Below are 54865 nucleotides of genomic sequence, written 5' to 3' on the forward strand. Positions count from 1 at the left end.
CGGTGATCGACCGGCTGGCGATTTCCTGGGCGAGCGACTTGGAAAAGCCGATCAGACCTGCCTTGGAGGCACAGTAATTCGCCTGGCCGGGATTGCCGGTGACGCCCACAACGGAGGTGATGTTGATGATGCGACCGAACCGGCGACGCATCATCGGATGCGTGAGCTCGCGGGTGAGCCTGAAAACAGAACCGAGATTAATCTCGAGCACCTGATCCCAGTCCTCGTCGCTCATGCGCACAAAAAGGCCATCGCGGGTGATGCCCGCATTGTTGACGAGGATATCGACGCCCTCAAGTTCCGATTCCGCCTTCTCCGCCAACTGTTTGACTTCATTGCGGTCAGACAGGTTGGCGGGAAACAGGTTGACGCGATCACCGAGATCGGAAGCGAGCGTCTCCAGCTTTTCAACCCGTGTGCCGTGCAGGCCGACGACGGCACCCTGGGCATGCAGGGTGCGCGCGATGGCCTCGCCGATGCCGCCGGACGCCCCCGTCACCAGTGCCTTGCGGCCGCTCAGATCAAACATGGCCTTGTCCTTTTCAATCACCTAAATTCTTCGTTGTACAAGCGGCCCGGCTCAGCCGAGCGCCGCCATTGCCGCTTCTATGTCTGCCGGCGTGTTGACCGGAACTGCGGCAAGATCGCGGTTGATGCGACGGGCGAGACCGGAGAGCACCTTGCCGGAGCCGATCTCATAGAGTGTTTCCACACCATTGTCGCCGAACCAGCCGACGGTTTCACGCCAGCGCACCCGGCCCGTGACCTGCTCGACCAGCCGTTCGGCGATCTCTTCGGGATCACTCAAAGGCGAAACCGTGACATTGGCCACCACCGGAACAGCCGGGGCGTGCTTCCTGACATCGGCGAGTGCTTCGCGCATCGCCTCGGCCGCCGGCTGCATGAGCGCGGAATGGAAAGGGGCGGAAACCGGCAGCATGATCGCGCGCTTGGCGCCCTTTTCGGAGGCGAGCTTCGCGGCTTCTTCCACGGCGCTTTTGGCACCGGAGATCACGAGTTGACCGCCGCCATTGTCATTGGCGATCTGGCAGACGCCCTCCTTGTCGGCAGCGGAGCAGACCGCTTCCACGTCTGCCGCCTCGAGGCCGATGATCGCAGCCATCGCCCCCTCGCCCACCGGCACCGCCGCCTGCATGGCATTGCCGCGAATGCGCAGCAGCCGAGCGGTATCGGCCAGGGAGAATGTGCCGGCAGCGCAGAGCGCGGAATATTCGCCAAGCGAGTGACCAGCCACGTAGGACACCTTGTCCTTGAGTGAGAGACCGCCCTTTTCCATCACCCGCATCGCCGCGATGGAAACGGCCATAAGCGCAGGTTGTGCATTGGCGGTGAGGGTCAACTCATCCTCCGGGCCTTCCCACATGATCCTGGAAAGCTTCTGCTCCAGCGCGTCATCGACCTCCTGGAACACGTCGCGCGCTTCTGGAAACGCATCGGCCAGATCGCGCCCCATGCCGACAGCCTGACTTCCCTGACCTGGAAAGGTGAAAGCGATGCTCATCGCCAAATCTCCGGTATTCGTCCTTATCGGGCGCATCTGGTGACGCAACACAACCGGCGCGTCAAGCTTTTTGGGCGTTTTCGGCATCCGGCGCCCGATGACATGAAAACTCCATAATTGAAGAGAGATGTATCGCTGCTCCGCCCCATTTCCGGTGGCGTGTATGGGTATTTTCAGACATGTCTTTTGTATCAGAAGAGCCGCGACCGCAGGAAATTGCGCCTCGTCGCAGGCTGACGCTTGCGCAGGCGGTCGGTTTCGTTTCCGTAACTCTCTTTATTTCCACGGAAGTGGCAGCCGCTTCCGCCGCCGGTATCTGGGGCCTCTCCGGACTGCTGCACCTTCAGCCCCTCGGCGAGACCATTCTGACGGCGATCGTCGGCATTCCGGCGCTCTTTGCGATGGTGCGCTGCGGGCAACTCGCCTTCGCAGCGGAGACCGACCCCGAAAACAACTGATCCGGTCACGGGAAACGAAAACGTCCGGCATGTCAGGAAATGTCAGCGAGCGAGCGAGCGCGCTGGCAAGCGGGCTGCATATTGCCTATATGTGCGCGGCCTGCCAAAGCCCCCGACATGACGGACTTTTCCCATGACGACAGCTCTTTCCATCAAAGACCTTTCAAAGACCTATGACACCGGCCTGACGGCCCTGAATTCGGTCGATCTCGACATCAAGCGCGGGGAGATACTCGCCCTGCTCGGCCCGAACGGGGCCGGTAAAACGACAATGATCTCCATCATCTGCGGTCTGGTGAAACCCACCACCGGCACGGTGACGGTAGAGGGCAACGATATTGTCCAGAACTACCGCCAGGCGCGCCAGCTCATCGGTCTGGTGCCGCAGGAGCTGCACACCGAAACCTTCGAGACGGTCTGGGCGACGGTCAGCTACAGCCGAGGCCTTTTCGGCAAGAAGCCGGCGCCGGCGCTGGTCGAACAGATCCTGCGCGACCTCTCGCTCTACGACAAGAAGGACAGCCAGATCATGGCGCTCTCGGGCGGCATGAAACGGCGCGTGATGATCGCCAAGGCTCTCGCACATGAACCGCGCATCCTGTTCCTCGACGAGCCGACGGCAGGCGTCGACGTGGAACTGCGCAAGGATATGTGGCGGCTGGTCAAGCGCCTGCGCGACACCGGCGTCACCATCATCCTGACCACGCATTATATCGAAGAGGCGGAAGAGATCGCCGACCGCGTGGGCGTCATCAACAGGGGCCGGCTCCTTCTGGTCGAGGAGAAGGCCGAGCTGATGCGCAAACTCGGACAGAAGCAGCTTACGCTCGACCTGCAGAAGCCGCTGGAGCATCTGCCGGACCAGCTTTCCGAATATGACCTGGAGCTCGCCGATGGCGGCGAGCGGGTCATTTATCACTATGACACACAGGCGAAACGAACGGGCATTGCGTCCCTGCTTTCGGCGCTGAGCGAAGCCGGGATCACCGTCAAGGATCTCGACACGGAGCAACGCTCGCTCGAAGACATTTTCGTGAGCCTCGTGGTGGAGGAAAACCAGTGAATTTCGAAGCCGTCAAATCCATCTATCTCTTCGAGATGGCCCGCATGAAACGCACGCTTCTGCAAAGCGTGATTTCGCCCGTGCTCTCCACCTCGCTTTATTTCATCGTCTTCGGCGCGGCCATCGGCTCGCGCATCGAGGAGATCGACGGCGTCCAATATGGCGCCTTCATCGTTCCCGGGCTGATGATGCTGACGCTGTTACAGAATTCCATCTCCAACGCATCGTTCGGCATCTATTTTCCAAAGTTCATCGGCACGATTTACGAGGTCCTCTCCGCGCCGATCTCCTTTTTCGAGATCGTGCTTGGCTATGTGGGGGCGGCGGCAACCAAGTCGCTGATCCTGGGCCTGATAATCCTGGCAACGGCGCATCTCTTCGTCCCCATAGAGATAAGACATCCCTTCTGGATGCTGTTCTTCCTGGTGATGACGGCGATTACCTTCAGCCTGTTCGGCTTCATCATCGGCATATGGGCCGACAATTTTGAAAAACTTCAGCTGATACCGCTTCTGGTGATCACGCCGCTCGTCTTCCTTGGCGGCTCGTTCTACTCCATCGAGATGCTGCCGGAATTCTGGCAGAAGGTGACGCTTGCCAACCCGGTGCTTTACCTCATCAGCGGCTTCCGCTGGAGCTTTTACGAGACTGCGGATGTGGGGATCGGCGTGAGCATCGCCATGATCTCGTTCTTCCTTGCGCTTTGCCTTGGCGCCATCTGGTGGATATTCAAGACCGGTTACAAGCTCAAGACGTGAACGCTAAAGCGCGTCGCGATCTTTCAGATTCGCTCTGTGCGCTTTAGGTTCTTGATTTGACGCATGTCTTTGTCCCGAAACCGGTGCCCACTTTCGGGAGACATGCGCTATCGCAGGGTCTTCAGGTAATCCTTGAATTCCCTGCCAGCCTCTGGCGCAAAGCGGTCGCCGGTTTCGGCGACCGTCACCAGCCGATCAATGCGAAAGTTGCGAAAGTCGTCGCGCTCCTCGCACCAGGCCGTCATAAGCCAGACATTGTCGAATGCGGTCAGCCCCAACGGGCGGACCCTGCGCGTGCTCTTCTTCTCCTTCAGGTCGAGATAGACGATTTCAAGACGCCGGCGCCCGCGTACCGCACGGCGAAGAGCAGCCAGGTGGCGCTGTGCATCCGACGCCCTTGAATATGCGATCATGTCCCCTTGCCGCACACGCCCATGCTGACCGTCGGGTGCTATTGCATCAACCTTTGCGGCCACGCGGGCGGCAGCCTGCTTCAGATCGCCATCGCCGCGCGCTGAAATCAACTGCATGCCAAGCGTGATCGCGTCGAGTTCATCGGCGTCGAAGTGCAAGGGAGGCAGAAAATAGCCGCGCTCGATCTGATAACCGACGCCGCCCTCGCCCCGGATGGGAGCCCCCATGGACTGAAGCGTGGCGATGTCGCGGTAGAGAGTGCGGACCGAAACGCCCAGCGTTTCTGCCAGTTGGGCAGCACTGACCGGCTGGCGGTGCATCCGCAATTGTTCAAGCAATCCGAAAAGTCGTGATGCGCGCATGCTCCACCCTGACAGAAACTGTCAATCCTTCGGGATAGCTACGGCACGTCGGCCTGTTCGGCAAGTCCGACCGCAGCCGCTGCCCCTATCAAGAGGAAAACAGTCAATGTTGAGAAAATCCGAAGGCCCTGTGAGGGTGATGGGCTTTGCCCGATACCAAAAGCGCGCGGACGTTGAAGCGGCCCGCCTGATCGACGCCGCCCTGGCCTGGCAGGAGACCTTTCTGCGCCCGATGGACGGCATCCTCCTTCATGCGTTTCTCGGCAATCTGAACGGCGGTTTTGCCGACATCATTCTGGCCCGTGACGACCAGAGCTTCGAGGGGATGCTCAAAGCCTATGACGACGCAGAAAGCGCGAAGACGTTCATGGCATTGCTGGAGCCCGGCACCGTGCGGCTGTCGCGCAACCAGATACTCAAGCAGATCGCATCCCCGCCAGACGCGTTTTCCTGCGTTGAATTCGGAACCTTCAAGATCGCTGACGGCAGCAATGCGAGTGAGCAGGACGTGCTCGCGATTTCGGAACGGATCGAAAGCGAATATCTCGACCAATCCGACAATACGAGGCTCCATTACATCGGGCGAGATGCGGAAAACCGCTTTTGCGAGGTCACTTTCGGACGTTCGCTGGGTGAAACAAAACGCATGTGCGAGGGCTATGTCGGGCACCCGGTCTGCCAGCCGCTGCTCGATCTGTGCGACCCGGCCAGCCTCGACCTTGATTTCTGGTATCTGCTCGCCTGAAACCGTCGCCTTGCATCTTCGTTGAAAACCTGTATAAGCGCGCGATCTGCCGGTCTCAGCTGGGGGCTGAACGGAGGGCCGTGCGCTTTTCCCGATATCGGGAAGCGTGCGTTGTGAAGACAGGTTCTTCCGCCTCCCGTGTCTCCGCTCTCGACCGTCCAACGCGCTTTTCTTCGGCCCCTCGGGGACAAGACTAGTCGCAGAGGCTTAGCCGCTGGGCCGGTGGATGGAAACGAAGAAAGGCAAGACAATGGCACTTTACGAACACGTGTTCCTTGCCCGGCAGGATCTCTCGCAGCAGCAGATCGATGCCCTTGTTGAACAGTACAAGGGTGTGATCGAAGCTGGCGGCGGCTCCGTTGGCCGGGTTGAAAACTGGGGACAGAAGTCCCTCGCCTACCGGATCAAGAAGAACCGCAAGGCCTATTTCACGCTCATGGACATCGACGCTCCGGCTGCGGCCGTGAAGGAAGTCGAGCGCCAGATGGGCCTGTCGGAAGACGTTCTGCGCTTCATGACGGTTCGCGTCGACGCGCATGAGGAAGGCCCTTCCGCGATGATGCAGCGCCGCGACGACCGTGGCCCGCGCCGTGACGACCGTGGCCCGCGTGGCCCGCGCCGTGACGATCGTGGCCCGCGCCGCGACCATGACCGCGACAGCAACAAGGAAGGCTCCGAATAATGGTCGACATCAATCAGATTCCGACGCGGCGTCCTTTCCACCGCCGCCGCAAGACCTGCCCGTTCTCCGGCGCCAACGCACCGAAGATCGACTACAAGGACGTGAAGCTCCTGCAGCGCTACATTTCAGAGCGCGGCAAGATCGTTCCGTCCCGCATCACGGCGGTCAGCCAGAAGAAGCAGCGCGAACTGGCCAAGGCCATCAAGCGCGCCCGTTTCCTGGGCCTTCTGCCCTACGTGGTGAAGTAAGACTTTCGGCGCGGGCGGTTTTCCGCCCGCCCCCTCCCCGCGGCGGGCGCGGACGAGGCTTTTCAAATCCCGAGTTGGGGCGAATGCCCCTAACTGCCACCATGGGCAGGACAGCGACTTTCGTGCCGCACAGCGGCATTTCCGTTTCTGACCTGCCTTTATGAAATTCCGGCGCAGGGCGCCGATGACAAAGGACAGAAACGATGGACGTTATTCTCCTTGAGCGTATCGCCAAGCTCGGCCAGATGGGCGACGTGGTGAAGGTCAAAGACGGCTACGCACGCAACTTCCTCCTGCCCAAGGGCAAGGCTCTGCGCGCCAACGAAGCCAACCGCAAGAAATTCGAGAGCCAGCGCGTCGAACTCGAAGCACGCAATCTGGAACAGAAGAAGGAAGCCGAGGCCGTTGCAGAGAAGCTCGACGGCAAGTCCTTCGTCGTCGTTCGTTCCGCCGCCGAGACCGGTCAGCTCTACGGTTCGGTCGCCACGCGCGACATCGTTGAGATCCTGGCCGATGAAGGCTTCAAGATCGGCCGCAGCCAGGTCGAGCTCAACCAGCCGATCAAGACCATTGGCCTGATCAATGTCGCCATCGCGCTTCACCCGGAAGTCGAGGTCACCGTGACGCTCAATGTTGCGCGTTCGAGCGACGAGGCCGAGCGCCAGGCACGCGGCGAGACGCTGGATTCTGCGGAAGCCATTTACGGCGAGGACATCAACGACAGCGCGCGTCCGGACGAATTCTTCGATCCGGAAGCCGAGTATGAAGATGTCGAAGCAGCCTCCGACGAGGCGGCTGCCGAAGAGACCGACGAGAACGCGTAATTCACGCGCAAGCTGGTTCAGACCGCCTCAGCGCTTCAGGGAATCGATGAGGCGGTCCGGGCCAGCTATCTGTTTTCAAGCAGTTCCGAAGGGAAATCCGGTTTCCACTCTTCCTGGAATTGCTTTCAAAGCCGGGCGCGCGCCCGGCTTTTTTGTTGCCAGCGGTTGCGCCATCAATTGTTTTGATCGTGACTTTTATACTTTGAATATCTTGGACGAAGAGCCCGGATTTCCACGCTTCCGCGAGACCTCAATGGCAAGAAGCGGCAAGAGTATTCATCCGGCTAACGGCCAATGAAGGTCTGGCCCCTTTTCAACCATCGCAGAATTGTTTCATACTTACAGCCTCCCGAGACTTTTTGGGGGTTATGCGATGAACTGGTTGCTCGAAAGATTCGTTTCTCGCCTCGTCCGCAAAGGGAAGCTTTGCATCACCGATGCGGCAGGGAAACTGCGTGTTTTCGGCGATGGGAGCGGCGATCCGGTCCATATTGTCATTCACACGGCGGCCGCCGAACGCGCCATCGCGATCGATCCGACGCTGGCGGTGCCGGAGCGCTATATGGATGGCGAGATCGACATCGTGGAAGGAGACCTTCTCTCTTTCCTTCAGCTCGTGTACTCCAACATGGACGAAACAGGCTCGCAGCTCTTTCTCGTCAAGCTCGGAGAGGCGCTGCGTCATCCCTTCCGCCGTCTGCAGCAATGGAACACGGCTGCGCGCGCCAAACGAAACGTCCACCGGCACTACGACCTCTCGGAAGAGCTTTATCGTCTCTTCCTCGATGAGGACATGCAGTATTCCTGTGCCTATTTCGAAACACCCGAGGTCTCGCTCGAGGAAGCACAGAGGGCCAAGAAACGCCATATCATGGCGAAGCTGGCGCTGGAGCGGGGACAGAAGGTGCTGGACATCGGCTGCGGCTGGGGCGGACTGGGCCTCGACATTGCACGCCAGTTCGACGCCAATGTGCTCGGGGTGACGCTGTCCGAAGAACAACACCGGGTGGCCAGCAGCCGCGCGCGTGATCAGAAACTCTCGAACAGGGCGCGGTTCGAAATTGTCGACTATCGCTCGCTCAAGGGGCCGTTTGACCGAATCGTGTCGGTCGGCATGTTCGAGCATGTGGGCATCAACCACTATCGCACCTTCTTCGACCAGAGCGCCCGTCTTCTCGCAGATGACGGCGTGATGCTGCTGCACACGATCGGGCGCTCCGCGCCGCCGGCGGCAACGAACGCGTTCATTCGCAAATACATCTTCCCCGGCGGCTATATTCCGGCGCTGTCGGAGGTGATGCCGGCGATCGAACGGTCCGGTCTGATCGTTACCGATGTGGAAATCCTCCGTCTGCACTATGCCGAAACCCTGAAGCACTGGCAGGCACGGTTCCAGAAAAACCGCGCCAGGGCGGTGGAGATCTACGACGAGCGTTTCGCCCGCATGTGGGAATTCTACCTGGCCGGCTCTGAGGCATCGTTCCGATGGCAGGAGATGGTGGTCTTCCAGATTCAGCTCACCAAGAAGCGTGAAACCCTGCCCGTGACCCGAACCTATATCGGCGAAACCGAGAAACAGCTCGCCGATGCGGACGGCAAGGGGCCTGGAAAGTTCACGCAGGCGGCCGAATAGACGTATAATCGACCCATAATGCGATTCGGCCGCTGCGGCTTGGCAATCACGGTCAAGCTTATCCTGAAAGTTGCCCACAACTGCGGCACGCGACTGTGAATCGCGGTCACATACCATCTCCGCGCTTTCACCTTTTCCGAAGAGAAGGTACGAAAGTGGCTGGGGGTGCCGGGACGTTCATGTCTTTCGTTTGTCCGGGCGCGAATGACAGAGAAACACCGGAACAAAAATGATGGCAGAGGCGGCAGTCCGCAAACTTGAAACGGCGGAAACCCAGCTTTATCGGGAAGCACCAAACAATATCGAAGCAGAGCAGGCGCTGCTCGGCGCCATTCTGGTGAACAACGACGCACTTTATCGCGTGTCCGATTTCCTGAAGCCGGTTCATTTTTACGAGCCCCTGCACCGCAAGATTTTCGAAGTTGCGGGCGAGCTCATCCGCATGGGCAAAACAGCCAACCCCGTTACGATCAAGACGTTTCTGCCCGCCGAAGAGAAGGTCGGCGAACTGACTGTTGCGCAATATCTGGCGCGCCTTGCGGCTGAAGCGGTCACCATCATCAATGCCGCCGACTATGGCCGTGCGATCTACGATCTTGCTATTCGCCGCGCACTGATCACGGTCGGCGAGGACATGGTCAACATCGCCTATGACGCGCCGGTGGACATGGCCCCGAACAAGCAGATCGAGGACGCGGAGCGGCGTCTTTTCGAACTGGCGGAAACCGGGCGCTATGATGGCGGGTTCGAGAGTTTTGGCGATGCGACCAAAATCGCCGTCGACATGGCGAATGCCGCCTTCATGCGCGACGGGCATCTCTCGGGAATTTCCACGGGCCTGCGCGACCTCGATGGGCGTATGGGCGGGCTCCAGTCCTCCGACCTGATCATCCTTGCCGGCCGCCCGGCCATGGGCAAGACCTCGCTCGTGACCAACATCGCCTTCAACATTGCAGCCGCCTATGAGCCGGCACAGCAGGCAGACGGCTCCTTTGCGGCTGCGAATGGCGGAGTGGTCGGCTTCTTTTCGCTGGAAATGTCGTCGGAGCAGCTCGCCACCCGTATCATTTCCGAGCAGACCGAAATCCCTTCCTCCAAGATCCGCCGCGGTGAGATCACGGAAACCGATTTCGAAAAGCTGGTGGCCTGCGCGCAGACGATGCAGAAGATTCCGCTCTTCATCGACCAGACGGGCGGCATCTCCATCGCCCAGCTTGCCGCCCGTGCCCGCCGCCTGAAACGCCAGCGCGGCCTCGATGTCATCATCATCGACTACGTACAGCTCATGCAGGGCTCGTCCGCAAAGTCCGCGCAGAACCGCGTGCAGGAAATCACCGAGATCACCACCGGCCTCAAGGCGCTCGCGAAAGAACTTTCGGTGCCGATCATCGCGCTGTCCCAGCTCTCGCGCCAGGTGGAGTCACGCGACGACAAGCGCCCGCAGCTTGCCGACCTGCGCGAATCGGGCTCCATCGAGCAGGACGCCGACGTTGTGCTTTTCGTCTATCGTGACGAGTACTATCTGAAGAACAAGGAACCGAAACCCGGTACCGAGGAGTATCTTCAGTGGGAAGCCGAGATGAACGAAGTGCGCGGCAAGGCCGAAGTGATCATTGCCAAGCAGCGTCACGGCCCGACAGGCACCGTGCAGCTTGCCTTCCAGGGCGAATTCACACGCTTCTCGGACCTTGCCGAAGAGGACCGTATGCCCGAGCGTTTTGAGTAACAGCACCTCTGCACAGGGATTAGCGCCATGACCCGTAACAACCCGCATTTGCGCGGCGCCGATCCCCGCGTGGCCGGGGGACGGCTGACGGTCGACCTCGACGCGCTGGCTGCCAATTACAGGTTCCTCGCCGAACAATCGACACCGGCCGAAGCCGCCGCCGTGGTGAAAGCCGACGCTTATGGGCTCGGCACCGGTCCGGTTGTCGAGGCGCTGGTTGCCGAAGGATGCCGCAAATTCTTCGTTGCCCTCCCCGAAGAGGGGCTTGCCGTTCGCAGGGCCGCTCCCGAAGCCGACATCTACGTCTTCAACGGTCTTTTCAGCTCCGAGGCTGCCTCCTTTTATCGTGAAGGGCGCCTTCTGCCGGTTTTGAACTCGCAATCCGACCTCGCCATATGGGAAGCCCATGGCTGGGACGACGAAGACACGCCACGCCCATGCGCGCTGCATGTCGAAACCGGCATGAACCGGCTCGGGCTCACCCCCGAACGCGCCCGCATACTGGCGCAGGAGAATGCGCTGACCGGGGCTTTGTCGCCGCGGCTGATCCTCAGCCATCTGGCCTGTGCCGACACGCCAGATCATCCGATGAACCGGCAACAACTCGAATCATTTCAGGCACTTTGCGAGCTTTTTCCAGATGCTGAATCAAGTCTGGCGAACTCCGCGGGCATCTTTCTGGGTGGCGAGTTCCTGTGCGATGTGACGCGCCCCGGCGTGGCACTTTACGGTAGCAATCCCGTAAGCGGCACCGAAAACCCCATGCGCCCCGTGGCAAGCGTGCATTCGCGTATCGCACAACTGCGCCATGTGCCGGTCGGCGGCACCGTCAGCTATGGGGCGACCCCGCTCGACCGGGACACGCTCGTTGCCGTAACCGCCACGGGCTATGCAGACGGCTACCATCGCTCCGGCTCCGGTGCCGGCGTGCCGCTGCGCGCTGCCGTGCCTGAAGGCGCATTCGGGTTCATCGAGGGGCAGCGCGTGCCGGTGCTCGGCCGCGTCACCATGGACCTTACGCTTTTCGATGTGACCGATCTTGGACCCGACGCCCTGCAGGTGGGCGATTTCATCGAGCTCATGGGCCCCAACCTCCCGGTGGACGAGCTGGCTGCCGCCTGCGGGACGATCTCCTACGAGCTTCTGACCGCGCTGGGGCATCGTTTCGAACGCCATTATGTGCGCGGCGGGGACCGCATCTGATGGCCCGCGCGCGCGTTCAGTTCATCTGCCAGAACTGCGGCACGGTGCACGCGCGCTGGGCCGGCAAGTGCGACGGCTGCGGCGCCTGGAACACACTTGTCGAGGAAGGCACCTCCAGCGGGATCGGTTCCGGCCCCCAGGCGGCCTCGCGCAAGGCCCGCAAGGGGCGTGCGGTGGCGCTGACCACGCTTTCGGGCGACATCGAGGACGCGCCGCGAATCACCACCGGAATTGGCGAGCTCGACCGGGTGACCGGTGGCGGCTTCGTGCGCGGCTCGGCGCTGCTCGTGGGCGGAGATCCGGGCATCGGCAAGTCCACCCTGCTCACCCAGGCTGCGGCCGCCCTTGCCGCGCGCGGCCACCGCATCGTCTATGTATCGGGCGAGGAGGCGGTGGCGCAGATCCGCCTGCGCGCGCAGCGCCTGGATGTGGCGCAGCAGCCGGTGGAACTGGCAGCCGAGACCAACGTCGAGGATATTCTGGCGACCATCGAGGACGGCAAGCGCCCTGATCTCGTCATTCTGGATTCCATCCAGACGCTGTGGACCGACATGGCCGAATCCGCGCCCGGCACGGTGACGCAGGTGCGCGCGTCGGCACAGGCCATGATCCGCTATGCGAAATCGACCGGCGCCGCGGTGGTTCTGGTCGGTCACGTGACCAAGGAAGGCCAGATCGCCGGCCCGCGCGTTGTGGAGCACATGGTGGATGGGGTTCTCTATTTCGAAGGTGAAGGCGGGCACCACTACCGCATCCTGCGCACGGTGAAGAACCGCTTCGGCCCAACCGACGAGATCGGCGTGTTCGAAATGGGCGACAGGGGCCTGCGCGAGGTCTCCAACCCGTCGGAGCTGTTTCTGGGCGAGCGCAGCGCGGCAGCGCCCGGTGCCGCCGTCTTCGCCGGTATGGAAGGCACACGACCGGTTCTTGTGGAAATCCAGGCACTTGTTGCCCCCTCGCCGCTCGGCACACCGCGCCGCGCCGTGGTGGGATGGGATTCTGCCAGACTTTCCATGGTCTTGGCCGTTCTGGAAGCCCATTGCGGGGTGCGTTTTGCGACCCATGACGTGTATCTGAACGTGGCTGGCGGCTACCGGATTTCGGAGCCGGCAGCCGACCTTGCGGTGGCGGCGGCGCTCGTCTCATCACTCACCGGGCTTGCCCTGCCCGCCGATTGCGTCTATTTCGGCGAAATCAGCCTTTCGGGCGCTGTCAGACCCGTTGCGCATGCAGCGAGCCGTCTCAAGGAAGCCGAAAAGCTCGGCTTCGCCCAAGCGGTCATGCCGCCGGGCAATGAAGACGGTTCGGGTGCGATCGCATCGCGGGCGGCGCGCCCCGAAGCGCTGGCCGAACTGGTGGCCCGGATCGCGGGCGCCAAGGCGGCCTGAATAAATCGATTGGCGGCACAGTGGCCCGGAAGATAAAGAACATGACCTTGCGGGGGCATCCTAACTGCCAAAGGAGTAGGGGTGACAATGCCAATCACGTTGCTTGACGGAATTCTTGTCGGCTTCACGCTCGTTTCGGCCATGCTGGCCATGGTGCGCGGTTTCTCGCGCGAGGTGCTGTCGATCGCTTCGTGGGCGGCGGCTGCGGTGGCGGCCTATTATTTTCATCCACTGGTTCTGCCCTATGTGAAGCCCTATATCAGCAATGACATGCTGGCCCTGGCCGTTGCGGCAGCAGCCGTCTTCCTCGTGGCGCTGATCGTGGTGACGATCATCACGATGAAGATCGCGGATTTCATCATCGATTCGCGCATTGGCGCGCTCGACCGCACACTTGGCTTCCTCTACGGTGCCGCACGCGGTATTCTGGTGGTGGCGGTTGCGCTTCTGTTTCTCAACTGGCTGATGGGTGCGAACCCGCCGAGCTGGGTTGCGGAAGCCAAATCCCGGCCATTGCTGGATGGCGTGGGTCAGTGGATCCAGGCCATGCTTCCGGACGATCCGGACAACACGGTTTTCGATCGCCTCACCAATGGCGCATCCGGCGAGGGCGAAACCGCAAACTGACGGTCGCGGGCCGTCTGTGTCACAATGAAAGGGCGGCCAGAAATGGCACTGGAAGACAATTTGCCTCTCGCAGGCGAAGCGGACGACCATTTTCATGATGAATGCGGCGTGTTCGGCATTTTCGGACGCAGTGACGCCGCGGCTATCGTAACGCTTGGCCTGCATGCCTTGCAGCACCGCGGACAGGAAGCAGCCGGCATCGTCTCCTTCGACGGCACCCAGTTCCACGTGGAGCGCCATATCGGCCTGATCGGCGATACGTTTACCAAACAGTCGGTCCTGGACCGCCTGAACGGCAGCCGCGCCATCGGCCATACGCGCTATGCGACGACTGGCGGCTCGGGCCTGCGCAACGTCCAGCCCTTCTTTGCCGAATTGTCGGACGGCGGTCTTGCCATCGCCCACAATGGCAACATTACCAATGCCATGACCGTGCAGCGCAAGCTGCAGAAGGAAGGGGCGATCTTCTCGTCCACCTCCGATACCGAGACGGTTCTGCACCTTGTTGCCACCAGCAAGGAACGCGACACGAACACGCGCTTCATCGAAGCGGTGCGGCAGATCGAGGGTGCCTTCTCGATTGTCGCTCTTACCTCGAAAAAGATGATCGGCTGCCGCGATCCGCTGGGCATACGCCCGCTGGTTCTGGGCGATCTCGACGGCGCTTACATCCTGGCCTCGGAGACCTGCGCGCTCGACATCATCGGCGCCCGCTTCGTCCGTGATTTGAAACCGGGCGAGATGGTGGTCGTGACCGAAAAGGGCATCGAGAGCTTCTTCCCCTTTGAAAACAAGGAGAAGCCGCGCTTCTGCATCTTCGAGTATGTCTATTTCGCGCGGCCGGACTCCCTCGTCGAGGGACGCAATGTCTACGACGTGCGCAAGGAAATCGGCGCGGAGCTGGCGCGCGAAATGCCGGTCGAGGCCGATATTGTCGTGCCCGTGCCGGATTCAGGCACGCCCGCCGCCATCGGTTATGCGCAGGCAGCCGGCCTCCCCTTCGAACTCGGCATCATCCGCAACCACTATGTGGGACGCACCTTCATTCAGCCGACCGATTCCATCCGCCATATGGGCGTGAAACTGAAGCACAATGCAAACCGCCGCTGCATCGAGGGCAAGCGGGTTGTGCTGGTGGATGACTCCATCGTGCGCGGTACCACGAGCCAGAAGATCGTGCAGATGGTGCGCGATGCAGGCGCGGCCGAAGTGCATATGCGCATCGCATCGCCACCCACGCGTTCGCCCTGCTTCTACGGCGTCGACACGCCGGAAGCGGCCAAACTTCTCGCCTCGCGCATGTCGGTCGAGGAGATGGCCGACTTCATACGGGTCGATTCGCTTGCCTTCCTGACCATTGACGGGCTCTACCGCGCGGTCGGAGAGGCAGCACGCAATGCCGAGCAGCCGCAATATTGCGATGCCTGCTTCACCAAGGACTACCCGACGCGGTTGACCGATCACGACAGCACAGACAATGTGCGCACGCTTTCCCTTCTCGCAGCAGGCGGTCAATGACAGATAAAAAACCAGACCTGAAAGGCCGGCTGGCTCTCGTCACCGGCGCATCCCGCGGCATCGGCTATTTTCTGGCAAAAGAGCTTGCAGCCTGCGGCGCGCATGTCGTCGCCGTGGCGCGCACTGTCGGCGGTCTTGAAGAGCTCGACGACGAGATCAAGGCTGCGGGCGGCGAAGCCACGCTCGTTCCGCTCGACCTGACCGACATGGCCGGTATCGACCGGATTGGCGGCGCCATTCACGAGCGCTGGGGCAAGCTGGACATCATGGTCGCCAATGCGGGCATTCTCGGCGTGATCGCGCCGCTTGGCCATGTGGAGGCGAAGGTCTTCGAAAAGGTCATGAACATCAATGTCACCGGCACATGGCGGCTGATCCGGACGGTGGACCCGCTGCTGCGCGCTTCGGACGCGGGGCGTGCGATCGTGATGTCATCGGGGGCGGCACACTCCGCACGGGCATTCTGGGGGCCCTACGCGGCCTCAAAGGCGGCCGTCGAGGCGATGGCGCGCTCCTGGGCCGACGAGACCAAGAACATGCCGCTGCGGGTCAACTCGGTAAACCCGGGCGCGACCCGCACAGCCATGCGTGCGCAGGCCATGCCGGGCGAAGATCCCGAGACGTTGCCGCATCCTTCTGAAGTGGCAGCCAAAATCCTGCCGCTTGCGAGCCCGGAATTGACGGAAACAGGCCTGATCTTCGACGTAAAGAAAAATCATTTTACACGTTACCAGATGCCTCAGTGAGGCGGACACAGGCTCCGTTTCAGACCAGACTTCGCGATTGACCTGCCGGACGCTTTCGTTACCTTTCCACGCGGCAGCGGACGAAGACGCCGCGCCGAAAGGGGCTGCGGAAGGGACAGCGTTCGATACGCAATTGACCCGAACGTAGACATTGATGCCGGACTTTGCCGACAGGTGAAGAACCGGCGATTGGGAGATGCGGCATGATACTGATCATCGAATTCGTGCTGCTTGTCCTGGCGGTCTGGGCCGTCATGGCAGGCATCGTCCAGTATCGGCGCGGCGTCAGCTTTCATCAGGCAGCGCTGCACGCGCCGCTAAAGCTTCTGTTTCGCATAAGCGACCGCGAGGTCGATGCGGCGCGAAAGGCCGATACACCGGTCATCTATGCCGTGTGGCATCAATCCGGTCTCGACCCGGCGACGATGCTTGCTCTTCTGCCCGACGACACGCTGCACATTCTCGATGAAGCATCGGCAAAGTCGCCCTTTCTCGAACCCTGGCGCGCGCTCGCGCGGACAATCGCCTTCAACGCACACCATGTTTTTGTCAGCCGCCGGCTCGTGCGCCGCCTCAGAGGCAATGGCCGGCTTGCCGTCTATATGCCCGACGACACCGACCCGGACACCAAGGCATTTCGCCTGTTTCGTGCCGTCGCGCGCATTGCGCTCAAGGCAGAGGCACATGTGGTTCCTGTCTATATGGAACGGCGCGGGTTCGTGCCCGCGCGCCACGTACGCACCCTGCCCCCGATGACAATCGAGGCATTGATTGCGCGCTCGGGCCGGGAAGACATGCGGGCTTCCGAAGCCCTGTTTGGACGGATGATCGAGGTGCGTGGCGTGTCAGTTCCGACGAGCGATGCCTGATACGCAGGATTATTCCTGCTCTCCGCCGGCTTCTTCCGCCGCTTTTTTGTCTTCCAGCTCCGCACGGCGGGCATAGGCACGCATGCTGAAGACAAGGAAGACCAGATAGCCAAGGGCTGAGACTGTAAGCGTCATCCAGGTGAAACTGGTCAGAAGAAGCACGTAGAGCGCCAGCCCCAGGATCAGCGGCAGAACATATTCGCGCGGAACCCGACTACCGGAACTCTTCCCCGAATAGACCGGCAGGCGGCTGACGAGCAGGAACCCGATCAGCACCGTATAGGCCGAAGCTGCAAAGGCCATGGTGGTGTCCGGCGCGATGCCGAGAAAGCCCAGATAGACTGGCAGGAGCACCAGTGCCGCTCCCGCCGGCGCGGGAACGCCGACGAAATAATCCGTATGCCAGGCGGGACGATCCGGATCGTCCAGCATGACATTAAAGCGTGCAAGCCGCAGGCAGCAGGCGATGGCGAAGAGAAGCGCGGCGATCCAGCCGAGCGCACCCGCCTGATCGAGCACATAGGCATAAAGAACCAGAGCCGGCGCGACGCCGAAATTGACGATGTCGGCCAGCGAATCCATCTGCGCGCCGAATTTCGACGAGGCCTTGAGCATGCGTGCCACGCGACCATCCACCGCGTCCAGAAACGCGGCAATCAGGACCATGACAACCGCCGTCTCGACGCGGTGCTCGAAAGCAAGCCTGATCCCGGAAAGCCCGGCACAGATGGCCAGAACGGTGATGACGTTCGGCACCAGCATGCGCAGCGGAATTTCACTGAGCTTGGGCCCGCCCCCGCCATGCGGTTCGAATGGTGGAAAGGGCCCCGCCATCAGGAAACCCTGACGATGGGCTGTTTCAGATCGCTCCCGAAAGCCGCAATGACAGTCTCGCCGCCAACCGCGGTCTGGCCGATCGCAACCCGTGGCACAGCACCTGCCGGAAGGTAGACGTCAACACGGGATCCGAAGCGGATCAGGCCGAACCGTTCGCCGACGGTGATCTGCCCGGGCGCCTCAGCCCAGCAGACGATGCGCCTCGCCACGAGCCCGGCGATCTGCACCACCGGAACCGGGCCGTGCGGGCTCTCGATCACGAGGCCGTTGCGCTCGTTCTCACTGCTCGCCTTGTCGAGTTCGGCGTTGAGAAACCGGCCCGGCCGATGCTCGATCAGGGAAATGCGGCCTCGCACCGGCGCACGGTTGATGTGGCAGGAGAAGACATTCATGAAAACGGAGATGCGGGTCATCTCCCCCTCGCCCATGCCAAGCTCTGCCGGCGGCACGGCGGGGCCAACGAAGGACACGACGCCATCGGCCGGCGCAATCACCAGATTGTCGTCGACGGGGGTCACGCGCTCGGGATCGCGGTAGAAATAGACGCACCAGGCCGTCAGGATCAGGCCGATCCAGAACAGCGGCCCCCAGATCAGCCCCAGGACAATGGTCGCGCCGGCGAAAGCCGCAATAAAGGGATACCCTTCGCGGTGGATCGGCACCAGCGTGTTGCGGATCGTGTCAATCAGGCTCATCGGCGGCCACTTTCAAATCGAATGAATGTGCCGCCTTGGTAACGGAATCCGGGTTCTCCCGCAACGCATCAACCGGGCTGCCGGCCCGTTTCCAACACCTGCGTGCCGTCGCCAAGCCCATGAAGTGGTTCAGGGAGGGAGCCGAGGCGCCCCTCAGTAAGCCGGCTGGCGGCGCACCACCACGCCCATTTCATCCGTTTCACGCGCCTTGCGCAGCCGCTCCTCGGCCTCGGTGGCTTCACGCTGACGGCTCCACATCTCCGCATAGAGCCCGCCGGCAGCCAGAAGGTCGGGGTGACGGCCGCGTTCGGCTATCTCCCCGCCTTTCAGCACGATGATCTCATCGGCGTTGATGACGGTGGACAGGCGGTGCGCGATGACGAGCGTTGTGCGGCCACGGCTGACCGTGTCGAGCGCTGCCTGAATTTCCTGCTCCGTGTGCGTATCGAGTGCCGAGGTCGCCTCATCCAGCAAGAGAATGGGCGGGGCCTTGAGAATGGTCCGGGCGATGGCGACACGCTGTTTTTCACCGCCGGAGAGCTTGAGCCCGCGCTCGCCCACCATCGTGCCATAGCCCTCCGGCAGGCTCTCGATGAAGGGGCCGATCTGTGCCATCTCGGCCGCGCTGCGCACCTCCTCATCGCTTGCGTCGGGCCTGCCATAGCGGATGTTATAAGCGATGGTGTCGTTGAAGAGCACTGTGTCCTGCGGCACCATGCCGATGGCCGCACGCAGGCTCTCCTGCGTCACGTCCTTCACGTTCTGCCCGTCTATGGTGATCTCGCCATTCTGGGCATCGTAGAAGCGGAAAAGCAGGCGCGAAATGGTGGATTTTCCGGCGCCGGAGGGACCAACCACGGCAACGGTCCTGCCTGCCGGGATCTCGAAGCTGATGCCCTTCAGGATCGGTCGTTCGGGATCATAGGAAAAGCGCACATTCTCGAAGCGAACATTGCCCTTCTCGACGGTCAGTATCTTTGCATCAGGCCTGTCGGTGACCTCGGCGCGAACGTCGAGCAGGTCGAACATCTGTTCGATGTCGGTCAGGCCCTGGCGTATTTCGCGATAGACAAAGCCGATGAAATTCAGCGGAATGGAAAGCTGCATCAGCATGGCATTGATGAAGACGAAATCGCCCACCGTCTGCGTGCCGCGCATCACTTCATAGGCGGACAGCCCCATGGCGGCGGTCATGCCAAGCCCCAGAATGACTCCCTGTCCGAAATTGAGCCAGCCGAGCGATGTCCAGGTGCGGGTTGCCGCGTCTTCGTAACGCGCCATGGAGCGATCGAAACGCCGTGCTTCCATGGCTTCGTTGTTGAAATATTTGACCGTTTCGAAATTGAGCAGGGAATCGATGGCCTTGGTGTTGGCGTCCGTATCGGAATCGTTCATCTGCCGGCGAATGCCGATGCGCCAGTCACTCGCCCGGATCGTGAACCAAGTGTAGAGCCATACCGTGACGGCGACAATCGCCACATAGATCCAGCCATAGGCGACGGCAAAAATGCCGGCGGCGAGGAAGAATTCCAGAACGGTGGGGATCGAGTTCAGGATCGTGAATCGAACGATCGTGTCGATGCCCTTGGTGCCGCGCTCGATGATGCGCGAAAGCCCCCCCGTGCGGCGCTCCAGATGGAAGCGCAGCGAAAGCTGATGCATGTGGACGAAGGTGCGGTGGGCGAGCTGGCGCACGGCGTGCTGCCCGACACTGGCAAAGAGCGCATCGCGCAACTGGTTGAAACCGAGCTGGACGACACGCACGACATTATAGGCCACGACGAGCATGATCGGGCCGGCCAGCATGGCCGGCAGAAAGCCCGGCGCTTCCCCCTCCCCGGAAAGGGCATTGGTGGCCCATTTGTAGAAATATGGGACAAAAACGAGGATGACCTTGGCAAGCACCAGGAAGAAGGCGGCAATGACGACACGCCGCTTCAGGTCGATCCGGTCGGATGGCCACATATAGGGCCACAGATTGCGCAGGGTCTGGAAGGTGGAGCCTTCGGCGGATACGGTCTTATTGTTCATTCGCTTCGGCCCCGTGGCTGGATGTTCTACTCTTCCTGGCATCGATACAGGTCTGTGTCAGACGCGCCAGGGCTTCTGTCAGGCCTGCAAGAGCCTCTGTGTCCACCTCATAGCGCGAGCTTTGCCGCTCAGGGCGCACATGCACCAGCCCCGCCTCCACAAGCACTTTCAGGTGCTGGGAAACCGTGGACTGCGCCAGATGCAGATGACGCACCACATCCTTGCAGCAGCACGCATCATAGCCCGAAAGATGCTTTAGTATCTCGACCCGCACAGGGTGAGACAGTGCGCTCAACCCCTTCGTCATGGCGTGATGCGCACAGCAGGCGCCTGACAACGAGCGTGGCATGGCAGAACCTTTCATCGTTCATCGGCGATATACGATGAAAGGTTCTGTGATTTCAAGAGAAAGAGGGAATTTAATGTCGGCTAATTGGCGTTTTCCGGCTTGACCATCTGATCTTCGATGGCCTCCATATCGGCCGCTTCGCCCTCCTCGGTGCTCTCCGGAACGGCAAAAACCTGCCCCGGCCAGATGCGGTCGGGATCCTCTATCTGGTCCTGGTTGGCCAGATAGAGCGTCGTGTAGCGGATGCCACGGCCATAGACGCGCCGGGAGATGTGCCAGAGCGTGTCGCCGCGACGAATGATGACCGAACCGTCCACCGGAGCGAGCTTTGGCGCTGTGGTCTTCGCATCAGGGCTCGCAGCCTCCACTGCCGCTTTGGGCTCCTGTGCAGGCTGCGAAGCCTCCGCCGACGGCAGGCGTGCATCCTTGCCGTCAACCGCATCGTTGCGCGCATCCGAACCGGAATCCGGCGCAGCGACGGCTGCAACCTGTTCCCCCTCGGCCCGTGTGAAAGGCACGGCGGCACGGGCAACGACCGTACGCCCATCGTCTGAAAGCATGTCAGCACGGACAATGTAGTCGCCAATGGGCAGTTCACGGGTGGCTTCGATCAGGAAACGCCCGTTCGGCGTGGTCACCGTCTCTCCGAGAAGGATCTGGTTCACATAGACACGGATCGTGCTGCCGGGACGTGCGGCGCCGGCCACGAAAACCTGGCGACCGTCAATCTCGACCGCTTCGATAAAGGGGGATCCTGCGGCTTCCGCCGCTGTGGTGGCTGGCGGTGACTCTTCCTCCGCCTGCGCGGCCTCTGCCGGCTTTTCGCCTTCGGCCTCGGTGGCGACCGGAGCCGACTCGCCCTGCGGTTTTTCTGCCGTGGCCGGCTGCTCCTGCCCGGTCAGGGCGGTCGCGGATGGCTCAGTCGCGACCTCAGCCTGTGTCTCGCTCTCGCCTTCCTGCGGCGCCTTTGCTTCGGGCACCGTGATCAGACGGCTCGGTGCGCCCGGCTGATCGACGAGGGCAAGCACCTGCCCCGCCTCGTCGTCGGGCACTGTGACGATTGCCGTTTCAAGGGACGTGGCGGCGAGATTGTCGGAGGTGGTGGCGCGCAGCACGATCTGGTAATCGCCCGGCTCGAGGGGGTCCTCGAGCACAGCCGCGAAGTCGCCCGACGCGCCGCTTGTGGCGGTTCCAAGAACGGTCGACCCATTGATGATCTCGACCCGCGCGTTGGGCTCTGCCTTGCCGGCGATCACCATGGAGCCGTTCGGCTCGACCCGCACGATATCGAAGGTTGGCGGGGCAATCTCCTGAGCCGGCTTCACCGGCTCGGAGGCATTTTCCTGACCGGCATCCTCCAGGCGCGCTTCCCTGGTGGCTGCACCCGAGTCCTGCTCATCCTGCTTCGCGGTCGCCGCCGGCGCGCCCGTCTCGGGAGACGGCGATGATGACAGGGCAGCCGGGCGTGGCTCCTGTGTGTCAAACGCGCCCAGAACATATGCGGCCCCGAGGCCCGCCACGACAGCGCCGGAGAGAAAAAGAAGCCCCTTTAAAGGTGTCAAGCCCATAAACCCACGATAGTCCCTTTGTGACAGGCTGTAACGCTTTTTCGCTCAAGCGACAAGAAAAAGCCTTTGTCCTCTTGACCATAACGGTAACGCAGACGAGCAATGGTTTCATGAGCATAATCGAGTCGGTATGCGTCTATTGCGGTTCAAGCAATGGGCGCGATGAACGTCATTTTCAGGCAGGACTGACGCTGGGGCGCAGTCTGGCGGAAGCCCGTTTGCGGCTGGTCTATGGCGCGGGTACCAAAGGTATCATGGGCGCAGTCGCCCGTGGTACGATGGATGCCGGCGGCGCGGTGACCGGGATCATTCCGAAATTCCTGATCCGCCGCGAGGCCAACGAGGTGGATCTGGCCGAGCTTGACGAACTCATCGTCACCGAGGACATGCACCAGCGCAAGCACACCATGTTCGAGCGCTCGGATGCGTTCGTCGCCCTGCCCGGGGGAATTGGAACGCTTGAAGAGATCGTTGAAATCATGACCTGGGCACAGCTTGCCCGGCATGAAAAACCGATGGTGTTCGCCAATATCGGCGGCTTCTGGAACCCGCTTCTGACGCTCGTCGATCACATGAAGCAGGAAGGCTTCGTGCATTCCGGCCACCGGGTCCGCCCGATCGTGGTGGATCAGGCGCAGGATATCGTTCCCGCAATCCTCAAGGCAGCCGCTCAGCGCGCGTCATCGAATGGTGAGGACCAGACGGTTATCGACCGGCTGTGACTGTCCACAGATTTCAGTGAACAGGGCGGGATTGTCATCCTGCCGTTACCCGATTGCAGTCTCGCTGTAACACTGGCCTGCTTCGATCCGGTTGCGCGGTGCATGGCCTATGTATCCATCCACCATCCGGAGCTTGAACGTTCAGCGTTCTCCGGCTTCGCATGTTCCGCGCACGCCGTCCCTGACCCGTCGATGCCCGCCGCACCCCTTCCCGGCATCCCGGGTTTCATTCGCCGCCCCTCTGGGGCGGCTATTTTTTTGCCCGGCCCCCTGGCCCCCCTGGGGCGGCTATTTTTTTGCCCGGCGCGCGTCGCGCAGCATCGACCAGCTATAAAGGGCAAGGGCTGCCCAGATGAGAGCGAACGCCACCGCCTTGACGCCGCCGAACGGCTCCTTGAAGACGAATACAGCGATCAGGAAGATCATGGTCGGCGCGGTGTACTGCATGATGCCGATGGTGGAATAGCGCAGCAATTTGGCACCCATGGCGAACAGGATAAGCGGAATGGCCGTGACCGGGCCGCAGCCGATGAGCAGAGCGATGTCGGCCGGGTTCGAAAGCGTGAAATGCGCCTCGCCCGACGCGCCGAGCCAGATGAGATAGCCGAGAGCGGGCAGAGCAAGGATCAGGACTTCAAGGAAAAAGCCCTGGCTTGGCCCGATGGGCAGCGTCTTGCGCAGAATGCCGTAGGCCGCGAAGCTGAAGGCGAGGCTGAGGGACACCCAGGGCAGACCGCCCGCATCGGTCGTGAGGATCAGCACGGCAACGCCTGCAAGGCAGACGGCGGCAATCTGGTAACGGTTGAGGCGCTCGCCGAGAAAGAGCGCCGCCATGGCGATGCTGACAAGCGGGTTGATATAGTAGCCGAGGGCTGTCTCGACGGCACGGTCGACCGCGATCGCCCAGACATAGATGCCCCAGTTGCAGGAGATGATCGCCGCCGTCAGCGCTGCCATCAGCAATGTGCGCGGCGAGCGCAGCGCCTGGCGGATATCGGCCGTGCGTCCCAAAAAATAGAGGATGACCGCCGCCACAGGAAGAGACCATAGAACGCGGTGAGCCACCACCTCCATCGCCGGGATGTGGGAGACAAGCTTCATGTATAGCGGCAGGAAGCCCCACAGACCATAGGCAGACAGAGCGAAGAAGAAGCCGCGCGTCGCGTCGTTAGAGTCCGCCTCAAGCGGCTTTTCTGCTTCTGCTATCTCGGACATCTGCTTTCCATGAAAAGCCCGGCGGGGGTGACAGGCGTTCGATTATCCTGTCATACTGATCTGGATCGGCGCCATCTCATTTTATTGGTCCAGCGCATTCGCTCGTCTCGATCAGGCGGCGTTCTCTTCTGCGGCATCTGCCTTGTCCCGGTTCTTGACCAGTTTGTAGACGATGGAATCCATCAGGGCCTGGAACGACGCATCGATGATGTTGTCGGAGACACCGACGGTCCACCAGCGGGCGCCCGTCCCGTCGAAGGATTCGATCAACACGCGGGTTATCGCCTCGGTACCGCCGTTGAGGATACGCACCTTGTAGTCGGCCAGCGCCAGATCCGAAATTTCGGCCTGATACTTGCCGAGATCCTTGCGCAGGGCGATGTCGAGCGCGTTGACCGGCCCGTGACCTTCCGCGACCGACATGAGCGTCTCGCCGTCAACGGTCACCCGGACCACGGCTTCCGACACGGTTTTCAATTCGCCATTGGCATCGAACCGGCGCTCCACCATGCAGCGGAAACCGTCGACCCTGAAGAACTCCGGCACGCGGCCGAGCGTGCGCCGCGCGAGAAGTTCAAAGCTTGCATCGGCTCCTTCATAGGCATAGCCCTCGGCCTCCCGCTCCTTGACGAGCGCAATCAGCGTATCGAGGCGCGGGTCGGCCTTGTCGACGGCAACACCGCGGCGCTTTAGTTCGGCAATGAAGTTCGATTTCCCGCCCTGGTCCGAGACCATGACGCGACGGGTGTTGCCGACGCTCTCCGGCGGCACGTGCTCATAGGTTTCGGGCTCCTTGAGCACAGCAGAAGCGTGGATGCCGGCCTTGGTGGCGAAGGCCGATGCGCCGACATAGGGCGCCTGCGGCTCCGGCGCGCGGTTCAAAAGCTCGTCAAAACCGTGGGAAAGGCGCGAAAGATCGGCCAGTTTCTCGGTGGGAATGCCGGTCGTGAAGCGTTCCGCATAGGCGGGTTTGAGCGCCAGCGTCGGCAGGATCGTCACCAGATTGGCGTTGCCGCAGCGCTCGCCAATGCCATTGAGCGTGCCCTGTATCTGGCGCACGCCTGCCTCGACGGCGGCAAGCGAATTGGCCACGGCCTGGCCCGTGTCGTCATGAGCATGAATGCCCAGATGCGCGCCGGGAATGCCAGCCGCGATCACGGCACTCACGATTTCCCTGATCTCTGCCGGCTGCGTGCCGCCATTGGTGTCGCACAGCACCACCCAACGGCTGCCTGCATCATGGGCCGCCTTCGCGCAGGCCAGCGCGTAGTCCGGATTGGCCTTGTAGCCATCGAAGAAATGCTCACAGTCGACCATCGTCTCCTTGCCGGCGGCAACCGACGCCTCGACCGAGGCGGTGATCGATTCCAGATTTTCCTCATTGGTGCAGCCGAGCGCGACGCGCACATGGTAATCCCAGCTCTTGGCGACAAAGCAGATCGCATCGCTGGCCGACTGAAGCAGGGCCGCGAGGCCGGGATCATTGGAGGCGGAGACACCGGCGCGCTTGGTCATGCCGAAGGCGACAAAAGCGGCATTGCCGGTGCGCTTCTTCGAAAAGAAGGCCGTGTCGGTGGGGTTCGCGCCGGGATACCCGCCTTCCACATAATCGAAGCCGAAATCGTCGAGCAGCTTTGCCACGGCGATCTTGTCCTCGACGGAAAAATCCACGCCCGGCGTCTGCTGGCCATCGCGCAGCGTGGTGTCGAAAAGGTAGATACGTTCTCTTTTTGCCATGGTCATTTGCCTGCAAACTGGTCTGTTGCCCGGATCAGACGGTCGAGAATGCCCGGTTCTGAAAAGGCGTGCCCTGCCCCCTCGATCAGGTGGAATTCCGCGTCAGGCCAGGCCTTGTGCAATTGCCAGGCGTAGTGGGCCGGGCATGGCATGTCGTAGCGGCCGTGAACGATGACGCCGGGAATGCCGGTGAGCTTGTGGGCATCGCGCAGAAGCTGGCCTTCCTCAAACCAGCCGCCATGAACGAAGAAATGGTTTTCAATGCGGGCGAAGGCGATGGCGAAATCGTCGCCGCCATGCTGCTCCGTGAGGCCGGGATCGGGCAAAAGGGTGATGGTTTCCCCTTCCCACAGGCTCCATGCCTTTGCCGCCTCGAGCTGAACAGCACGATTCTCGGACACGAGGCGCCTGCGATAGGCGCCCATCAGGTCGCCGCGTTCGGCCTCCGGGATCGGGGCGATGAAGTGCTCCCACTTTTCAGGGAACATCTGCGATACGCCGAACTGGTAGTACCATTCAAGCTCCGCGCGGGTGAGCGTGTAGATGCCACGCAGGATCAGCTCGGAGACGCATTCGGGATGGGTCTCGGCATAGGCAAGCGCCAGTGTGGACCCCCAGGAGCCGCCAAAGACCTGCCATTTGTCGACGCCCATCATGTTGCGCAGCCGCTCGATGTCGGCCACCAGATGCCAGGTGGTGTTTGCCTCCAGCTCCGCATGGGGTTTCGAGCGCCCGCAGCCGCGCTGATCGAAGAGCACCACATCGTATTTTTCCGGATCGAACGCGCGGCGATGCGTGGGTGAACAGCCGCCGCCCGGGCCGCCATGCAGGAACACCGCCGGTTTTGCGCCACGCGTGCCCACGCGCTCCCAATAGACCGTGTGGCCATCGCCCACATCCAGCATACCGCTGTCGAAGGGCTCGATTTCAGGATAAAGCGTGCGCAATTCATTCATTCTCAGTGTCTTTCCGTGCGTTTTCAGGCAGCGGCCATTCGTCCGTGTCGTGATCGGGGTGCTGGTAGGAGACCAGGTCGCGCAGAAACTCCACCGCGTCCGCATCTTCCTCGGAGGTGTAACCCGGGAGGGCCGCGATGCCGTCGGTATAGGGCAACTTTCCTTCCATGCCCCACTGCACCACCGGCGCGATTTCCTCCGGATGGTCGAAGGCGGCGATGGCGATTGCCAGCCCGTCGGGCGCTTCATAGGTGAGCGGCGTGCCGCAGTGCGGGCAAAAGCCCCGCCGCACATGGCTGGACGACTGGAAGCGCTTGGGTTCGGCGCGTGTCCAGGTGAGTTTCGCGCCACGCACCGAGACCAGCGGAAGCATGATGTTGCCGCTCGCCTTCTGGCACATGCGGCAATGGCAGACCGAAGCCTCGCCAAGCGCGCCTTCGATATGAAAACGCACCGCCCCACACTGGCAACCGCCGGAATAGACGGGCTTGTTGTCGAGGCTCATTCCCTGCCCTTTCTCCCAGAGTGCTTCCACTTTTGCCTGACGTGTAAAAGCGCTCAATCTTATCGTTCTTACGCAGTTCCGGACGGAAAACCGGTAGCCACTTTTCCTGGAATCGCTCTAGGCCGGCTTGTGACAGACGGCCTCCACATTGTTGCCGTCAGGGTCGAAAACGAAGGCGCCGTAATAGTCTGCATGGTAATGGGGGCGCGGGCCCGGTGCACCATTGTCGCGGCCACCGGCCTCGAGTGCTGCCTTATGGAAAGCGTCCACCTCCTCACGGGTGTTGGCCGTGAAGGCGACATGTTTCGGTTCGCCGGCGGGCGCGCCTTCCGTCAGCCAGAAGACCGGCCGGTCGCGGCCATAACCGCCGACCTTGACGCCATCGGTGTATTCCGGCGGCACCATCATCAGAAGCGACGCGCCGAGCGGAGCCATTGCCCTGTCGTAAAACGCCTTCGCACGCTCGAAATCCGCAACCTTGATGCCGATATGGTCGATCACCGTTTCACCTCCCATCTGGTGCGGCGTTCGCCGCTCTCCGTGTCCTTGTAGTCCATGAGCTGGACGCCCTGTGCGGCAAGTTCATCGCGGATGCGGTCGGCTTCGGCGAAGTTTTTCTCGCGCAACTGTGTGAGCCTCTTTTCCACCGCTGTTTCAACGAACCCGGTATCGATGGAGGCTTCCGACGCCTTGACGGCGAACCATTCGCTTTCCGTGTCTGCGAGCAGCCCGAGAAGACCCGCACTCGTTTTGAGAGCCTGTTTTGCCGCGCTGCTGCCTTTCGTCGCTTCGCTGCGCAATTCATGAAGGCTGGCAATGGCAGCGGTTGTTCCAAGATCGTCGCTGAGCGCGGCTATGGTGTCGGCGCATCCGATATCACCGGCTTCGGCATCGCCGACAGCCCGATACCACCCGTCGAGCACCGCCTCCGCCTCTTCGAGCTTGCGCACCGAAAAATCGATCGGCTCGCGGTAGTGCGTCATCAGCATTGCGAGACGCAAAACCTCGCCCGGCCATTTGCGGCCGCCGAATCTCTCCGTCTCCAGCAGTTCATGGATGGTGACGAAATTACCCTCGGATTTGGACATTTTCCGCCCCTCCACCTGGAGGAAGCCATTGTGCATCCAGTAATGCGCCATGACATCGCGGCCATGGGCGCAGCAGGATTGCGCGATCTCGTTTTCGTGGTGCGGGAAGATCAGGTCGAGGCCACCGCCGTGAATGTCGAACTCCTCGCCGAGATAGGCCGCAGACATGGCCGAGCACTCGATGTGCCAACCGGGGCGGCCGCGAATGGTCATTGCTGCGCCACGGATGGTGAAACGCGCGTCCCAGCCTGGCTCATCTGCCGATGACTGCTTCCAGAGGACAAAATCGGCCGGGTTCTTCTTGTGCGCCTCCACCGCAATGCGGGCGCCGGCCTGCTGGTCTTCCAGCCTGCGTTTCGAAAGCCCGCCATAGGCGGGCATGGAGGCTGTGTCGAAAAGGATTTCTCCTTTCGCTTCATAGGCATGGCCGCGATCGATGAGAGATTGAATCAGGCTGGCCATATCCGTCAATCCGTCCGCGCGCGGCAGGACGAAGTCGGTGGCACGCGGCTCGATGGTCGGCTTCAGGCAGCCGAGGGCGGCAACGTCCGCATGATACTGGTCGGCCGTTTTCTGCGTGACTTCGCGGATCGCCTCATTGAGCGGCAGGTCGGGATAGTCGCGGCGGGCGCGCGCGTTGATCTTGTCATCAACGTCGGTGATGTTGCGCACATAGGTGACGTGGTCCTCGCCATAGAGATGACGCAGGAGACGGTAGAGAACGTCGAAAACGATGGCCGGACGCGCATTGCCGATATGGGCATAGTCGTAGACCGTCGGCCCGCACACATACATGCGGACTTTTTTCTCATCGATGGGGACGAAGTCCTCTTTGGCCCGCGTCAGCGTGTTGTAGACCCTGAGGCCCCTGAAACCGTTCGTCATCCTCGCCTTCCGTTTTCAACCCATCGCCATGCCGGAGCGGTGCGATATTGCGGGCACGGTTTGCTCCGGCCGTCTGGCCTGGGCGTTTTTCTCGTCGGGAAAGGAGGGCGAAAACGTCCGGACCAGCGATGAGGCGCTAGCCGATAATGCAAATACCGATAATGGTGCACAGCGTTTTCATAGGCGTTCTTATCGCCGCAGGTGGCAAATGCGTCAAGACTAAAAGCTGAAAGCCAAAAGGCTGGGGATCGCGGCGAAACCCGGCGTTGCGGCCCGAAAGAGGTATTGCAAGCAAAATGGCATTGTGAAGGAAATGTTAAGGCTGATGCGGCAATTTTAGGAATGCGTCTTCCGACGGGGCGGTCTGTCAAGATTTTGTCGGATTTGGTCCCCATCTGCGCGGAAGGGACGACAACGCGGAACCAAGGATTCGATATGCCCCGCGACATGAACAAGCCAGCAGAGTATACCGCCGAACAGGAAAAGCTCCTGCTTAGCCAGTATCACGCGGTTGGACCGGCAGCGATCAATGCCGCTCTGCAGTGCAAGGCCGAAAAGCCGGCACCGGCGCCGAAACAATCCCCTTACGACACGCAGACCGACTGAGGTTTCGCTCCGGTGTGACCGGAGCGGGTGGAAAGGGGCAGCACAGTTTCCAGACATTGCGAGAGCGATGCCAAGGATGATGTGCAGCGCATCTGGCGCTTCAATGCGGCCTCAGCATAACGTCATGCGGATTTTTCGCTTGGACCGGCGGCAGGCGGCATGTGATGTGTCGGGACAGTCTCAGTGTCCAGTGAGTTCGCCAGATGATGAACGACCCGCTTTCCCATGGTCTGTGGGAAAAAACAGCCCCTGCCGCGCCGCAGACAACAGCCCTTTCCGGCGATCAGTCGGCGATGGTTGCCATTGTCGGCGGCGGGTATACGGGTCTCTCGGCGGCACTTCACCTGACGGAGGCCGGTGCGGATGTCGCGGTTCTCGAAGCCGACGAAATCGGTTTCGGCGGTTCGGGCCGCAATGTCGGCCTTGTGAATGCGGGCATGTGGGTCATGCCCGACGACCTGCCCGGCATTCTCGGTGAGACCTATGGCGAGCGTCTGCTGAAAATTCTCGGCGACGCACCGCGCATTGTGTTCGACTTGGCGAAACGGCATGGCATGGACTGCGAGGCAATGCCCGTCGGCACGCTGCACTGCGCCGTCGGCGAAAGCGGCCTCAGACAGCTTGATGAGCGTGCGCGACAGTGGACGGCGCGTGGTGCTCCAGTGCGGCTTCTCGACCGGCAGGAAACGGCGAAGAAGGTCGGGAGCGCGGCATTTGCCGGTGCGCTGCTCGATGAACGGGCAGGCACGATCCAGCCGCTTTCCTACGCGCGGGGTCTGGCCCATGCGGCAGCACGGGCCGGTGCAAGGCTTCACACCGGTTCCCGGGTGACAAAGGCAGAGCGCAGCGGCGACGGCTGGCGGCTTGAAACGCCTCACGGCACGCTGTTGGCGCGGCATGTGATCGTGGCAACCAACGCCTACACCACCACACCATGGTCTCAGATCCGCGAAGAGATCGTCCACCTGCCCTATTTCAATTTCGCCACCCCGCCCCTGCCGCAGGCCGTGCGGGACCGGATATTGCCGGAGCGGCAGGGTGCGTGGGACACGAAGCAGATTCTGACCTCATTCCGCTGGGATCGGGAGGGGCGGCTTGTGTTCGGAAGCGTGGGGGCCCTGAAGGGCACGGGTCAGGCGGTTCACCGCGCCTGGGCGGAGCGGGCCATCGCCCGCCTGTTCCCGGAACTGAAAGGGGTTCGGTTTGACGATTGCTGGTATGGCCATATTGGCATGACGGCCGATCACCTGCCGAAGTTCCATCGCTTTGGCGAAAATGTCGTCGGTTTTTCCGGCTATAACGGGCGCGGCATCGGGCCGGGCACGGTGTTCGGCAAGGCTTTGGCGGAGCTTGTGCTGGGGCGCATTTCGCAGGAGGAGCTTCCGCTGCCGGTCAGCGATGTGTCGCGCCAGTCTTTCCGGGGGCTGCGCGAGGGCGTCTATCGCTTCGGCGCCGAGGCCGTCCACCTCATGCGGACCTTCGCTTAAAAGAGATCGAGCTGACCGCTGTCGTCTCCGGGCTTTTGGTCGGTGTCCTTAACCTCGCGGGGTTCCACGCGCTCCTGAAGGTCCGGGCCGGCATTTGCAACCTTATTGACCCGGTCCGACACGGGCACCGCCTCGAAGAAGCCGGGCTCGGCGGGTTTCAGAAGATCGGCCACATGGCGCGGTTCCTGGTTGAGGCAGTCCAGCCAGCGGTCGAAATCCTCCGGCTTGATGACCACGGGCATACGATGATGGATACCGCGCAGATCCTCATTGGCCTCCGTCGTCAGGATGGCGCCCGTGTCGATCTCCGTGCCACCGGGTTCCGACCAGCTTTCCATCAATCCGGCGAAGGCGATCAGGCCGCCATCGCGGGGCCGGATCCAGTATGGCTCCGCGCGTTTCGAACCAACGCGCCGCCATTCGTAAAAGCCATTGGCCGGAACCAGCGCGCGGCGATGGCGCATGGCGGTGCGGAAGGACGCCTTTTCCGCCGCCGTTTCGGAGCGGGCATTGAACAGAAGTGAAAAATCATCCGGATTTTTTGCCCAGGCGGGAATGAGGCCCCAGCGCACCAGCATGCTCTGCCGCGAAGGCAGGTTGGAACCGGCCGGCCGCGCCGGGCCAGACAGAGCCATCAGAACGGGCTGTGTCGGGGCGATGTTGTAGCGCGGGGGAAACGGCTCGAAATCGGTCACCGCAAGGAGCGACTGCACCGCGTCCGGCGTGTCGGTGAGAGCGAAGCGACCACACATGAGCTGATACCTCGACCAGTGTTTCAGTAACGGCCGGCCGCCTCCTCATAGAGGTAGCGGTCGTAGAGGCGCTCGGCATCGCGCACGCGGCCCTCGGCGAGGAACAGGTCCGATTCCTTCAGCGAAATCCGATTGCGCACCTTGCGACGGTCCTCGCCCTTGGCGGCGTCTTCGAGATCGTCGTAAAGCTGCTCGAGTTCGCGCTTGAGACGGTCATATTCCGACTGGGCGTCATGCACGCGCTTGCCGACGCGGTAAGCGCTCTCGAATCCCGGTGCAACGTCGGAGGGGCAGGAATTGGCGTAACTGCGCCCGTCGCGCCCGGCGCTCAGGCCGTTTTCGGGGGTGCAATAGCGGCGAATGCCGTCTTCCCAGCCTGCGCGCCAGGCGCTTTCATCCACCGGCAGACTGTACTTGGCGCAGGCTTCGCGGTGCCTTTGAACATAGGACGGGCTGCGTCCGGCAGCGCCGTCGCTGCGTCCCAGGTCGCTCCAGTTCACCGATTCGCACTCGGTCTCGTTCAGCGTTGCACATGCCGACAAGGACAACATGAACGCCAGACCTGCAACCAGCCCCGTGCTTCGCATCACCCGCACGATTGCGTCCCCCATATTCTCAAGACATAAACACGGGCCGGACTGTTGGTGATCGGGTGGCAGGATGCAAGGGGTATGCCTGTGAAATCAGAGGAAATCCTCGCCGTTTCCGCGGCCGTTCTAAAGGACGGGCACGTTCTTCTGGTGCGCCGCGGCCGCCCGCCCGCGCAGGGTCTCTATGCCTTTCCCGGTGGTCGCGTGGAAGCGGGAGAAACCTTCGAGCAGGCGCTCGCACGCGAATTGCTGGAGGAGACAGGACTGGTCATAGAAACGGCCAGCCCCCATCGCGAAATCCTGCTGAACGGGGATGACGGACAGCAGACCTTTCGGCTGATCGTGTTTCGCGCCACCGTTGCGGCAGGTGCCATCACCGCGGGTGACGATGCAAGCGAGGCCGGATGGTATGCACCCGAGGCGATCACTGCCATGCCCCTCACCGACAGCACGCGCGCGGTTATTGAAGAATTGCAACACTCGACCGATAGCTGAGCCCATGGGGCTCCGCGCCCTCAATCTTGCCACTTTCCTGAATGTCTGGTGATCGCCTTCCTGTAACTTCGGGCGTTTGACAGGCAGCGCTCGCTGGGAGACAACACGGCATGCGCAATGGTTCAGCACTTTTCGGCCTCGCGGTGGCCCTTTTCATGGCTGCGCCTGTGGCACGGGCCAACGACGCGACCTATGAAACACCGCTTCTGAGGCTCGCTGAAGTGCTTGGTTCAATCCACTATCTGCGCAATCTGTGCGGAGAGGGTTCCGACGTCTGGCGCGGGAAGATGGAAGAGCTTCTGGAAACGGAAGCACCGACGCCGGCTCGCCGGGAAAAGCTGATCGCCAGCTTCAATCGCGGCTACAGATCCTTTGCAGGGACCTATGAAAACTGTACGGATCAGGCGCTTTCCGCCATCGACCACTATATGAACGAGGGCTCACGCATATCCAGCGAGATCGTGCAGCGCTACGGAAACTGAGACGTGACAATGAAGCGGCATCTGGTGAACGTCGGAAACCACTCAAGCATGCAGGGCCGGACGCGGTGGCGACGCCTTCTGATGGCCGGCCTGGCTGCGGCTGGTTTGACTGGAGCGAACGCCCTGCCCGCGTTTGCCCTCAGCGAACTGCAGCAGGTCGAACCGGCAGAGGAAGGCGAGAGCGGGTCCGATAGTGTCGAGCGTGTGCCACTGCCGCCGCCGATTCGCTTCCCGAAAGACAGCACCGACACACCGGAAAGTTCTGAGCCGGGTGAGGATGCTATTCCCGTTGAGGATACCCCACTGCGCGATGTGGTGCGGCCGGATACCCAGATCGGAAAGGAATTGCCGGAGATCCTTTACAATCTGGAGCAGGTCCCCGAACCGGTGCGGCGGATGCATGGGCTGATCGTCGAAGCCGCCAAAAGCGGGGACATCGAACGTCTGCGCCCACTGATCGGCAGCGGGGAGAGCGCGACGCGCCTCTCGCTCGGAGGGCTCGATGGCGATCCGCTCGATTTTCTCATCGAACTGTCGGGAGATGAGGGAGGTCAGGAAATATTGGCCATACTGCTCGAAGTCCTGCAGGCGGGCTATGTGCATCTCGATGCAGGCACGCCCCAGGAAATGTATGTCTGGCCTTATTTTTTCGCCATTCCGCTCGAATCCCTCGACAAGAAGCAGCGCGTCGAACTGTTCACGCTTGTGACTGCCGGTGACTATGAGGACATGAAGAGTTTCGGCGCCTACATCTTTTATCGCGTGGGTATAACGCCAGATGGACACTGGGCGTTTTTCGTGGCCGGAGACTGAGCCGTTTCTTGCAATCGCCTGGAACGCCCCCATATCCGGTGGAACTCAGGGAGGTGTCCCATGGAGGGGATAGCGCAATCGCAAAGCGGCCTCGCCGCATCGCCGCGAAGCCCGGGGAGGCGCGGACGCCTTGTCAGGCGCGTCATCCTCTTTCAGGTGAAGCTCATGGCCGACGGCATGCGCGATGTCGTCATGAGTCCCCTGTCGATCGCCGCCGGTCTGTTCGGTCTCATTTCACGCAACGGAAGCGCCGAGATCTATCTCGACCGCCTGATGCGGTTTGGCAGGGAGACGGATCACTGGATCAATCTTTTCGACCATCGCAGTGCGCCGCACGCCACGCCCTCCCCCTCACTCGACAACATTGCCGAGCAGATCGAGGAGGCGCTGCGCCGCGACTTTGAAAACGGTGGCCTGAGCGCCAGAAGCGCCAAAGCTCTTGCCGAGGCTGCGGCCCGCCTTAGGGAGAAGGCCGGACGTTGAGCCAATCCGGAATGCGCCGCCATTCCTGACACCTACCGGGTTGTCGTCAGCGACAAAGCATCCTAGCTAGGATTAGAACCCGTTCATCCAGCCGGATCAGCCATGCCAACCTGCCACCTAGACAATCGCGCCCTCTTCCAGTTGCAGGGGCCCGAGGCCGAACACTTTCTTCAAAACGTAATCACAACCGATCTCTCGGCACTCGAAGATGGCCAATGTCGTCCAAGCGCCCTGCTGGCCCCGCAAGGCAAAATCCTGTTCGATTTTCTCGTTTCCCGCGCCGGCAGCGAAACGCTGCGGATAGAATGTCGAGCGGATATCGCGGCCGACCTGGTGAAGCGCCTGACCCTCTACAAGCTGCGCGCGAAAGTGGATATTTCCGAGATAGAACAAGGCACTATCGCGGTTTCGTGGCAAAATGATTCTGATTCTTCAGAAAATGATTCAACGCTGTTGGACTGTCGCTTTCCCAAGAACCTGAACGTGCGGCGGCACTATGGCGAAACGCCCGAGGCCGACAGCACCAGGGAGCTCTGGGATGAACTTCGGATCGCCAATGCCGTTGCCGAAAGCGACAGCGACTTTGCATTGGGCGACGCATTCCCTCATGACGTGCTTTACGATCAGAATGGTGGCGTCGGGCTCAAGAAGGGCTGCTTTGTCGGCCAGGAAGTGGTCTCGCGGATGCATCACCGGGGGACGGCCCGCCGAAGACTCCTGATCGTGAGCGGCGCATCTGCCCTGCCCGCTCCGGGCACCGAGTTGCGGGCGGACGGCAAGCCACTCGGAACGCTCGGTACGGTCTCCAGCCACAAGGCCCTGGCTATCGTGCGGATCGACAGGGTCAAAGACGCGATCGATGCGGGGATACCGGTGGTGGCAGGCGATACCCCTGTGACGTTCGCCATCCCACAATGGGCTGGCTTCACCTTTCCAGAATCCACGGAAAGTGCGGGCTGATGCCGGCTTCGACCAAAAAGGCACCTCCCCGCGCCTGGCAGAGAATGCTGTCCGGCCGCCGGCTTGATCTTCTCGACCCGTCCCCATTGGACGTTGAAATAAGCGATATCGCACACGGCCTTGCCCGTGTTGCCCGCTGGAACGGACAGACCGAAGGCGACCACGCCTATTCCGTCGCTCAGCACTCGCTTCTGGTGGAGGAAATTTTCTGCCGGATCACGCGAGACATCACGCCCGAGTGTTCCATGGCCGCGCTGCTGCATGATGCGCCCGAATATGTCATTGGCGACATGATTTCCCCGTTCAAGGCCACACTGGGCGACGACTACAAGTCTGTCGAGAAGCGCCTGCAGCGCGCGATCCACCAGCGGTTCACTCTGGCTCCCGATCTGCCGATAAAACTGAAGAAAGCGATCAAACGTGCCGATCAGATCGCCGCTTTCTATGAGGCGACACAGCTCGCAGGCTTTGGCGTAACGGAGGCCGCGCGGTTTTTCGGGCGTCCACGCGGATTGCCCCCGGAAGGGCTGAAACTCGAACCGCAGCCCCCGAAACTGGCTCAAAAAGCCTTCCTCGACCGCTTCACGTTAATTGATGAAAAAAGAAAAAATATCATATAATATTTTCTCTTTTTTAGTTTCATATTTTCATTCAAAATAACTATCTGATCTATATCCGCACTAATCAGCACATCATAAAAATTATATTATATATATACTTTTACATCTCAAAGACACTTGATATACGCGTCATCCAGACTGATGCAGTTCAGCGCTTCTGATCCTCCTGCCAGAACTATCAGGTGGATGAGAACGTCGACGGGGCGGTGCTTCGGTTTCTGAAAACGGAAACCCCGAACACGGCACGGAGATGTTCGAAACATGGAAAAGCAAGCAGGACGTCTTATTCAAACAGCGAATGCGGCGCTCGGTTACGTCTCGGAATTTGCACTGAATTACGGATTGACGTTTCTTGGAGCAGTTGCCCTTCTGGTGATTGGCATCATTGCAGCAAAAATGCTGGAGCGCTGGGTGCGCAACACTCTCAGCAAGGTATTCTCATTCGACGCAACCCTAACTTCCTTTCTTTCGGTTCTGGCCCGATATACCGTCCTGGCCCTTTCCAGCGTTGCGGCACTCACGCAGCTGGGCGTACCAACCGCCAGTATTATTGCAGCGCTCGGCGCTATCGGTCTCGCGGTCGGCCTCGCCCTTCAGGGAACGCTGCAGAACATCGCAGCAGGTGTGATGTTGCTCATTCTGCGGCCGTTTGAAGTAGACGAGCATGTCCTGGCGAATGGAATATCAGGAACCGTGAGCACTCTGGGGTTGTTTGCGACAGAACTGAAAACGGATGACGGGCTGATCGTCTTCGCTCCCAACAGCACGCTCTGGAACGCGGCCATCACAAACCACTCCAGAAACAAGGCTCGCAGGGTAGAGCTCGAGATCGATGTCGGAAACGATCTCAGCCCCGAGCAGGTTCAGAAGGGGCTCTTGAGAATTCTCGCCGCAGAAAAGAGTATTTTGAAGAAACCCCAGGCAGAAACACTCTTTTCGGCGATAGATGGTGGCGCTCCACATCTGACGCTCCGTTTCTGGGCGAGAAGCGAAGGGTGGCAGAAATCCCGCTCGGCTCTAACCGAAGCCATCAACAAGGGCTTTGGAAAGAAGGGGGTGAGCGTCTCGATCCCCGGTTGACCTGCCGTGATATCGGCAGATGGAGAGGTGCCTTCACCTCTCCAGACGGTCGATGAACCACTGGGTGAGGCTGGTCCAGACAGCGTCCTTTTCTCCGGCATCCTCACAGCCATGGTCGAGATTGGGATTGTCGTTGACTTCGATGATGTAGACACCTTCCGGCGTTGCCTTGAGATCCACGCCATAGAGCCCGCTTCCGATGCAACGCGCGGCACGCACGGCGATGTCGAGCACGTCCGACGGTGTGTCCGCCAGGGTGAACGAGCGGAAGCCTCCTTCGTCCGGGCGCCCCTGCCTTTCGTGATTGACGATCTGCCAGTGCTTCTTCGCCATGAGGTACTGCACGGAGAAAAGCGGCCTACCGTCGAGAACCCCGATACGCCAGTCGAAGGCGGTGGGCAGAAACTTCTGTGCGATGAGCAGATCGGAATCCTCCAGCCATTTTGTCGCCAGCGCCTTGAGTTCCGCCATGTTCGCCGCCTTCTTCACGCCTCGTGAAAAAGAACTGTCGGGCGTCTTGAGCACCAGCGGGAAGCCGAGCAGATCGGCAGCGCGCTCTAGGTCCGCCGTTCCGGCAATCATCATGGTCGGTGGAACGGGCACGCGGTGCGTCGTCATCAACTCATTGAGATAAACCTTGTTCGTGCAGCGGATCATCGACAGGGGATCGTCGATCACCGGCATGCCCTCCTGCTCGGCACGCCGGGCGAAACGGTATGTGTGGTTGGAAATGGACGTGGTCTCGCGAATGAACAGCGCATCAAAGTTTGCCAGGCGCGGCAGATCCTTCTTCGTGATCGGTTCCACTTCAACGCCCATGCGGGCGGCAATGCGCGACCAGTGTTTGAGCGAAGCAACGCTCGACGGCGGCAGTTCCTCCCTTGGATCAATGAGGGTGGCGAAACCATAGCGCGACGGAACCCGGGTGCGGCTCTCACGCCACTGCCGGCTCGTATAGGTGTGCAGGGATGCGGTGAAGCGCTCCTTCTCTTCCGAGCTCATGCGTGAAAGGGCGCGAAACCCGATGCGTGTGATCGTTGCCCATTCGCCGTCTTTGATGACGACTTCCAGAGCGGGCGCGCGAAACCAGTCGAACAGGAGCTTCGCGAAGCGCTCCCAGGCCTTTTCGGGTCCGATGCCGAAAAACACACTGACGGTTGAAGGAAAGCTTCCGCCAAGTTCGGTGCGGCAGCGGTTGAGGGCCTGTTCAAGTTCCGGGAGCGCGTTCTCGTAGAGCTTGCGCGCGGAAAGATCGATCATGGTTTCGACCGAGGGGATCACGCGATGACCGCGGGAACTGGCGAGTAGCGACGCGTAGTAGCCGCGGCTCTGATAGGCATAGCTGGATGAGAGATTGATGACCTTGGGGCGCTGTCCGCGAAACAGCGCCGGATGGGCCAGATAATCGCGGTTGGTGATGATTTTATAAGGGGTGGCGGTCTCGTCGAGATCGCCTTTCTTGCCAGTCAGGATGACCCAACTCATCTGGGGCCGTTCTCCGTGTTCAATGCACACAGCGCCTTCTGGTAACGCAATGCGCTCATACCGTCGTGATAGTAATTCTCATATTGGGCAAAGCTACGATATCCCGTTTTTTCGTAAAGCCGGATGGCCGGCTCATTGTCTGCCCGCACCTCAAGGCGCATCGTCCGGAACCCTCGTGCACACGCTGCGTTCTCGACATGATGCAACAGCAACGCCGCCACCCCCCTGCCGGTTTCATCCGGTGCGACGGCAATGGAGTAAAGACGGGCGATGCCACTCGTCCGGCGTGTCAATGCCAGCGCATATCCGAGGATTTTTTCACCCTCTTCGGCAACGCAGGTGATGGCCGCCCGCGACCCGATCAGGCGCCGGAGAGAGCGCTGGGAAAGCCTGTCGCCCGAGAACGCCGCGTTCTCGATTGCAACCAGCGCATCGAGATCCGCGAGATCGGCGTGGCGAACGTCAATTGGCATAGCATACTCCAGGCAACACCGGCGATTTCGATGGCCCATGCCCCGGGAGCCGTAGCCCCGATTTGCAGCACCCGGCGGGGATTGCTAGACACGCGAAACCAGCAGGGCAGACGCGACGGGACGTCGGCAAAGCCGGATCCTGGCGTTTCGAGCGCTGCAAACGGATCAATGCCGTCCCCTGAAGGCCGGAAACGACAAACATGGAACGGAGACATTCCCCAATATGGAAATGCAAACTGAGAACCTCATGACAGCCGCCCAGGCAGCTCTGGCCCAGGCCAGCGAATTCGCCGTATCTTACGCTTTCTCGATTCTCGGCGCCATCATTCTCATCATCGCCGGCTTTATTGTCGCGGGGATGGTGGAAAAATGGGTGCGCCGCACGCTCGATCGTTTTCCCTCGTTCGATGTCACGCTCACCAGTTTCCTTTCCAAGATCGCCCGATACGCAGTTCTGATCCTGGTCGGGGTTACGGTGCTGGCGCAGTTCGGGGTTCAGACGGCGAGCATCATCGCCGCACTCGGTGCAGCCGGCCTCGCTATCGGCCTTGCCCTGCAGGGCACGCTGCAGAATGTCGCCGCGGGCATCATGCTCCTCGTTTTGAAACCGTTTCGTGTCGGCGAGTTTGTCGAGGCGAGCGGCATTTCAGGGACGATCCAGACCATCGGCCTCTTCGCAACCGAGATGAAGACGGTCGACGGCCTCTACATCCTCGCGCCGAACAGCTCGCTGTGGAACACGTCCGTCACCAATTATTCGCGCAATCCGCGCCGCCGCAACGACCTGGTGATCGGCATCGGCTACAATGACGACATCGACCTGGCACAGAAAACGATGCTCGACCTTGCTGCCTCCGACGACCGCGTTCTGGCCGATCAAGAACCCGCGACCTTCGTTTCGGAACTGGGCGACAGCGCCGTCAACATCACCATGCGTTACTGGACCACGACCGCGGACTGGTGGCAGACCCGCCTTGACCTGACCAAAGCGGCCAAGAAGGCGTTCGACGAGAAGGGTATCTCCATCCCCTTTCCGCAGCGCGACGTTCACTATCTGCCGCTCGACAGCAAGGCCCAGACCACCAGCCCGGCCAAAAAGAGCACGGCCAAGCGCTGATGCGCGTCTCACCTGCCGGCGAGCAATTGCCGGTAGGTGACGTTCGCGATCTCCAGCAGGCGCTTTTCTGAAATCGCTCCGGCAACCGTGTAGGCGAAGCCCTCTTCCTGCCAGTAGAATGCGCGACCGCCTTCATCCTCAAAGAGCCGGAAGCCTGTCGTCTCTCCCTTCACGCAGTGGGCAACATACAGCGAAACACGTTCACCCGAGGGATCTTCATACATGAACTGCGCGGCGGCTTTTCCGCCCGAGGGCAGCAACCGGCCACCCATGAGGTCAAAACCTTCGGCCCGCAAATCGGGGGCGACCAGCCTGGTGCCGACTCGGTTGGACAGCCATCCGACCAGATGACTGCGATCGCTGGCGCCCACTTCAACAACATGGAGCTTTTCTGCCGCGTAGACCTGGTGCGCAGCGACGGCCTCGCCAACCACGTCCAGCGCGGCAAGCGTTTCGCCGCCACCAAAACCCTGCCGCCCCGCCCAGAATCCGGCTGCCGCACCGGCCGCGACAAGCATGACGGCAGCCACGGCGAGCCGGCGCAACGGCATATGCCGGGCGCCCTTCGTCTTTCGGCCGACAGAATGGGCCCCTTCCTGCAGACGATGTGGCACCTCCTCACGCGCCAGCGTGGTCAGCGTGTCGCGCAGCAACGCCCGGTCCGAGACGTAGCGTGCGCTCAGCGCACGCATATCAGCGCGGGTTTCCAGCCAGGCCTCGTAGGCAGCCATATCCTCCGGTGACAGCTCGCCATCGAGTGCCAGATGAATGTCCCTTTCGTCAAAGCTGCGCTGTGTCATCACTCCACCGCCTTGAGAATGCGCCGGCGCCGCGCCAGATCAAGAATGTCACGCAGATCCTGCCGTCCACGCGCCACGCGCGACATCAACGTTCCCGTAGGAATGTCCAGAACATCCGCTGCCTCGGCGTAGCTCATGCCTTCAACCCCCACCAGAAGGATCGCGGCGCGCCGTTCCGGGCTGATTTCCTGCAGGGCATCGAGCACGTCACGAAGATCGAGCATGCCGTTCTGTTCCGGCGCACTGACCGAGGCCGGCCTGTCGACCGCTGCGTCAGAGACGAGTTCGCTCCGCCGCTTTCGTGCCCGTACACCATCGACGAACAGATTGTGCATCAAGGTGAACAGCCACCGCCGTGGCGACGTGCCCGTCTGCCAGTTGTCGAGCCGCGAAAAGGCCCGCTCGAGGCAATCCTGCACGAGGTCGTCGGCCGCATCCGCATCGCGCAGCAGCGCGCGCGCATAGCGTCGCAGCCCTGGAATTTCACCGACAATCGCCTTCCTCTTGCCGTCCATGCCCCCGGCCCGCCTTTTACGGGAGTTTGCTTCTGTCCGATCAACGGTTGCGTAGACGAGTTTATTCCCGGTCTGCGACAGCAATCATGAGAAAAACTGATCGAAGGTGCACAATTTGTCGATTACGCTGAAGTTCAGCCTGCGCTATCTTCATCCTCCGACCATTGCACTGACACACCGGAAACGCGTGAAGGCAACATGACACAACAAAACCCCGCCCGCGCGGCCATTCCGCATACGTTTCCATGGGCGGTCGTCATCTGTGGCTGTCTGATTGCAGCCCTTAATTTCGGCCCGCGCTCGGCCATGGGCTTCTTCCAGCTCCCATTGCTTGCCGAAACGGGCTGGGACCGCACCACATTCGGCCTCGCCATGGCGATCCAGAACCTGCTCTGGGGGATCGGCCAGCCGATTTTTGGTGCCATCGCGGACCGGTTCGGGACGTGGCGCGTTCTCGCCCTCTCCGCCGTGCTTTACGCCGTCGGCCTTTTGATGATGTCGATGCCCACGCATGAAGCCATGCTTCACATCGGGGGCGGCGTTCTTGTCGGCCTTGGCGTTGCCGGCGGATCCTTCGGCATCATCCTCGCAGCCTTTGCCCGCAGCGTTCCTGCCGAAAAGCGCAGCCTGATTTTCGGCCTTGCGACAGCTTCTGGCTCTGCCGGCATGTTTATCTTCGCGCCGATAAGCCAGGGCCTGATCGATGCGTTCGGCTGGTCCGATACGCTGGTCTATATGAGCGTGGCGATGCTGATCGTCCCGGTTTTGGCCATACCGCTCGTCGGCAATGCGGCGACAGCGCGCAACAGCGCGGAAACCTTCAAGCAGACGGTCAGAGAGGCCCTTCGGGAGGCCTTCGCGCATCGCAGCTTCGTGCTTCTGGTCGCGGGGTTCTTCGTGTGCGGCTTCCAGGTCGCCTTCATCACCGCGCATTTCCCGGCCTATATCGGCGATATCGGCATCGATGCACGCTATGCGGTGGTGGCGCTGGCCCTGATCGGCTTCTTCAACATCATCGGTTCGCTTGCCTCGGGCTATATCGGCCAGCGCTATTCCAAGCCCGGTTTTCTGGCCCTGATCTACATCGCGCGGTCAATCGCCGTAACCGCATTCCTGCTGCTCCCGCAAACGCCCACAAGCGTGATCATCTTCGCCATCGTCATGGGGCTTTTGTGGCTATCCACCGTGCCGCCGACCAATTCGCTGGTGGCGATTATGTTCGGCACGGGGCATCTGGGGCTTCTGGGCGGGGTCGTGTTCTTTTCACACCAGGTGGGCTCGTTCCTGGGCGTGTGGCTGGGCGGCTATCTCTACGACCTGTTCGGCAGTTATGATCCGGTCTGGTGGCTCGGCGTGATCCTCGGTCTCTTTGCAGCCCTGGTTCACTGGCCGATCCGGGAAGCAGCCGTGCCGCGCCCTGCTCTAATGCATGTCGCTTTCAAATGAATTCATTTGAAAGACAACGAACATGCATCATTTGAAAGTGTTACAGCGTCCTTTGCGCGTCTTATAAGACGCGCGGCGCTGTAGCGCCAGCCGAGTAGGCCGTCGGTTCAACCGGCCGCGTCCCCGGCGCTGCGGGCGAGTGCCGCCAGAAAGCCGCCGCGCGCAGCGGGCTCTTCCATCCCGCGCGGTTCGTAGACGTTTCGGTGGAAGAAAAACCCGGTCAGACGATAAGCGTCCTCAAGCGCATCGGGCGGCGTCTCCATCCGCGCCTTCACTGTCAGAAAGCGCGGTAGCGGCAGAAGCCTGTCGCGCCAGGGAGCACCGGCTTCTTCAGTCACTGCGCGGCCGGATTTCGGCGACACATAAGCAAGGCTTTCGCGGCTGCCCGTCAGTGCGCATTGCGTGAGATCGAGCCCGAATCCCAGCTCGTCGAGCAGTGCCAGTTCAAAGCGCACCATCAACGGTCCGGCGATCTCGGGCTCGTCCAGATGGGCGGTGATGATTTTCAGGGTCTCATAAAGGCCTGCATGGGCGTCGCGCTCGGGCATCAAGCGCAGATGAGCGGCCAGAAGCTGTATGCCATGAATCGCCAGCGCAGAGGCCAGAAGGCGCGCAGCGTTCAACTCCAGAGGCTCGACCTGAAACGTGCCCAGATGCTCCTCGAGGCGGGCGCGCCAGACCAGATCAACGCGATTTCCCGGCTGGAGAAGCGGTTGCATGCGGCGCGACCGGCCGCCTTTCACAAGACCGAGATGCCGGCCATGAGCCGCCGTCATCGTTTCCAGGACGACGCTCGTTTCGCCATGCTTTCTGGCGCCCAGAATGATCCCTTCATCGCGCCATTCCATCAGGTCACTGTCCTTCCCTCAACCGGGGAATTCAAGCCCCATTTCGCGGAAGCGCTCCGGATCGTTGCCCCAGCCCTCGCGCACCTTCACAAACAGGAAGAGATGAACCTTCTGCTCGAGGATCCCCGCCAGCTCCTCGCGGGCGGCCTGCCCCACGGCACGAATGGCCGAGCCTTTGTGACCGAGCACGATTTTCTTCTGGCTGTCGCGCTCCACATAAACCACCTGGTCGATGCGCACGGAGCCGTCCTTGCGTTCTTCCCACTTCTCGGTTTCGACGTGGATCGCATAGGGCAGTTCCTGGTGCAGTCGCAGGAAGAGCTTTTCGCGTGTGATTTCCGCTGCGAGCTGGCGCATCGGCAGATCGGATAGCTGATCCTCCGGATAATACCAGGGGCCCGCCGGAAGCGTTTCGGAGAGATAGGCGAGGAGATCGTCACAGCCCGATCCCTGCAACGCCGAGATCATGAAAGTGCGCTCAAACCCCACCGCGTCGTTGGCCCGGGCGGCGAGTTCCAGCAGAGAATCGCGCTTTACCCGGTCGATCTTGTTGAGAATCAGGATTTTGGGCTGCGCCACATCCCTGAGCTTTTCAAGAATGGCGGCGGCATCGCCCTTGATGCCACGCTCCGCATCGATCAGCAGCGCCACGATGTCGGCGTCCTTGGCCCCGCCCCAGGCGGTCGTGACCATGGCGCGGTCGAGCGTGCGGCGCGGATTGAAGATGCCGGGTGTGTCGATGAACACGATCTGAGCGTTTTCGTGGGTGGCGATGCCACGTACGATGGCACGTGTCGTCTGCACCTTGTGGGTGACGATGGACACCTTCGCACCGACAAGCTGATTGAGCAGCGTCGACTTGCCCGCATTGGGGGCGCCGATCAATGCCACAAAGCCGGACCGGGTCTCGCCCTGTGCGTCGGCTGCGGGAACGTCTTCACTCATGATGTGCTCTCATTGCTCTGCCACACGCCTTCTCGCTCCAGCATGCCGGTGGCGGCGGCCTGTTCCGCCTCGCGCTTGGAACGGCCCCTGCCGTGCGCGGGCTCATATCCGGTGATCCTGACGGTCACGGAAAAAACCGGATCATGGTCAGGCCCCTGCCGGTCCTCCACAGTATAGCCTGGCGTGACGCCGGCAACCTGATGCGCCCATTCCTGCAGGGCGGTTTTCGGGTCGCGGCGATCGGCCCCTTCGGCCTGCGCACGCTCACGCCAGTGACCGCGCACAAAGGCACGTGCAGCGTCGATGCCGCCTTCAAGGTATACCACCGCGATCAGCGCTTCCATCACATCGGCACGCAGGTTGATCTGCTTGCGGGTCGCCGCACCGCGCAGGTCGCTGCCCATGTGGATCAGCGGACTGATCTTCAACTCGTCGGCGACCTCTGCCAGCGTCTCGGCATTGACGAGCGCATTGAGCCGCACAGAGAGTTCGCCTTCGGGCGCTTTGGGGAAGCTCTCATAGAGCAGTTCGGCAACGGCAAGCCCCAGCACACGGTCGCCAAGAAACTCCAGCCGCTGGTAATCGGAACCCGAGCGGCTCCGCGCGCTGGCATGTGTCATCGCCTCTTCGACAAGCGCGGCATTCGTGAATTCAAATCCGGTGCAATCGGCGACCGCTTTGACTAACTGGGGGCCACGCAGGCGCTTGGCAGTCATGATCCACGCAAACTCTAGTCGACCCAATCGAAGATGCGCCACGGGCGCACTTCCGAAGGCCAGCGCCAGATTTCCAGCGGGCTTGCGCCACCGGCGATGGAGAAGAAGATGATGTTGGCGCGTCCGACAAGGTTTTCAGCCGGCACGAAACCGACCGAGAAGCGGCTGTCGGCGGAGTTGTCGCGATTGTCGCCCATCATGAAATAATGCCCTTCGGGCACGATGAATTCGCGCGTGTTGTCGCCAATGCCGTTCGCCGTCAAATCCAGCGTCTCGTAGGAAACGCCGTTGGGCAGCGTCTCGCGGTAGACGTCCACCGGCCGGTCCATCTCGGTAATGTCGGGGTCGTCGATCTGGCCGATCTTCTCACGCTCCACGGCCTTGTCGTTGATGTAGAGCTCACCCTCTCGCATCTGGATCTTGTCGCCCGGCATCCCGACCACGCGCTTGATATAGTCGATCGAAGGATTGGGCGGAAACTTGAAGACGACCACGTCGCCGCGCTCGGGTTCGGAACCCCAGATGCGGCCGGAAAAGAGCGGCGGAGAGAACGGAAGAGAATGACGCGAATAGCCGTAGGCCCATTTGGTGACAAACAGATAATCGCCCTCAAGCAGGGTCGGGCGCATGGAACCGGACGGAATGGAGAATGGCTGAAACAGGAAGGTGCGGATAACCAGCGCGAGGATAAGCGCCTGGACAATCACATTGACGGTTTCGCCCACGCCGCCCGATTTCTTCTTCGTCTTGTCAGCCACGCTCATCATGTCCTCGGTTCGAGTGTTTCGGCACGGTCTTATCGCGCCAGAAAGGCGGCGGCAATGCGACAGCACAACCCTCGCGCAGTTTTCGGCGTCAGTTTCCGTTGTCGGGAACCGCCTCGATGATCACAAACGCCTGAGCCAGGGGATAGTCGTCAGTGATGGTCAAATGAACCAGCGCTTTCATGCCTGAAGGTGTCATGCCCTCAAGCCTCGCCCTGGCCTTCCCCGACAGTTCCATTGTCGGTTTGCCGCCGGGAAGATTGACGACCCCCATTTCGCGCCAGAAGACGCCACGCGAGATGCCTGTGCCAAGCGCCTTGGAGCATGCCTCCTTGGCGGCGAAGCGCTTCGCATAAGAGGCGGCGCGCTCACGGCGCCTGTCGGACTTGGCCCGTTCGATCTGCGTGAAGACACGCTGCGTGAAGCGCTCTCCGTAGCGGTCGAGCGTTTTGGCGATCCGTCTGATGTCGATCAGGTCGCTTCCAATTCCGATAATCATGAACTCGTCGCGGTCCTTGCGTCGAAGGCTTGCCGGCCGGCCTTTCGGCGTGCCCGCTCGGCGAGACGCTTGCGGCGCTGCTCGCGGAAGGTGAATGTCGCCCAGCGTGTCACGAAGTAGAACACCAGAGCGAAGAAAATGCCCAGAGGCAGCGCGCCGACGGACATGGGCTTGATGACCGGCTCCCAGAGCTGGGAAAACTCCAGGTGGCGCAGCATCTTGCCCAGATGTATGGGGGCACCGTGCGAGAGCTCTCGCCCATAGAGGATGAGGCGCCCCGTTTCCAGTGTCGCCCCCCAGATGAACGGGAATGTCAGCGGGTTGCCGACGGCGGTGCCAATGGCCGAAGCGACGAGGTTTCCGCCGATGCACCATGCCAGACCGGCCGCGATGAAGAAGTGAAATCCCATGAAGGGCGTGAACGACGCGAACACACCGGCTGCGATGCCTGCAGCGATGGCGTGCGGCGTCGCCGTCAATCGCAGAGCACGCTTGACGAAATATTGTGCAGATCGCCAGAACGAGCGGCGCGGCCAAACCATGGTCCGAGCCCTCTCCCATAGATCCGCCGGTTTTCTACGTCGAAACAACATCGCGACTACGAAGCACCCCCAACAGCAACCAGGCTTCCCCCTGCCGACAGAATCCTAGAGCCCGTTTTCTTAACGGCGGGTTCCCTGGGACATGTCTTTGGTTCGATATAGGCAAGCTCGGTCGGACGGGGCAAGGGAAACGGGTTAATAATCGTGTTTCCCGCTACAAAAGCAGGAAACACGATAGAGCTATTCACATGAAGCGGCGGAATTTGGGCGCCTGGCCTAACCCGCTTTCGCCATTGCAGGTTCGGCAGGTTTTCGATCGCCGAGCGCCATATCCTTGCGCAGCAGCATATATCCGCGGCTCTCGCTCCAGCCGAGTTCGGGATGGCTCGCAACTCTGTGAGCCAGGTACTGAATGCACCAGCTGTCCACAATGCGATAGCCGAGTGCGTCGATATCCGCGAGAAACCGGTTCTTGTTGCGAATGTGGTAGGGCAGGAAGGTCGGCCCGCCGCGCTGCAGCGTGTAGACGGACGGACCTTCCCGCAACGCCACCTTGTTCAGGAGAATCACCTGCGGTCGCTCAGGCAGTCTGTCGACAAAGTCCGCGAACGGAATGTCCAGATACTGCAGCAGCCCGGAACACAGCAGTATCTCGGCTTTCCTGATCTCGGAAAAGCTGTCGCAAAAGGAGAGTTCCGGACCAAGACCCTCGGCGCGCGCCATGGCCCGGCCGGCCTTCACCATGGACGGCAGTTCATAGACCTGCCATTGCACGTCTGACAGATCGATCAGCTCGCGGAAAGCGCGATATTTCGTGCCGACATGCCCGCCGGCGTCCAGCAGGCGAACCCGGCGGCCTGCCCGCGCCCGCAATTCCCGCTCGAGCCAGAACATGACGGGATAGTCCCAGTCGATGATCCTGCTCATCTTGTCGAGCGCAACCGGAACCACATCTTCATGATCATAATCGGTCAAAGCCCAGCGTGGGGCTGCGCTCACAGCACTTTCACGATCGGGATATGCTCCGGTCAGTTCTGCGCGTCGAGCCACCAGGTGGACCTTTGACAGGACCGAGTGCAACGGTCGGGCAAAACGCTTGATCCTGCCGCCATCGAAATGCAGTAAGGTTTTCATTTCAGCCTCTCTTGAACACGAGTAGCGCGCGCCCGTCACGCTGGCAGCGCCCGCTTCCGATGCAGGACGCATCGGAAGCCGACGTGGCCGGTGAATATGACCGGACGGTTCAGGAGAGCTTTGTGCGCGGAGGCTTGAGCGGCTTTTCCACCAGATTGGAACAGAGTGCGGCCATGGGCCCCGCAGCGAAACAGGCGGCAAACCGCGCATGAACCATGATTTCATGCTTCAGCCTGTCGATCGGCATGCAATGCACCATGCAGCATTCCGTATCCGCAGCCCCCGTGCTGCCATGCGGTTGGTCGCCATGTTCATCGCCATGCCCATCGCCATGTTCGTGTGCGTGGTCCTGCGTGTGGGGAATGGCGTGGCTGGAGGAAATATCCGCCGCAGCGGCTGGTGGGGTCACGTGCACATGCACACCACCAAAAGGAAACAGCACAAGGGCGACCAGAATGAGAGCGGCCAATCCACCTCTCACTATCTCCGAAAGCTGTTGTTTGTGAACGCTGTGCATTCAGAATGTTGGGCGCCGGGCCTTGGAAGGGTCAACTCATCCTGGTCGTTCCCGGGCTACTCATTTCGGACGACACAGCACTCCAATCTGCCGAAGGCACGGGGCCGGAAGGTCCTCGCCGCCCATCATCGCTGCTAGGGTCAGGACCCTAGCCATTCACCCGATGCGCGTCGCTTACGCAGCTGATTTCCTTTAGCTGTGAGACGAGGCGGGTCAGGTGCTTCAGGTCCCAGACCTCGAGATCGAACAGCATTTCGGTAAAATCAGGAGCGGTCCGCTCCATGGCGAGCGTGTGAATATTGGCGTCGTTCGACGCAATCACCTGCGCTATTTCCGCCAGCGAGCCGGGTTCGTTTATGGCTGTGACGGACATGCGGACGGGGAACCGCTCCTTCATGTTCTCGTCGATGTCCCAGCGCACGTCTATCCAGCGTTCCGGCTGGTCGTCGAAGGCGGTCAGCGCCGGCGACTGGATTGGATAGATGGTGATGCCCGACCCCGGATGAAGGATGCCCACAATTCGGTCTCCGGGCACCGCGCCCTCCGGGGCGAAACTGACGGGCAGATCACCCGAGACACCGCGAATCGGCAGAGCGCCGCCTGCCCCTTTCTCCGCTGGAGCAGCGCTTCCCTTGGCACGCTTTGCCTTGCGCGAGGAGCGGCCGGGGATCTGGAACAGCATGCCGGCGGCATTGCGCAGATTGAACCAGCCCTCCTCGCGCTCCTTCGGCACCTGTGTCACGCGTTCGTCCTTGTAGTCGGGGAACACCGCGCGCACGACATCCTGCGACGAAAGTTCGCCGCGCCCGACCGCCGCCAGAACATCCTCCACATCCTGACGGCCGAGGCGGTGGAGAACCGGCTTGAGGCCGTCGCGGGAAAAGCTCTTGCCCGCGCGCTCGAAGGCTCGCTCCAGGATGCGCGCGCCAAGGCCTGAATACTGTTTGCGGATCGCGTTTCGTGTCGCGCGGCGGATGGCGGCGCGCGCCTTGCCCGTCACCACGACCGATTCCCAGGCCGCCGGCGGCACCTGCGCCTTGGAACGGATGATCTCCACCTCGTCGCCGTTCTTCAACTCGGTCATCAACGGCATGATGCGGCCATTGACCTTTGCGCCCACACAGGTGTCGCCCACCTCGGTGTGAACCGCATAGGCAAAGTCGATGGGCGTTGCGCCACGTGGAAGCGCTATCAGCCGCCCCTTGGGCGTGAAGCAGAACACCTGGTCCTGGAACAGTTCCAGCTTCGTGTTCTCCAGGAAATCTTCGGGCGTATCGCCTTCCGACAGCGCCTCGATGGTGCGTCGCAGCCAGGCATAGGCGTTGGTGTCGCGCGAGATCCGATGATCCGCTCCGTTCACCTTGCCGCCGAAATCCTTGTAGATCGAATGGGCCGCCACGCCGTATTCGGCAATGCCATGCATGTCATAGGTGCGGATCTGCAATTCGACACGCTGGCGCGACGGGCCAACGATCGTCGTATGGATCGACCTGTAGTCGTTCTGCTTGGGGGTGGAGATATAATCCTTGAACCGGCCCGGCACCATGGACCAGGTGGAATGGATGACCCCGAGCGCGCGATAGCAATCCTCGACACTGTCGACGAGCACGCGGAAGCCGAAAATGTCGGAAAGCTGCTCGAAGGAAAGCGCCTTGGTCTCCATCTTGCGGAACACCGACCAGGGCTTCTTCTGACGGCTCTTCACCGTCGCCTCTATCTGATGTTCGGCGAAGAGATGCGACAGCGCCTCCTCAATGGCCTTGATGACCCCGCGATTGCGCTCGAAAAACTCGGCAAGCCGCTCGGTGACCGCGCGGAAAGCCTCCGGGTTGATATGCCGGAAGGCCAGTTCCTCGAGCTCTTCGCGCATGTCCTGCATGCCCATGCGTCCGGCGAGCGGCGCATAGATGTCCATCGTCTCTTCGGCGATGCGCAGCCTTTTGTGCTCGGGAACGTGGTCGAGCGTGCGCATATTGTGCAGGCGGTCCGCGAGTTTCACCAGAAGGACGCGGACATCCTCCGAGATGGCCAGCAGGAGCTTGCGCAGGTTTTCCGCCTGGTGCGCCTTCTTCGACACGAGATCGAGACGCTTCAGCTTGGTCAGCCCTTCAACCAGCTTGCCGATATCCGGACCGAACAGCTCGTCGATCTCATCCCGCGTGGCACTGGTGTCTTCAATCGTGTCGTGCAACAGGGCGACAGCGATGGTCGCCTCGTCCAGATGCATGTCAGTCAGGATGGCTGCAACTTCCAGCGGATGCGAGAAATACGGATCGCCGGAGGCACGGCGCTGGTGGCCGTGCTTCTGCATTGCGTAGACATAAGCCTTGTTGAGTAGCGCCTCATTGACGTCCGGCTTGTAGCGCTGGACACGCTCGACAAGCTCGTATTGACGCATCATGGGCGGCTTCCTCGTTCTTTTTGTTGTTGTCTACGCAAAGCAAAACATGCGCCGCGAAATTCACGGCGCATGTTTAAGATAGGCAGGAATGTTTCGGCAAGGAAGAGAATGCCGCGCCGAACATCCGTATCGATCAGAAATCGTCGCTTTTTTCCGGCGGAACGAGGCCTTCGATACCGGCAAGCAGATCTTCCTCGCTCATGCGGTCGAAGGAAATCTCTTCCTCCGGCTGATCGGCACCGGCTTCGGCGGAAGCGGCAGCCGGTTCGCTGATCTCGGGCAGATCGGCCTCGGGCTCGTCCACCTCGACATGCTTCTGCAGCGAATGGATCAGATCTTCTTTGAGATCGCCAGGCGACAGGGTCTCATCGGCAATCTCGCGCAGCGCAACGACAGGGTTCTTGTCGTTGTCGCGGTCGACGGTGATCGCCTCACCCTGCGAAATCTGACGGGCGCGATGGCCGGCCAGAAGCACGAGCTCAAAGCGGTTATCGACCTTGTCGATACAGTCTTCAACGGTCACACGGGCCATTCAGTGCCCCTTTCATGCGTAAATCTGCAAGGAAATCCAGCGCGTCAATAGCCTGCCACATCGCAAAATTCAAGGCCAACGCTCAACGCCCGCTCTCCGATCAACACGGAAATGGGGCGTGGCGATGGCGACGCAGCCTGCGTCCCGCGCGCTTGTATTTATGACGATTTTATATATTGGTTGGAACAATCATATTCCAGCGCTATTTCCTCATAAGAGATGGCTTTTTGGTCGATTTTCGGCCCGGAGCCTCTCATTTGAGCGCTGAACGTTTATTTGAAACAGGAATTTTGACGATGTTCGATCCACGGGAAAAAATTGCTCTCTTCATCGATGGTGCCAATCTCTATGCCACGTCGAGAGCCTTAGGATTTGACATCGATTACAGGAAGCTCCTGAGCAGCTTCCAGGAGCGCGGTTACCTTCTGCGCGCCTACTACTACACGGCCCTTGTGGAAGATCAGGAATATTCCTCCATTCGCCCGCTGATCGACTGGCTCGACTATAACGGCTACAAGGTCGTTACCAAGCCCGCCAAGGAATTCACCGACTCGGCCGGGCGCCGCAAGATCAAGGGCAATATGGACATAGAACTGGCGATCGACGCGCTGGAGCTCAGCGACGTGGTCGACCACTATGTGATCTTCTCCGGCGATGGCGATTTCCGCACGCTGGTTGAGGCCCTGCAGCGCAAGGGCCGCAAAGTGAGCGTCGTATCGACCATCCAGTCCCAGCCGCCCATGATCGCCGACGATCTGCGCCGGCAGGCGGACAATTTCATCGATCTCTCGTCATTGCGCGAGGAAGTCGGCCGTGCGACAAGCGAACGGCCTTCCCGCAAGGTGGAACCCGAAGACGACGCAGACGAGACCTTCGACGATCTATGACACCTGTTTCGGCGCGTGAAACCGAGCCGCCGCGCGACTGTCCACTTTGCCCGCGCCTTCACCAGTTCATTGCCGACTGGCGCGCCCGCGAACCCGAATGGCACAATGCGCCCGTTCCCACCTTCCTGCCCGAAGGAGGCGATGACGCCGTCGCATTTCTCATCGTCGGCCTGGCGCCGGGGCTTCGCGGCGCCAACAAGACGGGACGTCCTTTCACCGGCGACTACGCTGGAGACCTTCTTTACAGCACGCTGAAGACGTTCGGCTTCGCCAGGGGCAACTACGAAGCCCGCCCCGACGACAGCCTGACCCTCGTCGACGCGGCGATCATCAATGCCGTGCGCTGCGTTCCGCCGGAGAACAAGCCAGTGGGCGCCGAGATCAACACCTGCCGCCAGCATTTCTTTGCGCCGACGCTGAAGCGCTTCAAGAATCTCAGAGCGGTGCTCACGCTTGGCGTGATCGCCCATCAGTCAACCGTTCGAGCGCTCGGCGGGCGCGTTGCCGCCCATCCCTTCACACATGGCGGGCATCAGGAGCTTGCCGGACTTTCGATTTTTTCGAGCTATCACTGCTCACGCTACAACACGAACACCGGCCGTCTGACCGAAGAGATGTTCGTCAGTGTTTTCCGTGATATACGCGCGTTTCTGGACAAATAGAGTCCGATAGACGCGCGGCGCCCTGCGCCTCTTCAGCCGTGCTGCTTGAGGAGCCTTGCTTTTTCCCGGTTCCAGTCGCGTTTCTTGGCCGTCTCGCGTTTGTCGTGCAGCTTCTTGCCGCGCGCCACGGCGATCTGAAGTTTCGCAAGCCCACGCGCATTGAAATAGAGCCTGAGCGGCACGAGCGTCATGCCTTCGCGTTCGATCGACTGGGCCAGGCGCGACAGCTCGCGCTTGGACACAAGCAGCTTGCGCCTGCGGCGGGGCTCATGGTTGAAGCGGTTTCCGGCGGAATACTCCTGAATATAGGAGTTGATCAGCCAGCACTCGCCATCCTCAATGGAAGCATAGGCTTCCTGAATGTTGGAGTGACCGTCGCGCAGCGATTTCACTTCGGTTCCTGTCAGGACGATGCCGGCTTCCAGTGTGTCGAGCACCTCGTAGGAGAAGCGCGCCTTACGGTTTTCGGCAATCGTCTTGACGTTGGGATTCTTGTCTTTTGCCATCAGTTCCAAATGCGGCGGAAGCGCCGTGGCACTTCCGCTTTCCCTGGGACGGCAGAAGAGCCGCCCGTTCGTTTCACCGCATTTGTGCGACGCCAGGTGCCCTGCCCGGCTGCAAAATGCGTCAGTTCAGCAGCCCTGCATGCTGCATGGCAGCGTCGATGCGCTCCGCAGTCGAGGCCTCGATCGGCACAAGCGGCGAACGCACGGTGTTCTCGACCCGGCCGAGACGAGACAATGCGTATTTTGCACCGCAAAGTCCGGGCTCGATGAAAATCGCCTTGTGAAGCGGCATCAGCCGATCCTGCAGCTCAAGCGCCTTTTCCTTGTCATTGGC

At 61.1% G+C, this 54865-nt stretch carries 61 protein-coding genes (2 of these 61 only partly in view); 29 read left to right on the forward strand and 32 right to left on the reverse strand.

The window, feature by feature from the left end; translation table 11 throughout:
• Both fabG and fabD read right to left on the reverse strand, forming a co-directional pair.
• Positions 1–529: the 5' portion of a 3-oxoacyl-[acyl-carrier-protein] reductase gene (fabG, locus tag KUG85_RS05470; RefSeq protein ID WP_223004404.1), read on the reverse strand. 209 nt of this gene lie to the left of the window's left edge; 529 of the gene's 738 nt are visible here — the first part of the coding sequence; it begins with the start codon at positions 527–529; the stop codon falls past the left edge of the window.
• A 51-nt stretch (positions 530–580) separates the two neighbouring features.
• Positions 581–1522: an ACP S-malonyltransferase gene (fabD, locus tag KUG85_RS05475; protein ID WP_223004405.1), complete on the reverse strand. Its 942-nt coding sequence runs from the start codon at positions 1520–1522 to the stop codon at positions 581–583.
• Between the two features lie 179 nt (positions 1523–1701).
• Between fabD and KUG85_RS05480 the strand changes: the two genes are divergently transcribed.
• The 3 genes from KUG85_RS05480 to KUG85_RS05490 all read left to right on the forward strand — a co-directional run bounded on the left by KUG85_RS05480 (position 1702) and on the right by KUG85_RS05490 (position 3801).
• Positions 1702–1980 (forward strand): hypothetical protein, encoded by a 279-nt coding sequence (locus KUG85_RS05480; protein WP_223004406.1) that lies wholly within the window; start codon positions 1702–1704, stop codon positions 1978–1980.
• A gap of 133 nt (positions 1981–2113) precedes the next feature.
• A complete protein-coding gene (locus KUG85_RS05485; RefSeq protein WP_065818314.1) occupies positions 2114–3043 on the forward strand; it encodes an ABC transporter ATP-binding protein in 930 nt (309 codons plus the stop codon).
• Positions 3040–3801, forward strand: a complete 762-nt coding sequence (locus tag KUG85_RS05490) for an ABC transporter permease (RefSeq protein WP_223004407.1) — start codon at positions 3040–3042, stop codon at positions 3799–3801. Before KUG85_RS05485 ends, KUG85_RS05490 begins: the two co-directional genes overlap by 4 nt.
• A gap of 107 nt (positions 3802–3908) precedes the next feature.
• Here KUG85_RS05490 and KUG85_RS05495 read toward each other — a convergent pair whose 3' ends face one another.
• On the reverse strand, positions 3909–4577 hold the full coding sequence (locus KUG85_RS05495) for a helix-turn-helix transcriptional regulator (protein WP_223004408.1): 669 nt from the start codon (positions 4575–4577) through the stop codon (positions 3909–3911).
• Between the two features lie 106 nt (positions 4578–4683).
• Between KUG85_RS05495 and KUG85_RS05500 the strand changes: the two genes are divergently transcribed.
• From KUG85_RS05500 to KUG85_RS05555, 12 genes are all read left to right on the forward strand, one after another.
• Positions 4684–5322 carry a hypothetical protein gene (locus tag KUG85_RS05500; protein WP_223004409.1) on the forward strand — a complete coding sequence of 213 codons (639 nt, stop codon included), beginning with the start codon at positions 4684–4686 and terminating at the stop codon, positions 5320–5322.
• A 250-nt stretch (positions 5323–5572) separates the two neighbouring features.
• Positions 5573–6004, forward strand: a complete 432-nt coding sequence (rpsF, locus tag KUG85_RS05505) for a 30S ribosomal protein S6 (RefSeq protein WP_025030213.1) — start codon at positions 5573–5575, stop codon at positions 6002–6004.
• Positions 6004–6252, forward strand: a complete 249-nt coding sequence (gene rpsR / locus KUG85_RS05510) for a 30S ribosomal protein S18 (protein WP_002963610.1) — start codon at positions 6004–6006, stop codon at positions 6250–6252. Before rpsF ends, rpsR begins: the two co-directional genes overlap by 1 nt.
• 203 nt (positions 6253–6455) lie before the next feature.
• Positions 6456–7076, forward strand: coding sequence for a 50S ribosomal protein L9 (rplI, locus tag KUG85_RS05515; protein ID WP_065818318.1), 621 nt, complete (start codon positions 6456–6458; stop codon positions 7074–7076).
• Between the two features lie 373 nt (positions 7077–7449).
• Complete coding sequence (locus KUG85_RS05520; protein ID WP_065818319.1) at positions 7450–8709, forward strand: SAM-dependent methyltransferase; 1260 nt, start codon at positions 7450–7452, stop codon at positions 8707–8709.
• Positions 8710–8941: 232 nt separating this feature from the next.
• Positions 8942–10435 (forward strand): replicative DNA helicase, encoded by a 1494-nt coding sequence (locus KUG85_RS05525; protein ID WP_007007704.1) that lies wholly within the window; start codon positions 8942–8944, stop codon positions 10433–10435.
• 27 nt (positions 10436–10462) lie between these two features.
• Entirely contained in the window at positions 10463–11638 is a 1176-nt protein-coding gene (gene alr, locus KUG85_RS05530; RefSeq protein ID WP_223004410.1) for an alanine racemase, read from the forward strand.
• Positions 11638–13026, forward strand: coding sequence for a DNA repair protein RadA (gene radA / locus KUG85_RS05535; RefSeq protein ID WP_007007706.1), 1389 nt, complete (start codon positions 11638–11640; stop codon positions 13024–13026). The genes alr and radA overlap by 1 nt, the downstream gene beginning before the upstream one ends.
• Before the next feature lie 87 nt (positions 13027–13113).
• Positions 13114–13653, forward strand: coding sequence for a CvpA family protein (locus KUG85_RS05540; protein ID WP_007007707.1), 540 nt, complete (start codon positions 13114–13116; stop codon positions 13651–13653).
• A gap of 42 nt (positions 13654–13695) precedes the next feature.
• Positions 13696–15171: an amidophosphoribosyltransferase gene (gene purF, locus KUG85_RS05545; RefSeq protein WP_223004411.1), complete on the forward strand. Its 1476-nt coding sequence runs from the start codon at positions 13696–13698 to the stop codon at positions 15169–15171.
• Positions 15168–15917: an SDR family NAD(P)-dependent oxidoreductase gene (locus tag KUG85_RS05550; RefSeq protein ID WP_223004412.1), complete on the forward strand. Its 750-nt coding sequence runs from the start codon at positions 15168–15170 to the stop codon at positions 15915–15917. Before purF ends, KUG85_RS05550 begins: the two co-directional genes overlap by 4 nt.
• Before the next feature lie 203 nt (positions 15918–16120).
• A complete protein-coding gene (locus tag KUG85_RS05555) occupies positions 16121–16786 on the forward strand; it encodes a 1-acyl-sn-glycerol-3-phosphate acyltransferase (protein ID WP_065818323.1) in 666 nt (221 codons plus the stop codon).
• A gap of 9 nt (positions 16787–16795) precedes the next feature.
• On the opposite strand, the gene pssA is transcribed toward KUG85_RS05555, so the two are convergent.
• The 5 genes from pssA to KUG85_RS05580 all read right to left on the reverse strand — a co-directional run bounded on the left by pssA (position 16796) and on the right by KUG85_RS05580 (position 22266).
• Positions 16796–17620, reverse strand: coding sequence for a CDP-diacylglycerol--serine O-phosphatidyltransferase (pssA, locus tag KUG85_RS05560; protein WP_223004413.1), 825 nt, complete (start codon positions 17618–17620; stop codon positions 16796–16798).
• Positions 17620–18318: a phosphatidylserine decarboxylase gene (locus KUG85_RS05565; RefSeq protein ID WP_065818325.1), complete on the reverse strand. Its 699-nt coding sequence runs from the start codon at positions 18316–18318 to the stop codon at positions 17620–17622. Before KUG85_RS05565 ends, pssA begins: the two co-directional genes overlap by 1 nt.
• A 153-nt stretch (positions 18319–18471) precedes the next feature.
• The gene (locus KUG85_RS05570; RefSeq protein ID WP_223004414.1) at positions 18472–20349 is read right to left on the reverse strand and encodes an ABCB family ABC transporter ATP-binding protein/permease; all 1878 of its coding nucleotides are present in this window, start codon (positions 20347–20349) and stop codon (positions 18472–18474) included.
• Positions 20339–20656 (reverse strand): ArsR/SmtB family transcription factor, encoded by a 318-nt coding sequence (locus KUG85_RS05575; RefSeq protein WP_223004415.1) that lies wholly within the window; start codon positions 20654–20656, stop codon positions 20339–20341. Before KUG85_RS05575 ends, KUG85_RS05570 begins: the two co-directional genes overlap by 11 nt.
• Positions 20657–20778: 122 nt before the next feature.
• On the reverse strand, positions 20779–22266 hold the full coding sequence (locus tag KUG85_RS05580; RefSeq protein WP_223004416.1) for an Ig-like domain-containing protein: 1488 nt from the start codon (positions 22264–22266) through the stop codon (positions 20779–20781).
• 110 nt (positions 22267–22376) lie between these two features.
• Here KUG85_RS05580 and KUG85_RS05585 point away from each other — a divergent pair, with 110 nt between their 5' ends.
• On the forward strand, positions 22377–22988 hold the full coding sequence (locus KUG85_RS05585; protein WP_223004417.1) for an LOG family protein: 612 nt from the start codon (positions 22377–22379) through the stop codon (positions 22986–22988).
• A 288-nt stretch (positions 22989–23276) separates the two neighbouring features.
• Here the strand turns inward: KUG85_RS05585 and rarD are convergent, their stop codons facing one another.
• The 6 genes from rarD to cysS form a co-directional block, all read right to left on the reverse strand.
• Positions 23277–24203 (reverse strand): EamA family transporter RarD, encoded by a 927-nt coding sequence (rarD, locus tag KUG85_RS05590; protein ID WP_223004418.1) that lies wholly within the window; start codon positions 24201–24203, stop codon positions 23277–23279.
• 111 nt (positions 24204–24314) lie between these two features.
• Positions 24315–25946, reverse strand: coding sequence for a citramalate synthase (cimA, locus tag KUG85_RS05595; protein WP_223004419.1), 1632 nt, complete (start codon positions 25944–25946; stop codon positions 24315–24317).
• Positions 25943–26896, reverse strand: coding sequence for a prolyl aminopeptidase (gene pip, locus KUG85_RS05600; RefSeq protein WP_223004420.1), 954 nt, complete (start codon positions 26894–26896; stop codon positions 25943–25945). The genes cimA and pip overlap by 4 nt, the downstream gene beginning before the upstream one ends.
• On the reverse strand, positions 26889–27401 hold the full coding sequence (locus KUG85_RS05605) for a GFA family protein (RefSeq protein WP_223004514.1): 513 nt from the start codon (positions 27399–27401) through the stop codon (positions 26889–26891). The genes pip and KUG85_RS05605 overlap by 8 nt, the downstream gene beginning before the upstream one ends.
• 117 nt (positions 27402–27518) lie before the next feature.
• Positions 27519–27902 carry a VOC family protein gene (locus KUG85_RS05610; protein WP_223004421.1) on the reverse strand — a complete coding sequence of 128 codons (384 nt, stop codon included), beginning with the start codon at positions 27900–27902 and terminating at the stop codon, positions 27519–27521.
• Positions 27899–29374, reverse strand: a complete 1476-nt coding sequence (cysS, locus tag KUG85_RS05615) for a cysteine--tRNA ligase (protein ID WP_223004422.1) — start codon at positions 29372–29374, stop codon at positions 27899–27901. Before cysS ends, KUG85_RS05610 begins: the two co-directional genes overlap by 4 nt.
• 447 nt (positions 29375–29821) lie before the next feature.
• Here cysS and KUG85_RS05620 point away from each other — a divergent pair, with 447 nt between their 5' ends.
• Together KUG85_RS05620 and KUG85_RS05625 are read left to right on the forward strand one after the other, a co-directional pair.
• Complete coding sequence (locus KUG85_RS05620; protein WP_141686065.1) at positions 29822–29980, forward strand: transcriptional regulator; 159 nt, start codon at positions 29822–29824, stop codon at positions 29978–29980.
• Positions 29981–30183: 203 nt separating this feature from the next.
• Positions 30184–31467 carry an NAD(P)/FAD-dependent oxidoreductase gene (locus tag KUG85_RS05625; protein ID WP_223004423.1) on the forward strand — a complete coding sequence of 428 codons (1284 nt, stop codon included), beginning with the start codon at positions 30184–30186 and terminating at the stop codon, positions 31465–31467.
• Here KUG85_RS05625 and KUG85_RS05630 read toward each other — a convergent pair.
• Positions 31464–32219, reverse strand: a complete 756-nt coding sequence (locus KUG85_RS05630; protein WP_065818335.1) for an SOS response-associated peptidase — start codon at positions 32217–32219, stop codon at positions 31464–31466. The two genes, KUG85_RS05625 and KUG85_RS05630, sit on opposite strands and share 4 nt — an antisense overlap.
• 23 nt (positions 32220–32242) lie before the next feature.
• On the reverse strand, positions 32243–32770 hold the full coding sequence (locus KUG85_RS05635) for a DUF2799 domain-containing protein (RefSeq protein ID WP_244439702.1): 528 nt from the start codon (positions 32768–32770) through the stop codon (positions 32243–32245).
• A gap of 120 nt (positions 32771–32890) precedes the next feature.
• Between KUG85_RS05635 and KUG85_RS05640 the strand changes: the two genes are divergently transcribed.
• From KUG85_RS05640 to KUG85_RS05670, 7 genes are all read left to right on the forward strand, one after another.
• Positions 32891–33304: an NUDIX hydrolase gene (locus KUG85_RS05640; RefSeq protein WP_255606258.1), complete on the forward strand. Its 414-nt coding sequence runs from the start codon at positions 32891–32893 to the stop codon at positions 33302–33304.
• A gap of 110 nt (positions 33305–33414) precedes the next feature.
• Entirely contained in the window at positions 33415–33786 is a 372-nt protein-coding gene (locus KUG85_RS05645) for a TIGR02301 family protein (protein WP_223004425.1), read from the forward strand.
• Positions 33787–33867: 81 nt separating this feature from the next.
• On the forward strand, positions 33868–34599 hold the full coding sequence (locus tag KUG85_RS05650; RefSeq protein WP_255606259.1) for a hypothetical protein: 732 nt from the start codon (positions 33868–33870) through the stop codon (positions 34597–34599).
• Between the two features lie 60 nt (positions 34600–34659).
• Positions 34660–35082, forward strand: a complete 423-nt coding sequence (locus tag KUG85_RS05655; RefSeq protein WP_223004426.1) for a hypothetical protein — start codon at positions 34660–34662, stop codon at positions 35080–35082.
• 102 nt (positions 35083–35184) lie between these two features.
• Positions 35185–36042 carry a CAF17-like 4Fe-4S cluster assembly/insertion protein YgfZ gene (ygfZ, locus tag KUG85_RS05660; protein WP_065818339.1) on the forward strand — a complete coding sequence of 286 codons (858 nt, stop codon included), beginning with the start codon at positions 35185–35187 and terminating at the stop codon, positions 36040–36042.
• Positions 36042–36662, forward strand: coding sequence for a YfbR-like 5'-deoxynucleotidase (locus KUG85_RS05665; RefSeq protein ID WP_223004427.1), 621 nt, complete (start codon positions 36042–36044; stop codon positions 36660–36662). Before ygfZ ends, KUG85_RS05665 begins: the two co-directional genes overlap by 1 nt.
• Positions 36663–36923: 261 nt before the next feature.
• Positions 36924–37742, forward strand: coding sequence for a mechanosensitive ion channel family protein (locus tag KUG85_RS05670; RefSeq protein ID WP_223004428.1), 819 nt, complete (start codon positions 36924–36926; stop codon positions 37740–37742).
• A 33-nt stretch (positions 37743–37775) separates the two neighbouring features.
• On the opposite strand, the gene KUG85_RS05675 is transcribed toward KUG85_RS05670, so the two are convergent.
• Both KUG85_RS05675 and rimI read right to left on the reverse strand, forming a co-directional pair.
• Positions 37776–39227, reverse strand: coding sequence for a RimK family protein (locus KUG85_RS05675; protein ID WP_223004429.1), 1452 nt, complete (start codon positions 39225–39227; stop codon positions 37776–37778).
• Positions 39224–39700, reverse strand: a complete 477-nt coding sequence (rimI, locus tag KUG85_RS05680) for a ribosomal protein S18-alanine N-acetyltransferase (protein ID WP_223004430.1) — start codon at positions 39698–39700, stop codon at positions 39224–39226. Before rimI ends, KUG85_RS05675 begins: the two co-directional genes overlap by 4 nt.
• A gap of 223 nt (positions 39701–39923) precedes the next feature.
• On the opposite strand from rimI, the gene KUG85_RS05685 reads away from it, so the two are divergent.
• Positions 39924–40817: a mechanosensitive ion channel family protein gene (locus tag KUG85_RS05685; RefSeq protein WP_065818343.1), complete on the forward strand. Its 894-nt coding sequence runs from the start codon at positions 39924–39926 to the stop codon at positions 40815–40817.
• Between the two features lie 8 nt (positions 40818–40825).
• Here KUG85_RS05685 and KUG85_RS05690 read toward each other — a convergent pair whose 3' ends face one another.
• Complete coding sequence (locus KUG85_RS05690; RefSeq protein WP_223004431.1) at positions 40826–41617, reverse strand: anti-sigma factor family protein; 792 nt, start codon at positions 41615–41617, stop codon at positions 40826–40828.
• On the reverse strand, positions 41617–42132 hold the full coding sequence (locus KUG85_RS05695) for a sigma-70 family RNA polymerase sigma factor (protein ID WP_065818345.1): 516 nt from the start codon (positions 42130–42132) through the stop codon (positions 41617–41619). The genes KUG85_RS05690 and KUG85_RS05695 overlap by 1 nt, the downstream gene beginning before the upstream one ends.
• Before the next feature lie 198 nt (positions 42133–42330).
• Here KUG85_RS05695 and KUG85_RS05700 point away from each other — a divergent pair, with 198 nt between their 5' ends.
• Positions 42331–43578: an MFS transporter gene (locus KUG85_RS05700; RefSeq protein ID WP_223004432.1), complete on the forward strand. Its 1248-nt coding sequence runs from the start codon at positions 42331–42333 to the stop codon at positions 43576–43578.
• Positions 43579–43685: 107 nt separating this feature from the next.
• Here the strand turns inward: KUG85_RS05700 and recO are convergent, their stop codons facing one another.
• The 10 genes from recO to rpoZ form a co-directional block, all read right to left on the reverse strand.
• Positions 43686–44426, reverse strand: coding sequence for a DNA repair protein RecO (recO, locus tag KUG85_RS05705; protein WP_223004433.1), 741 nt, complete (start codon positions 44424–44426; stop codon positions 43686–43688).
• Positions 44427–44444: 18 nt separating this feature from the next.
• Positions 44445–45371, reverse strand: coding sequence for a GTPase Era (gene era / locus KUG85_RS05710; protein ID WP_065818348.1), 927 nt, complete (start codon positions 45369–45371; stop codon positions 44445–44447).
• Entirely contained in the window at positions 45368–46087 is a 720-nt protein-coding gene (rnc, locus tag KUG85_RS05715) for a ribonuclease III (protein ID WP_223004434.1), read from the reverse strand. Before rnc ends, era begins: the two co-directional genes overlap by 4 nt.
• Positions 46088–46101: 14 nt before the next feature.
• The gene (lepB, locus tag KUG85_RS05720; protein ID WP_007008488.1) at positions 46102–46851 is read right to left on the reverse strand and encodes a signal peptidase I; all 750 of its coding nucleotides are present in this window, start codon (positions 46849–46851) and stop codon (positions 46102–46104) included.
• A 91-nt stretch (positions 46852–46942) separates the two neighbouring features.
• The gene (gene acpS, locus KUG85_RS05725) at positions 46943–47350 is read right to left on the reverse strand and encodes a holo-ACP synthase (RefSeq protein WP_065818351.1); all 408 of its coding nucleotides are present in this window, start codon (positions 47348–47350) and stop codon (positions 46943–46945) included.
• Complete coding sequence (locus tag KUG85_RS05730) at positions 47347–47943, reverse strand: DUF2062 domain-containing protein (RefSeq protein ID WP_065818352.1); 597 nt, start codon at positions 47941–47943, stop codon at positions 47347–47349. The genes acpS and KUG85_RS05730 overlap by 4 nt, the downstream gene beginning before the upstream one ends.
• A gap of 225 nt (positions 47944–48168) precedes the next feature.
• On the reverse strand, positions 48169–49026 hold the full coding sequence (locus KUG85_RS05735) for a methyltransferase, TIGR04325 family (RefSeq protein ID WP_223004435.1): 858 nt from the start codon (positions 49024–49026) through the stop codon (positions 48169–48171).
• Between the two features lie 109 nt (positions 49027–49135).
• Positions 49136–49495 carry a hypothetical protein gene (locus KUG85_RS05740; protein ID WP_223004436.1) on the reverse strand — a complete coding sequence of 120 codons (360 nt, stop codon included), beginning with the start codon at positions 49493–49495 and terminating at the stop codon, positions 49136–49138.
• A 196-nt stretch (positions 49496–49691) separates the two neighbouring features.
• Entirely contained in the window at positions 49692–51944 is a 2253-nt protein-coding gene (locus KUG85_RS05745; RefSeq protein WP_065818354.1) for a RelA/SpoT family protein, read from the reverse strand.
• Positions 51945–52077: 133 nt separating this feature from the next.
• The gene (rpoZ, locus tag KUG85_RS05750; protein ID WP_007008481.1) at positions 52078–52476 is read right to left on the reverse strand and encodes a DNA-directed RNA polymerase subunit omega; all 399 of its coding nucleotides are present in this window, start codon (positions 52474–52476) and stop codon (positions 52078–52080) included.
• A gap of 296 nt (positions 52477–52772) precedes the next feature.
• Between rpoZ and KUG85_RS05755 the strand changes: the two genes are divergently transcribed.
• Together KUG85_RS05755 and KUG85_RS05760 are read left to right on the forward strand one after the other, a co-directional pair.
• Entirely contained in the window at positions 52773–53363 is a 591-nt protein-coding gene (locus KUG85_RS05755; protein ID WP_065818355.1) for a LabA-like NYN domain-containing protein, read from the forward strand.
• On the forward strand, positions 53360–54025 hold the full coding sequence (locus KUG85_RS05760; RefSeq protein WP_223004437.1) for a uracil-DNA glycosylase: 666 nt from the start codon (positions 53360–53362) through the stop codon (positions 54023–54025). The genes KUG85_RS05755 and KUG85_RS05760 overlap by 4 nt, the downstream gene beginning before the upstream one ends.
• A gap of 32 nt (positions 54026–54057) precedes the next feature.
• Here the strand turns inward: KUG85_RS05760 and smpB are convergent, their stop codons facing one another.
• Both smpB and dapA read right to left on the reverse strand, forming a co-directional pair.
• A complete protein-coding gene (gene smpB / locus KUG85_RS05765; protein ID WP_223004438.1) occupies positions 54058–54531 on the reverse strand; it encodes an SsrA-binding protein SmpB in 474 nt (157 codons plus the stop codon).
• A 121-nt stretch (positions 54532–54652) separates the two neighbouring features.
• Positions 54653–54865 carry the final stretch of a 4-hydroxy-tetrahydrodipicolinate synthase gene (gene dapA / locus KUG85_RS05770; RefSeq protein WP_065818357.1) on the reverse strand. Its footprint extends 669 nt past the window's final position, so 213 of the gene's 882 nt are visible here — the last part of the coding sequence; its start codon lies off the right edge, out of view; the stop codon is at positions 54653–54655.

It is taken from the genome of Nitratireductor rhodophyticola (assembly GCF_019891355.1).
Lineage (GTDB): Bacteria > Pseudomonadota > Alphaproteobacteria > Rhizobiales > Rhizobiaceae > Nitratireductor > Nitratireductor rhodophyticola.

Excerpts from the sequence above, each read along its gene's own strand:
- KUG85_RS05685 (WP_065818343.1), top strand. The coding sequence starts at position 39,924 with ATGGAAATGCAAACTGAGAACCTCATGACAGCCGCCCAGGCAGCTCTG.
- KUG85_RS05540 (WP_007007707.1), top strand. The coding sequence starts at position 13,114 with ATGCCAATCACGTTGCTTGACGGAATTCTTGTCGGCTTCACGCTCGTT.
- acpS (WP_065818351.1), bottom strand. The coding sequence starts at position 47,350 with ATGATTATCGGAATTGGAAGCGACCTGATCGACATCAGACGGATCGCC.
- KUG85_RS05630 (WP_065818335.1), bottom strand. The coding sequence starts at position 32,219 with ATGTGTGGTCGCTTCGCTCTCACCGACACGCCGGACGCGGTGCAGTCG.
- KUG85_RS05735 (WP_223004435.1), bottom strand. The coding sequence starts at position 49,026 with ATGAAAACCTTACTGCATTTCGATGGCGGCAGGATCAAGCGTTTTGCC.
- purF (WP_223004411.1), top strand. The coding sequence starts at position 13,696 with ATGGCACTGGAAGACAATTTGCCTCTCGCAGGCGAAGCGGACGACCAT.
- KUG85_RS05605 (WP_223004514.1), bottom strand. The coding sequence starts at position 27,401 with ATGAGCCTCGACAACAAGCCCGTCTATTCCGGCGGTTGCCAGTGTGGG.
- KUG85_RS05635 (WP_244439702.1), bottom strand. The coding sequence starts at position 32,770 with ATGTTGTCCTTGTCGGCATGTGCAACGCTGAACGAGACCGAGTGCGAA.
- KUG85_RS05620 (WP_141686065.1), top strand. The coding sequence starts at position 29,822 with ATGAACAAGCCAGCAGAGTATACCGCCGAACAGGAAAAGCTCCTGCTT.
- KUG85_RS05730 (WP_065818352.1), bottom strand. The coding sequence starts at position 47,943 with ATGTTGTTTCGACGTAGAAAACCGGCGGATCTATGGGAGAGGGCTCGG.
- KUG85_RS05570 (WP_223004414.1), bottom strand. The coding sequence starts at position 20,349 with ATGAACAATAAGACCGTATCCGCCGAAGGCTCCACCTTCCAGACCCTG.
- KUG85_RS05700 (WP_223004432.1), top strand. The coding sequence starts at position 42,331 with ATGACACAACAAAACCCCGCCCGCGCGGCCATTCCGCATACGTTTCCA.
- rpoZ (WP_007008481.1), bottom strand. The coding sequence starts at position 52,476 with ATGGCCCGTGTGACCGTTGAAGACTGTATCGACAAGGTCGATAACCGC.
- KUG85_RS05650 (WP_255606259.1), top strand. The coding sequence starts at position 33,868 with ATGGCCGGCCTGGCTGCGGCTGGTTTGACTGGAGCGAACGCCCTGCCC.
- radA (WP_007007706.1), top strand. The coding sequence starts at position 11,638 with ATGGCCCGCGCGCGCGTTCAGTTCATCTGCCAGAACTGCGGCACGGTG.
- rpsR (WP_002963610.1), top strand. The coding sequence starts at position 6,004 with ATGGTCGACATCAATCAGATTCCGACGCGGCGTCCTTTCCACCGCCGC.
- KUG85_RS05760 (WP_223004437.1), top strand. The coding sequence starts at position 53,360 with ATGACACCTGTTTCGGCGCGTGAAACCGAGCCGCCGCGCGACTGTCCA.
- KUG85_RS05675 (WP_223004429.1), bottom strand. The coding sequence starts at position 39,227 with ATGAGTTGGGTCATCCTGACTGGCAAGAAAGGCGATCTCGACGAGACC.
- KUG85_RS05485 (WP_065818314.1), top strand. The coding sequence starts at position 2,114 with ATGACGACAGCTCTTTCCATCAAAGACCTTTCAAAGACCTATGACACC.
- pip (WP_223004420.1), bottom strand. The coding sequence starts at position 26,896 with ATGAATGAATTGCGCACGCTTTATCCTGAAATCGAGCCCTTCGACAGC.
- era (WP_065818348.1), bottom strand. The coding sequence starts at position 45,371 with ATGAGTGAAGACGTTCCCGCAGCCGACGCACAGGGCGAGACCCGGTCC.
- KUG85_RS05525 (WP_007007704.1), top strand. The coding sequence starts at position 8,942 with ATGGCAGAGGCGGCAGTCCGCAAACTTGAAACGGCGGAAACCCAGCTT.
- alr (WP_223004410.1), top strand. The coding sequence starts at position 10,463 with ATGACCCGTAACAACCCGCATTTGCGCGGCGCCGATCCCCGCGTGGCC.
- KUG85_RS05585 (WP_223004417.1), top strand. The coding sequence starts at position 22,377 with ATGAGCATAATCGAGTCGGTATGCGTCTATTGCGGTTCAAGCAATGGG.
- KUG85_RS05665 (WP_223004427.1), top strand. The coding sequence starts at position 36,042 with ATGCCGGCTTCGACCAAAAAGGCACCTCCCCGCGCCTGGCAGAGAATG.
- cimA (WP_223004419.1), bottom strand. The coding sequence starts at position 25,946 with ATGACCATGGCAAAAAGAGAACGTATCTACCTTTTCGACACCACGCTG.
- pssA (WP_223004413.1), bottom strand. The coding sequence starts at position 17,620 with ATGGCGGGGCCCTTTCCACCATTCGAACCGCATGGCGGGGGCGGGCCC.
- KUG85_RS05575 (WP_223004415.1), bottom strand. The coding sequence starts at position 20,656 with ATGACGAAGGGGTTGAGCGCACTGTCTCACCCTGTGCGGGTCGAGATA.
- rpsF (WP_025030213.1), top strand. The coding sequence starts at position 5,573 with ATGGCACTTTACGAACACGTGTTCCTTGCCCGGCAGGATCTCTCGCAG.
- lepB (WP_007008488.1), bottom strand. The coding sequence starts at position 46,851 with ATGAGCGTGGCTGACAAGACGAAGAAGAAATCGGGCGGCGTGGGCGAA.
- fabD (WP_223004405.1), bottom strand. The coding sequence starts at position 1,522 with ATGAGCATCGCTTTCACCTTTCCAGGTCAGGGAAGTCAGGCTGTCGGC.
- KUG85_RS05500 (WP_223004409.1), top strand. The coding sequence starts at position 4,684 with ATGTTGAGAAAATCCGAAGGCCCTGTGAGGGTGATGGGCTTTGCCCGA.
- KUG85_RS05640 (WP_255606258.1), top strand. The coding sequence starts at position 32,891 with ATGCCTGTGAAATCAGAGGAAATCCTCGCCGTTTCCGCGGCCGTTCTA.
- rplI (WP_065818318.1), top strand. The coding sequence starts at position 6,456 with ATGGACGTTATTCTCCTTGAGCGTATCGCCAAGCTCGGCCAGATGGGC.
- rarD (WP_223004418.1), bottom strand. The coding sequence starts at position 24,203 with ATGTCCGAGATAGCAGAAGCAGAAAAGCCGCTTGAGGCGGACTCTAAC.
- KUG85_RS05655 (WP_223004426.1), top strand. The coding sequence starts at position 34,660 with ATGGAGGGGATAGCGCAATCGCAAAGCGGCCTCGCCGCATCGCCGCGA.
- KUG85_RS05645 (WP_223004425.1), top strand. The coding sequence starts at position 33,415 with ATGCGCAATGGTTCAGCACTTTTCGGCCTCGCGGTGGCCCTTTTCATG.
- KUG85_RS05480 (WP_223004406.1), top strand. The coding sequence starts at position 1,702 with ATGTCTTTTGTATCAGAAGAGCCGCGACCGCAGGAAATTGCGCCTCGT.
- KUG85_RS05745 (WP_065818354.1), bottom strand. The coding sequence starts at position 51,944 with ATGATGCGTCAATACGAGCTTGTCGAGCGTGTCCAGCGCTACAAGCCG.
- KUG85_RS05565 (WP_065818325.1), bottom strand. The coding sequence starts at position 18,318 with ATGAGCCTGATTGACACGATCCGCAACACGCTGGTGCCGATCCACCGC.
- KUG85_RS05625 (WP_223004423.1), top strand. The coding sequence starts at position 30,184 with ATGATGAACGACCCGCTTTCCCATGGTCTGTGGGAAAAAACAGCCCCT.
- recO (WP_223004433.1), bottom strand. The coding sequence starts at position 44,426 with ATGGAATGGCGCGATGAAGGGATCATTCTGGGCGCCAGAAAGCATGGC.
- KUG85_RS05755 (WP_065818355.1), top strand. The coding sequence starts at position 52,773 with ATGTTCGATCCACGGGAAAAAATTGCTCTCTTCATCGATGGTGCCAAT.
- KUG85_RS05550 (WP_223004412.1), top strand. The coding sequence starts at position 15,168 with ATGACAGATAAAAAACCAGACCTGAAAGGCCGGCTGGCTCTCGTCACC.
- KUG85_RS05580 (WP_223004416.1), bottom strand. The coding sequence starts at position 22,266 with ATGGGCTTGACACCTTTAAAGGGGCTTCTTTTTCTCTCCGGCGCTGTC.
- KUG85_RS05695 (WP_065818345.1), bottom strand. The coding sequence starts at position 42,132 with ATGGACGGCAAGAGGAAGGCGATTGTCGGTGAAATTCCAGGGCTGCGA.
- KUG85_RS05495 (WP_223004408.1), bottom strand. The coding sequence starts at position 4,577 with ATGCGCGCATCACGACTTTTCGGATTGCTTGAACAATTGCGGATGCAC.
- KUG85_RS05520 (WP_065818319.1), top strand. The coding sequence starts at position 7,450 with ATGAACTGGTTGCTCGAAAGATTCGTTTCTCGCCTCGTCCGCAAAGGG.
- KUG85_RS05670 (WP_223004428.1), top strand. The coding sequence starts at position 36,924 with ATGGAAAAGCAAGCAGGACGTCTTATTCAAACAGCGAATGCGGCGCTC.
- ygfZ (WP_065818339.1), top strand. The coding sequence starts at position 35,185 with ATGCCAACCTGCCACCTAGACAATCGCGCCCTCTTCCAGTTGCAGGGG.
- smpB (WP_223004438.1), bottom strand. The coding sequence starts at position 54,531 with ATGGCAAAAGACAAGAATCCCAACGTCAAGACGATTGCCGAAAACCGT.
- KUG85_RS05555 (WP_065818323.1), top strand. The coding sequence starts at position 16,121 with ATGATACTGATCATCGAATTCGTGCTGCTTGTCCTGGCGGTCTGGGCC.
- KUG85_RS05690 (WP_223004431.1), bottom strand. The coding sequence starts at position 41,617 with ATGACACAGCGCAGCTTTGACGAAAGGGACATTCATCTGGCACTCGAT.
- cysS (WP_223004422.1), bottom strand. The coding sequence starts at position 29,374 with ATGACGAACGGTTTCAGGGGCCTCAGGGTCTACAACACGCTGACGCGG.
- rnc (WP_223004434.1), bottom strand. The coding sequence starts at position 46,087 with ATGACTGCCAAGCGCCTGCGTGGCCCCCAGTTAGTCAAAGCGGTCGCC.
- rimI (WP_223004430.1), bottom strand. The coding sequence starts at position 39,700 with ATGCCAATTGACGTTCGCCACGCCGATCTCGCGGATCTCGATGCGCTG.